The organism is Pseudomonas sp. NPDC089758 (genome assembly GCF_044748705.1).
GTDB classification, from domain to species: domain Bacteria; phylum Pseudomonadota; class Gammaproteobacteria; order Pseudomonadales; family Pseudomonadaceae; genus Aquipseudomonas; species Aquipseudomonas putida_X.
Window position 1 is genome coordinate 1 of record NZ_JBIVGN010000010.1, and the last position, 56,115, is coordinate 56,115.

At 61.9% G+C, this 56,115-nt stretch carries 54 protein-coding genes and 1 other RNA gene; 15 read left to right on the top strand and 40 right to left on the bottom strand.

The features are described from left to right. Positions 1–152 precede the first annotated feature (152 nt). The 5 genes from groL to ACIPZH_RS14900 form a co-directional block, all read right to left on the bottom strand. Positions 153–1,793 carry a chaperonin GroEL gene (groL, locus tag ACIPZH_RS14880; RefSeq protein ID WP_241804739.1) on the bottom strand — a complete coding sequence of 547 codons (1,641 nt, stop codon included), beginning with the start codon at positions 1,791–1,793 and terminating at the stop codon, positions 153–155. 48 nt (positions 1,794–1,841) lie between these two features. After that, on the bottom strand, positions 1,842–2,135 hold the full coding sequence (locus ACIPZH_RS14885) for a co-chaperone GroES (RefSeq protein WP_009395550.1): 294 nt from the start codon (positions 2,133–2,135) through the stop codon (positions 1,842–1,844). 240 nt (positions 2,136–2,375) lie between these two features. Further along, the gene (locus tag ACIPZH_RS14890) at positions 2,376–2,837 is read right to left on the bottom strand and encodes an FxsA family protein (RefSeq protein ID WP_241804738.1); all 462 of its coding nucleotides are present in this window, start codon (positions 2,835–2,837) and stop codon (positions 2,376–2,378) included. Positions 2,838–2,903: 66 nt separating this feature from the next. Continuing rightward, positions 2,904–3,635 (bottom strand): HugZ family protein, encoded by a 732-nt coding sequence (locus ACIPZH_RS14895; protein WP_400636699.1) that lies wholly within the window; start codon positions 3,633–3,635, stop codon positions 2,904–2,906. A 135-nt stretch (positions 3,636–3,770) separates the two neighbouring features. Further along, positions 3,771–4,781, bottom strand: a complete 1,011-nt coding sequence (locus ACIPZH_RS14900; RefSeq protein WP_267821185.1) for a DUF481 domain-containing protein — start codon at positions 4,779–4,781, stop codon at positions 3,771–3,773. A gap of 152 nt (positions 4,782–4,933) precedes the next feature. Here ACIPZH_RS14900 and ACIPZH_RS14905 point away from each other — a divergent pair, with 152 nt between their 5' ends. Continuing rightward, positions 4,934–5,287 (top strand): MGMT family protein, encoded by a 354-nt coding sequence (locus ACIPZH_RS14905; RefSeq protein ID WP_241804735.1) that lies wholly within the window; start codon positions 4,934–4,936, stop codon positions 5,285–5,287. A 43-nt stretch (positions 5,288–5,330) separates the two neighbouring features. Next, on the top strand, positions 5,331–6,878 hold the full coding sequence (locus ACIPZH_RS14910; RefSeq protein WP_400627646.1) for an AmpG family muropeptide MFS transporter: 1,548 nt from the start codon (positions 5,331–5,333) through the stop codon (positions 6,876–6,878). Between the two features lie 63 nt (positions 6,879–6,941). On the opposite strand, the gene ACIPZH_RS14915 is transcribed toward ACIPZH_RS14910, so the two are convergent. The 3 genes from ACIPZH_RS14915 to ACIPZH_RS14925 form a co-directional block, all read right to left on the bottom strand. Further along, the gene (locus ACIPZH_RS14915; RefSeq protein WP_400636700.1) at positions 6,942–8,186 is read right to left on the bottom strand and encodes an MFS transporter; all 1,245 of its coding nucleotides are present in this window, start codon (positions 8,184–8,186) and stop codon (positions 6,942–6,944) included. Positions 8,187–8,408: 222 nt separating this feature from the next. Continuing rightward, positions 8,409–9,251 carry a mechanosensitive ion channel family protein gene (locus ACIPZH_RS14920; protein WP_400627642.1) on the bottom strand — a complete coding sequence of 281 codons (843 nt, stop codon included), beginning with the start codon at positions 9,249–9,251 and terminating at the stop codon, positions 8,409–8,411. A 113-nt stretch (positions 9,252–9,364) separates the two neighbouring features. Continuing rightward, positions 9,365–9,850, bottom strand: coding sequence for a YajQ family cyclic di-GMP-binding protein (locus ACIPZH_RS14925; RefSeq protein ID WP_241804731.1), 486 nt, complete (start codon positions 9,848–9,850; stop codon positions 9,365–9,367). Between the two features lie 102 nt (positions 9,851–9,952). Here ACIPZH_RS14925 and ACIPZH_RS14930 point away from each other — a divergent pair, with 102 nt between their 5' ends. From ACIPZH_RS14930 to ACIPZH_RS14940, 3 genes are read left to right on the top strand one after another with little or no spacing between them, the layout of a single operon-like run. Beyond that, entirely contained in the window at positions 9,953–10,870 is a 918-nt protein-coding gene (locus ACIPZH_RS14930) for a putative 2-dehydropantoate 2-reductase (RefSeq protein ID WP_400636702.1), read from the top strand. A gap of 37 nt (positions 10,871–10,907) precedes the next feature. Beyond that, positions 10,908–12,938 (top strand): ATP-binding protein, encoded by a 2,031-nt coding sequence (locus ACIPZH_RS14935; protein WP_400627638.1) that lies wholly within the window; start codon positions 10,908–10,910, stop codon positions 12,936–12,938. A 1-nt stretch (position 12,939) separates the two neighbouring features. Next, entirely contained in the window at positions 12,940–13,506 is a 567-nt protein-coding gene (locus ACIPZH_RS14940) for a cob(I)yrinic acid a,c-diamide adenosyltransferase (protein ID WP_400627636.1), read from the top strand. Positions 13,507–13,546: 40 nt separating this feature from the next. Here ACIPZH_RS14940 and ACIPZH_RS14945 read toward each other — a convergent pair whose 3' ends face one another. The 4 genes from ACIPZH_RS14945 to secA all read right to left on the bottom strand — a co-directional run bounded on the left by ACIPZH_RS14945 (position 13,547) and on the right by secA (position 19,392). After that, on the bottom strand, positions 13,547–14,491 hold the full coding sequence (locus ACIPZH_RS14945) for a Nudix family hydrolase (RefSeq protein ID WP_400636704.1): 945 nt from the start codon (positions 14,489–14,491) through the stop codon (positions 13,547–13,549). Beyond that, on the bottom strand, positions 14,488–15,120 hold the full coding sequence (locus ACIPZH_RS14950) for a glutathione S-transferase family protein (protein WP_400636705.1): 633 nt from the start codon (positions 15,118–15,120) through the stop codon (positions 14,488–14,490). Before ACIPZH_RS14950 ends, ACIPZH_RS14945 begins: the two co-directional genes overlap by 4 nt. A 131-nt stretch (positions 15,121–15,251) precedes the next feature. After that, positions 15,252–16,469, bottom strand: a complete 1,218-nt coding sequence (gene argJ, locus ACIPZH_RS14955; RefSeq protein ID WP_400627630.1) for a bifunctional glutamate N-acetyltransferase/amino-acid acetyltransferase ArgJ — start codon at positions 16,467–16,469, stop codon at positions 15,252–15,254. A gap of 187 nt (positions 16,470–16,656) precedes the next feature. Further along, positions 16,657–19,392 carry a preprotein translocase subunit SecA gene (secA, locus tag ACIPZH_RS14960; protein ID WP_241804724.1) on the bottom strand — a complete coding sequence of 912 codons (2,736 nt, stop codon included), beginning with the start codon at positions 19,390–19,392 and terminating at the stop codon, positions 16,657–16,659. A 311-nt stretch (positions 19,393–19,703) separates the two neighbouring features. Between secA and ACIPZH_RS14965 the strand changes: the two genes are divergently transcribed. Both ACIPZH_RS14965 and ACIPZH_RS14970 read left to right on the top strand, forming a co-directional pair. Beyond that, positions 19,704–20,171: a DUF721 domain-containing protein gene (locus ACIPZH_RS14965; protein ID WP_400636706.1), complete on the top strand. Its 468-nt coding sequence runs from the start codon at positions 19,704–19,706 to the stop codon at positions 20,169–20,171. A 100-nt stretch (positions 20,172–20,271) separates the two neighbouring features. After that, positions 20,272–21,231 carry a hypothetical protein gene (locus tag ACIPZH_RS14970; RefSeq protein ID WP_400636708.1) on the top strand — a complete coding sequence of 320 codons (960 nt, stop codon included), beginning with the start codon at positions 20,272–20,274 and terminating at the stop codon, positions 21,229–21,231. Positions 21,232–21,314: 83 nt separating this feature from the next. On the opposite strand, the gene lpxC is transcribed toward ACIPZH_RS14970, so the two are convergent. The 18 genes from lpxC to rsmI all read right to left on the bottom strand — a co-directional run bounded on the left by lpxC (position 21,315) and on the right by rsmI (position 40,740). Further along, positions 21,315–22,226 (bottom strand): UDP-3-O-acyl-N-acetylglucosamine deacetylase, encoded by a 912-nt coding sequence (gene lpxC, locus ACIPZH_RS14975; RefSeq protein ID WP_400627624.1) that lies wholly within the window; start codon positions 22,224–22,226, stop codon positions 21,315–21,317. Positions 22,227–22,338: 112 nt separating this feature from the next. Continuing rightward, positions 22,339–23,535, bottom strand: a complete 1,197-nt coding sequence (gene ftsZ / locus ACIPZH_RS14980) for a cell division protein FtsZ (RefSeq protein ID WP_003251871.1) — start codon at positions 23,533–23,535, stop codon at positions 22,339–22,341. A 55-nt stretch (positions 23,536–23,590) separates the two neighbouring features. Beyond that, on the bottom strand, positions 23,591–24,847 hold the full coding sequence (gene ftsA, locus ACIPZH_RS14985) for a cell division protein FtsA (RefSeq protein WP_012312872.1): 1,257 nt from the start codon (positions 24,845–24,847) through the stop codon (positions 23,591–23,593). 14 nt (positions 24,848–24,861) lie between these two features. After that, positions 24,862–25,731, bottom strand: coding sequence for a cell division protein FtsQ/DivIB (locus ACIPZH_RS14990; RefSeq protein WP_241804720.1), 870 nt, complete (start codon positions 25,729–25,731; stop codon positions 24,862–24,864). Between the two features lie 6 nt (positions 25,732–25,737). Beyond that, the gene (locus tag ACIPZH_RS14995; protein ID WP_400636709.1) at positions 25,738–26,694 is read right to left on the bottom strand and encodes a D-alanine--D-alanine ligase; all 957 of its coding nucleotides are present in this window, start codon (positions 26,692–26,694) and stop codon (positions 25,738–25,740) included. Then, a complete protein-coding gene (gene murC / locus ACIPZH_RS15000; RefSeq protein ID WP_046784854.1) occupies positions 26,691–28,139 on the bottom strand; it encodes a UDP-N-acetylmuramate--L-alanine ligase in 1,449 nt (482 codons plus the stop codon). The genes ACIPZH_RS14995 and murC overlap by 4 nt, the downstream gene beginning before the upstream one ends. Then, complete coding sequence (murG, locus tag ACIPZH_RS15005) at positions 28,132–29,211, bottom strand: undecaprenyldiphospho-muramoylpentapeptide beta-N-acetylglucosaminyltransferase (RefSeq protein WP_349976489.1); 1,080 nt, start codon at positions 29,209–29,211, stop codon at positions 28,132–28,134. The genes murC and murG overlap by 8 nt, the downstream gene beginning before the upstream one ends. Further along, positions 29,201–30,415 carry a putative lipid II flippase FtsW gene (gene ftsW / locus ACIPZH_RS15010; RefSeq protein ID WP_277818126.1) on the bottom strand — a complete coding sequence of 405 codons (1,215 nt, stop codon included), beginning with the start codon at positions 30,413–30,415 and terminating at the stop codon, positions 29,201–29,203. The genes murG and ftsW overlap by 11 nt, the downstream gene beginning before the upstream one ends. Further along, positions 30,412–31,758 (bottom strand): UDP-N-acetylmuramoyl-L-alanine--D-glutamate ligase, encoded by a 1,347-nt coding sequence (gene murD / locus ACIPZH_RS15015; protein WP_400636710.1) that lies wholly within the window; start codon positions 31,756–31,758, stop codon positions 30,412–30,414. Before murD ends, ftsW begins: the two co-directional genes overlap by 4 nt. A 6-nt stretch (positions 31,759–31,764) precedes the next feature. Continuing rightward, positions 31,765–32,847, bottom strand: a complete 1,083-nt coding sequence (gene mraY, locus ACIPZH_RS15020; protein ID WP_241804716.1) for a phospho-N-acetylmuramoyl-pentapeptide-transferase — start codon at positions 32,845–32,847, stop codon at positions 31,765–31,767. Further along, positions 32,847–34,214 carry a UDP-N-acetylmuramoyl-tripeptide--D-alanyl-D-alanine ligase gene (murF, locus tag ACIPZH_RS15025; protein WP_400627615.1) on the bottom strand — a complete coding sequence of 456 codons (1,368 nt, stop codon included), beginning with the start codon at positions 34,212–34,214 and terminating at the stop codon, positions 32,847–32,849. Before murF ends, mraY begins: the two co-directional genes overlap by 1 nt. After that, positions 34,207–35,697 carry a UDP-N-acetylmuramoyl-L-alanyl-D-glutamate--2,6-diaminopimelate ligase gene (murE, locus tag ACIPZH_RS15030; RefSeq protein WP_400636712.1) on the bottom strand — a complete coding sequence of 497 codons (1,491 nt, stop codon included), beginning with the start codon at positions 35,695–35,697 and terminating at the stop codon, positions 34,207–34,209. The genes murF and murE overlap by 8 nt, the downstream gene beginning before the upstream one ends. Then, on the bottom strand, positions 35,694–37,427 hold the full coding sequence (locus ACIPZH_RS15035; protein ID WP_400636837.1) for a peptidoglycan D,D-transpeptidase FtsI family protein: 1,734 nt from the start codon (positions 37,425–37,427) through the stop codon (positions 35,694–35,696). The genes murE and ACIPZH_RS15035 overlap by 4 nt, the downstream gene beginning before the upstream one ends. Continuing rightward, positions 37,427–37,720, bottom strand: coding sequence for a cell division protein FtsL (gene ftsL, locus ACIPZH_RS15040; protein WP_012312861.1), 294 nt, complete (start codon positions 37,718–37,720; stop codon positions 37,427–37,429). The genes ACIPZH_RS15035 and ftsL overlap by 1 nt, the downstream gene beginning before the upstream one ends. Then, complete coding sequence (gene rsmH, locus ACIPZH_RS15045) at positions 37,717–38,664, bottom strand: 16S rRNA (cytosine(1402)-N(4))-methyltransferase RsmH (protein ID WP_372490406.1); 948 nt, start codon at positions 38,662–38,664, stop codon at positions 37,717–37,719. Before rsmH ends, ftsL begins: the two co-directional genes overlap by 4 nt. After that, entirely contained in the window at positions 38,661–39,116 is a 456-nt protein-coding gene (gene mraZ, locus ACIPZH_RS15050; RefSeq protein WP_011535546.1) for a division/cell wall cluster transcriptional repressor MraZ, read from the bottom strand. The genes rsmH and mraZ overlap by 4 nt, the downstream gene beginning before the upstream one ends. 308 nt (positions 39,117–39,424) lie before the next feature. Continuing rightward, positions 39,425–39,798: RNase P RNA component class A (gene rnpB / locus ACIPZH_RS15055), an RNA gene on the bottom strand. 66 nt (positions 39,799–39,864) lie between these two features. Continuing rightward, the gene (gene rsmI / locus ACIPZH_RS15060; RefSeq protein ID WP_267821147.1) at positions 39,865–40,740 is read right to left on the bottom strand and encodes a 16S rRNA (cytidine(1402)-2'-O)-methyltransferase; all 876 of its coding nucleotides are present in this window, start codon (positions 40,738–40,740) and stop codon (positions 39,865–39,867) included. Between the two features lie 187 nt (positions 40,741–40,927). On the opposite strand from rsmI, the gene ACIPZH_RS15065 reads away from it, so the two are divergent. From ACIPZH_RS15065 to ACIPZH_RS15085, 5 genes are all read left to right on the top strand, one after another. Beyond that, entirely contained in the window at positions 40,928–42,745 is a 1,818-nt protein-coding gene (locus ACIPZH_RS15065) for a penicillin-binding protein activator (RefSeq protein ID WP_400636713.1), read from the top strand. Next, positions 42,745–43,116, top strand: coding sequence for a YraN family protein (locus ACIPZH_RS15070; RefSeq protein ID WP_039605078.1), 372 nt, complete (start codon positions 42,745–42,747; stop codon positions 43,114–43,116). The genes ACIPZH_RS15065 and ACIPZH_RS15070 overlap by 1 nt, the downstream gene beginning before the upstream one ends. Before the next feature lie 86 nt (positions 43,117–43,202). Further along, positions 43,203–43,796, top strand: coding sequence for a phosphoheptose isomerase (locus ACIPZH_RS15075; RefSeq protein WP_400636714.1), 594 nt, complete (start codon positions 43,203–43,205; stop codon positions 43,794–43,796). Continuing rightward, positions 43,793–44,371: a BON domain-containing protein gene (locus ACIPZH_RS15080; RefSeq protein WP_241804710.1), complete on the top strand. Its 579-nt coding sequence runs from the start codon at positions 43,793–43,795 to the stop codon at positions 44,369–44,371. The genes ACIPZH_RS15075 and ACIPZH_RS15080 overlap by 4 nt, the downstream gene beginning before the upstream one ends. 79 nt (positions 44,372–44,450) lie before the next feature. Continuing rightward, a complete protein-coding gene (locus ACIPZH_RS15085; RefSeq protein ID WP_241804709.1) occupies positions 44,451–44,669 on the top strand; it encodes a YgdI/YgdR family lipoprotein in 219 nt (72 codons plus the stop codon). 52 nt (positions 44,670–44,721) lie between these two features. Here the strand turns inward: ACIPZH_RS15085 and ACIPZH_RS15090 are convergent, their stop codons facing one another. From ACIPZH_RS15090 to rplM, 7 genes are all read right to left on the bottom strand, one after another. Beyond that, a complete protein-coding gene (locus ACIPZH_RS15090) occupies positions 44,722–45,153 on the bottom strand; it encodes a ClpXP protease specificity-enhancing factor (RefSeq protein ID WP_241804708.1) in 432 nt (143 codons plus the stop codon). 10 nt (positions 45,154–45,163) lie between these two features. Next, positions 45,164–45,787, bottom strand: coding sequence for a glutathione S-transferase N-terminal domain-containing protein (locus ACIPZH_RS15095; RefSeq protein WP_241804707.1), 624 nt, complete (start codon positions 45,785–45,787; stop codon positions 45,164–45,166). Between the two features lie 120 nt (positions 45,788–45,907). Next, on the bottom strand, positions 45,908–46,687 hold the full coding sequence (locus tag ACIPZH_RS15100; RefSeq protein ID WP_267821134.1) for a cytochrome c1: 780 nt from the start codon (positions 46,685–46,687) through the stop codon (positions 45,908–45,910). Further along, positions 46,687–47,898: a cytochrome bc complex cytochrome b subunit gene (locus ACIPZH_RS15105; protein WP_241804923.1), complete on the bottom strand. Its 1,212-nt coding sequence runs from the start codon at positions 47,896–47,898 to the stop codon at positions 46,687–46,689. The genes ACIPZH_RS15100 and ACIPZH_RS15105 overlap by 1 nt, the downstream gene beginning before the upstream one ends. Further along, complete coding sequence (gene petA / locus ACIPZH_RS15110) at positions 47,898–48,491, bottom strand: ubiquinol-cytochrome c reductase iron-sulfur subunit (protein WP_039604011.1); 594 nt, start codon at positions 48,489–48,491, stop codon at positions 47,898–47,900. The genes ACIPZH_RS15105 and petA overlap by 1 nt, the downstream gene beginning before the upstream one ends. A 263-nt stretch (positions 48,492–48,754) precedes the next feature. Beyond that, a complete protein-coding gene (rpsI, locus tag ACIPZH_RS15115; RefSeq protein WP_012312849.1) occupies positions 48,755–49,147 on the bottom strand; it encodes a 30S ribosomal protein S9 in 393 nt (130 codons plus the stop codon). A 14-nt stretch (positions 49,148–49,161) separates the two neighbouring features. Next, the gene (gene rplM / locus ACIPZH_RS15120; protein ID WP_008097538.1) at positions 49,162–49,590 is read right to left on the bottom strand and encodes a 50S ribosomal protein L13; all 429 of its coding nucleotides are present in this window, start codon (positions 49,588–49,590) and stop codon (positions 49,162–49,164) included. A gap of 257 nt (positions 49,591–49,847) precedes the next feature. Between rplM and ACIPZH_RS15125 the strand changes: the two genes are divergently transcribed. Further along, on the top strand, positions 49,848–50,888 hold the full coding sequence (locus ACIPZH_RS15125; protein ID WP_400627603.1) for an NADP(H)-dependent aldo-keto reductase: 1,041 nt from the start codon (positions 49,848–49,850) through the stop codon (positions 50,886–50,888). 222 nt (positions 50,889–51,110) lie between these two features. Then, the gene (locus tag ACIPZH_RS15130) at positions 51,111–52,031 is read left to right on the top strand and encodes a GlxA family transcriptional regulator (protein WP_241804922.1); all 921 of its coding nucleotides are present in this window, start codon (positions 51,111–51,113) and stop codon (positions 52,029–52,031) included. 117 nt (positions 52,032–52,148) lie between these two features. Here ACIPZH_RS15130 and zapE read toward each other — a convergent pair whose 3' ends face one another. The 3 genes from zapE to ACIPZH_RS15145 form a co-directional block, all read right to left on the bottom strand. Then, positions 52,149–53,243, bottom strand: a complete 1,095-nt coding sequence (gene zapE, locus ACIPZH_RS15135) for a cell division protein ZapE (protein ID WP_400636715.1) — start codon at positions 53,241–53,243, stop codon at positions 52,149–52,151. A 165-nt stretch (positions 53,244–53,408) separates the two neighbouring features. Beyond that, positions 53,409–54,758 (bottom strand): tryptophan--tRNA ligase, encoded by a 1,350-nt coding sequence (locus ACIPZH_RS15140; RefSeq protein ID WP_241804704.1) that lies wholly within the window; start codon positions 54,756–54,758, stop codon positions 53,409–53,411. 25 nt (positions 54,759–54,783) lie between these two features. Then, a complete protein-coding gene (locus tag ACIPZH_RS15145) occupies positions 54,784–55,419 on the bottom strand; it encodes an alpha/beta hydrolase (RefSeq protein ID WP_241804703.1) in 636 nt (211 codons plus the stop codon). Between the two features lie 135 nt (positions 55,420–55,554). Between ACIPZH_RS15145 and ACIPZH_RS15150 the strand changes: the two genes are divergently transcribed. After that, positions 55,555–55,992: a YhcB family protein gene (locus ACIPZH_RS15150; RefSeq protein ID WP_012312843.1), complete on the top strand. Its 438-nt coding sequence runs from the start codon at positions 55,555–55,557 to the stop codon at positions 55,990–55,992. Positions 55,993–56,115: the final 123 nt, after the last annotated feature.

A 56,115-nucleotide genomic window follows, 5' to 3' on the forward strand; every position in this document is an offset into this window, starting at 1 on the left:
GGTGTGTAGAGGACTTTCACCTCCAAGTCACCCACTCGGCCACCACAGCCAAGCGGGTTGCGCTGACGCGCAACGCGCCATGCCTGGCGCACAACGAAAAAGCCCCGATTCTCACGAACCGGGGCTTTTCCTGTTACAGGGGTAAGGCTGGCTTACATCATGCCGCCCATACCGCCCATGCCGCCCATGTCTGGCATGCCGCCAGCTGGCTTGTCTTCCGGCAGGTCGGCAACCATGGCTTCGGTGGTGATCATCAGACCGCCGATCGAAGCAGCTGCTTGCAGGGCCGAACGGGTGACCTTGGCTGGGTCAAGGATACCCATCTCGATCATGTCGCCGTATTCGCCGGTAGCAGCGTTGTAGCCGTAGTTACCCGAACCTTGCTTGACCTTGTCGGCCACAACGCTTGGCTCGTCGCCGGCGTTGGCAGTGATCTGGCGCAGCGGCGCTTCAACAGCGCGACGCAGCAGAGCGATACCGACGTTCTGGTCTTCGTTGTCGCCTTTGAGGTCGACAATGGCAGCCAGGGCGCGAACCAGGGCAACACCACCGCCAGGCACCACGCCTTCTTCGACGGCTGCACGGGTAGCGTGCAGGGCGTCTTCAACGCGGGCTTTCTTCTCTTTCATTTCAACTTCGGTGCCAGCACCGACCTTGATCACGGCAACACCGCCAGCCAGCTTGGCCAGACGCTCTTGCAGCTTCTCACGGTCGTAGTCCGAAGACGTTTCCTCGATCTGGGCACGGATCTGCTTGACGCGTGCTTCGATGTCGCCGTCAACGCCAGCACCGTCGATGATGGTGGTGTTTTCCTTGGACAGGATGACGCGCTTGGCGTTACCCAGGTGCTCCAGGGTGGTGGTTTCCAGGGTCAGGCCGATTTCTTCGGAAATGACCTGGCCGCCGGTCAGGACGGCGATGTCCTGCAGCATGGCCTTACGGCGGTCGCCGAAGCCAGGTGCCTTGACTGCGGCAACCTTGACGATACCGCGCATGTTGTTGACGACCAGGGTAGCCAGGGCTTCGCCTTCGACGTCTTCAGCAACGATCAGCAGTGGGCGGCCGGCCTTGGCAACGGCTTCCAGCACTGGCAGCAGCTCACGGATGTTGGAGATCTTCTTGTCGACCAGCAGCAGCAGCGGGCTTTCCAGCTCGGCAACCATGGTGTCTGGCTTGTTGACGAAGTAAGGCGACAGGTAGCCGCGGTCGAACTGCATGCCTTCTACGACGGACAGTTCGTTTTCCAGGCCCGAGCCTTCTTCAACGGTGATCACGCCTTCTTTGCCGACTTTTTCCATGGCTTCGGCGATGATTTCACCGATGGAGTTGTCGGAGTTGGCGGAGATGGTGCCTACCTGAGCGATGGCCTTGGAGTCGGCGCATGGCTTGGACAGGTTTTTCAGCTCGGCGACGACTGCAGCGGTAGCCTTGTCGATACCGCGCTTGAGGTCCATCGGATTCATGCCGGCAGCGACGGCCTTCAGGCCTTCGTTGACGATGGCCTGAGCCAGAACGGTCGCAGTGGTGGTGCCGTCACCGGCAGCATCGTTGGCCTTGGAAGCGACTTCCTTGACCAGCTGGGCGCCCATGTTCTCGAAAGCGTCTTTGAGCTCGATCTCTTTGGCGACGGAAACGCCGTCCTTGGTGATGGTCGGCGCGCCGAAGCTCTTGGCCAGGACGACGTTGCGGCCTTTCGGGCCCAGGGTCGCTTTTACCGCGTCAGCCAGAACGTTGACACCAACGAGCATTTTTTTGCGGGCGGAATCGCCGAATTTTACGTCTTTAGCAGCCATGATCGTTTAATCCTTGAAATTCTTTGGAGTAACGGGAAGTCGGGTAAATCAGCCTTCGACAACGGCGAGGATTTCGTTCTCGCTCATTACCAGCAGGTCTTCGCCATCGACTTTCACGGTGTTGCTGCCCGAGTAAGGGCCGAAAACCACTTTGTCACCCACTTTGACGGCCAGCGCACGTACTTCGCCGTTGTCCAGGATGCGACCGGTGCCGACGGCGACAACTTCGCCACGGTTTGGTTTTTCAGCGGCCGAACCCGGCAGGACGATACCGCCAGCGGTTTTCGATTCTTCTTCGCTGCGACGGATGACTACGCGGTCATGCAGAGGACGAAGCTTCATTGTCGATCTCTCCCAATTTGTGGTTTTCATCGGCCGGTGTCGACACCGGCGGGTTGATGCGGTCCGGCGTTGCCGGGGTGGCCCGCGACGGGCGAACCACCTGTGTATTGTCCGGTGTTGCCACCAGAAACCTTGCGGTGACCACATACATGAGGCCGGCAGGATCAATTACAAGGCTTGCTGCAGAAATTTTTTCAACGAGCAGAAATGCCTGGGGCCGCAAAGCGGCCCCAGGGATGTCTATTTGTCGCGACGTTCGTACTCGCCTTCGATCACATTGGGCCGGTGGCCGCTGTCGCGCGGCTGTGCCTGAAAGGGGTCATCCTGAAACGCCCGCTGACGCATGGCCTGGGCCTCGGCACGCTGACGCATCTTGCGCGCAGCAAAGTGGCGGGTGAAGGGCAACAGGCAGAGCAGGCCCAGCACGTCACTGATGAAGCCCGGGAGCAGCAGCAGGCCACCGCCCACCGCCAGCATCAGGCCCTGGAACATGTCCTCGGCAGGCAGTTCGCCACGTTGCAGGCTTTCACGGGCACGCAAGGCAGTGGCCAGGCCGGCCACACGCATGACCAGCACACCCAGGGCGGAGCCTGCGATGATCAGCAGCAGCGCCGGGAAGAAACCGATGGCTGCGCTGACCTTGACGAAGACGAACAACTCCAGCACAGGGAAAAGCAGAAACAGCAGTAGAAAAGCACGCATCAAGGATTCCTCGACGGAAGACTATCTTCCTTTAAGACCATCAGATGGATGCGTGCGCTCGGTTTTTCAAGCTTCGATTTCTGCCGGGGCCGGCCATTGGTCGGCGCGCGCCAGTAAAACCAAGGCCTCGCGAACTTGTGTCGGCGTATTGCAATTGCTTGGAAAAGCCAGCCAGTGGATACCTTGGCCGATACGCAGGTGCATGCCTTCACTGTCGATGCCGACCAACTGCGCTGGCGCGCTGCGCGGCAAATCGCTCAATTCTACGTAGTGGGCGATGGCGTTGGCATGGTCGCTGTTCATGTGCTCGATCATGCTGGCCTCGGCCTTGCCGGCGAAGGGATTGGCCAGCGTCACTTGGTCGAGCCAGTGGATCGCGCCGAAGCCACCTATGTACCGATGACGCACCGGCTGCAGCACCCAGAAGTCGAAGTCGTGCGCCTTGTGGTAGTTGGCGGCTTCGGGGAAGTAACGGTAGTAGCGTTCGGCAGCGGCGTCGACGGCCGCTTCGTCCAGCAGTTTGTGCGCCTCGGCCATGATGGTCAGGCGGCCCACGGCCTGCACGTCCTCAGCCTCTCGCTCCCCCACCAGCAAGGAGCACTTTGGGTCTTTCTGCAGGTTGTGGGTGTGCTGGGCGATGCGGCTGATGAGGATCAGCGGGTTGCCCTCGGCATCCAGGCAGTAGGGCACCACAGAGCCGAAAGGGAAGCCAGGCATGGACTTGGAATGGGTCGAGAGTACACCGCGGTACTCCTTGAGCAGCAGTTCCCGGGCGGGGCGGATGGCCTTTTGACTCACGTCTTACTCCTCGGCAGGGGGCTAGGGGCCCTTAAGCTTCAAGCTTCAAGCTGCAAGCTGCAAGAAAAAGCGGGAGCGAGGTGTCATGCCATCTGCTTTCGCTTGGAGCTTGCAGCTTGAAGCTTGAAGCTGCGCTTACCAGGTCACGCCAAAGCCTGCGGTGTAGCGCGTCTTGTCCAGGTCACTCTCACGCGTGCCAGTGATGATGTCCTTTTCAGCCTTGAGGTTGAGCGAGGCCCATTCGGTCACTTTGTAGCGCAGCCCCACCTCCGCATCGAGCGAATAGTCAGCTACGCCACCCAGAGGCTTGGCGAACTCACCGTTGGTGAACAGCTGGACATTCTTGCCGATCAGATAACGGGTGTAGTCCCACTTCACCGCTGCCGCATAGAAGTTGTCCTTGCTGCCATCCTGGTATTCGAAGTCGGTGCGGTTGATCAAAGAGCCGAGGGAGAACGCGCCCAGTTCGTCATCCCAGAACTGGTAACCGGGGCCGGTACCCACGGTGCGCTGGCGCGCCAGATCCTCGATGTGATCACGCTTGTACTCAAGACGGCCCTGCCAGAACCACTTCTCGGTGATAAAGCGATCGAGCGCGTACTCCGCGCTCCAGTTGTTGGTCGTGGTGACCTCATCCTTGGTCTCGCGGTTGTACTCGCCTTCAGCGTTGTGCCGCCAACGGCCATGGCGGGCCGTGGTCTTGAAGCCGATGTCATAGTCATCGGTATCGTTCTCCGCGCGTTTATAGTCCAGCGCGGCATCGACATTGCCTTTCCAGACCAAGTCCTCGACCACAGGCTTGGGCTTCATGATCTGCTCGATGCTGGCAAGCTCGACAGTCTTGGGCGCGTCACCATTGGCCAGGGTCACCTTGCCCGGTTCAGCGGCCTTCAACGACTTGGCCCGTTCCCCGTTGTAGGCATCCTGCTTGACCAGCAACTCCTGGTCGCTCTCCAAGGTCTGAACCTGTTTCCAGTCCAGCGAGATAGAGCCACCGTACGGGGTCTCCAGCAACAACTTGCCACCGTCAAAAACGCGAATCTTGCCGCTCAAGCGGTCACCGTTCTTCATCCACACGGTGTCGGCGAACGCAGAAGAAGCGCACAAGGAAACGGTCAGCAGGCACAGCAAGGATCTAGAATGCATAAGCGAAATACAGGTTCGATTAGACGAATGAGCCGGGCATTATCCGGATGCGGACGACCAGAGCAAGGAAAGACCCACCACCATGGCGTTGAGTTCAATACGCATTTACCGTGGCCATTGGTCCGGTTTCACTTCAGGCCAGGGCTGCCGGGATGTCTGAGGGATATGAGCACGCGCTGGAAACACCCGAGGCCCGACGAACGGCGCTTTATTCGGTACTGGGGCAGGTGCCTGCCGGCAAGGTGGTCAGCTACGGTCAGCTCGCCGAATTGGCAGGGCTTGGCCGAGCGGCGCGTTGGGTTGGCAGGACCCTTGGCCAGCTTCCTGCGGACACCCGCCTGCCGTGGCACCGAGTGCTGGGTGCCGGCGGCCGTCTGAGCCTGGCGCTGGGCACGCCATCGGGTGACGAACAAAGGGCGCGGCTGCGTGCGGAGGGCGTGAATGTAGCCAATAATCGTGTGGATATGATGCGCCATGGCTGGCGCCCGATGGAGCACAGCGGTTAGAGTGCGCGTTTTGTTTTCGCAAACTTGAGGCAGATGTTGGCCCATGCCCCGTAAAACCTGGCGCGCTGCGCTCGCTGCCTATGCCAGCCCGTCAACCCTGGTGCTTCTGCTGCTCGGCTTCGCTGCCGGTCTGCCCTACATGCTGGTGTTTTCGACCCTGTCGGTGTGGCTGCGCGAAGCTGGCGTGGCGCGCGAAACCATTGGCTACGCCAGCCTGATCGGCCTGGCCTATGCCTTCAAATGGGTATGGTCCCCGCTGCTCGATCAGTGGCGGCTGCCGCTGCTCGGTGGGCTGGGTCGGCGGCGCTCGTGGCTGTTGCTGTCACAGGCACTGGTGGTGATCGGCCTGGTGGGCATGAGCCTGTGTGACCCGCAACAGCACCTGTCGTGGCTGATCGCTCTGGCCGTGCTGGTCGCGTTCGCGTCTGCCACCCAGGACATCGCCGTCGACGCCTACCGCCTGGAGATTGCCGACGATCAACGTCAGGCCGCCCTGGCCGCAAGCTATATGGCTGGTTACCGGATCGCTGCGCTGCTGGCCACCGCTGGCGCCCTGTTCTTTGCCGAATGGTTCGGTTCCACGGGCTTCAGCTACCTGCACAAGGCCTGGGCCGGCACTTACGTCCTGTTCGGTGTGATGATGCTGCCTGCGCTGTTCACCACGCTGGTAATGCGCGAACCTCCCGTGCCCCTGCGCACCCAGTTGTCGGCAGCGCGCTACGGGCTTATCCACCAACTGGCTTCGGTGTTCGTGCTGATCATCCTGTTGGTATCGGTGCCGGCAAGCTTCACCCAGCTGTTCAACACCGATTGGGCCAGCGTCATCTTCGGCGATGCCACACCACTGGACCTGCTGCTCGAAGACCGCGCTTTCCTGCGCCTTATCCTCTACGTACTGCTGAGCTGGGCGTGCCTGTCGGGCATGGGCCGTCGCGGCCTGGCGCCAGTGCTGACGCCAGTCAATGATTTCATCACCCGTTACCGCTGGCAGGCCCTTCTGCTGCTGGGGCTGATCGCCACCTACCGGATGTCGGACACGGTGATGGGCGTCATGGCCAACGTGTTTTACATCGACATGGGCTTCACCAAGGACCAGATTGCCAGCGTCAGCAAGATCTTCGGCCTGATCATGACCTTGGTGGGCGCAGGCGCAGGTGGGCTGCTGATCGTGCGCTTCGGCATCCTGCCGATCCTGTTCATCGGCGGTGCGGCTTCGGCGGCGACCAACATCCTGTTCCTGATGCTGGCCGATATGGGGCCGAACCTGCAAATGCTGGTGGTGACCATTTCCCTGGACAACTTCAGCTCGGGCCTGGCGACATCGGCGTTCGTCGCCTACCTGTCGAGCCTGACCAACCTGAAGTTCTCGGCCACGCAATATGCCCTGCTCAGCTCGATCATGCTGTTGTTGCCACGCCTGATCGGCGGCTATTCGGGGGTGATCGTCGAGAAGTTCGGTTATCACGACTTCTTCCTGATCACCGCCCTGCTGGGTGTACCGACCCTGATCCTGATCGCCTTGCAATGGCGACAGGAAGCGGGCCGCGGGAAACAGGCACCGGTGGATAACTCGGCAACCGAACAGCCCTGAGGGACACTCGCGGACGTTACCAGCCCCATCGCCGGCTTGCCGGCAATGGGGCCACTGCTATCGCTACTGAGCGACAGCACCCTCATCAGGCCGGCCACCTACCACAGACCACAAAGGCCAGAGCGCCAGCGCCCCCGCTACCCCTGCCGCCAGTGCGAAGTGCATCAAGCTCGCCCCCGCCCCGATCATGGCCATGAGCGCCCCGCCCAGGCCCAACAAGGCAATGGTGATCATCCCCAGCATCGCAGACACCAAACCTTTGCTCTGATCGCTGGAGAACAGCGTCATGCGGTACAGCACCGCATTGGCCACGCCCAGGCCCAGCGCATACAGCGACATGCCCGCCACCACGCTGGTCACGCTGGGCCAGTACCAGGTGGCTAGCACCATCAGGCCCAAACCTGCCAGGTACGGCCACAGCGCGCCGCGCACCAGCGCCGGCAGCGGATAGCGGTCAGCGATGCGGTTGATGATCAGGTTACCCAGGATCAGCCCACCGAATACCGGCAACTGCCACAGGGCGTATTCCATGGTGCTGAGCCCCTCGTCGTGAATAAGCAACACGGGAGAGAGGCCGATCCAGCCGATCAGCGGCAGGCCCACCAGGCCCAACGCCGCGCTGCCAGCGACGAAACGCCGGTTGGCGAGCAACTGGCCATAGCCCGCCAGTAGCGGCAGCAGGTGGATCGGCGTGAACGGCAGGCGGGAGCCGTCGCGCCGCTCCACACCCAAGGTCTCGGGCATCAAGCGGTACAGCAGCCCCCACACCAACACCGCACCGGCGGCGAACGCCACGAACAGCCAGCGCCAGTCCAGCCATTGCAAAATCAAGGTACCCACCAGCGGGCCGAGCAGTGGCGACAGCAAGGCAATATTGGCCAGCAACGCCATCATCCGCACCGCATCGGCCTCGCTGAACGCTTCGTTCAGGGCCGGGTAGCTGACCGTCACCACAAAGCCCAGGCCGATGCCCTGCAATAGCCGCAGCAGGTTGAAAAGGCCAATGTCCTGCACCCAATAGGTGGCCAGGCAAGCGGCACCAAACAGCGCGCAACCGGCCAGCAGCAGTGGACGACGACCATAACGGTCGGCCAGCGGGCCGATCAGCCACTGCAATACCACACCACCGAGCAGGTACAGGTTCAATGCGTGGGGGATGTATTCGGGGCTGGCGTTCAGGTGGTCGACCACCACCGGCATGGCCGGCATGACAGCGTCGCTAGCAAGGTAGGTCAGCAGTTCGAACAGGGCCAGGGTCAGGCCGAACAACAGGGCTCTGAGAGGGGTGATGTACAGCAATGGTTTCATGGTGAGTATCGGTGCAAAGGCAGGTGGGGCTAGGCTATATGCCAGAAATGACGCGGCTTGGCTGTGAACAAGTGTAACGACAAGGGGCCGCTGCGCGCCCCAATCGCCGGCTAGCCGGCCCCCACAGGCTCACTGCAAACATCCGGCGCAGTGCATTACCTGTGAGAGCCGGCTCGCCGGCGATTGGGCCGCACGGCGGCCCCCCTGTCAGAACCCGGAGCGTTACTGCACGGCTGGCTCCTGGACCACTCGAATCACCCGCTGCGGGAACGGAATGTCGATGCCTTCAGCCTTCAGGCGATCACGCGCATGTTCATTGAGCATGAACATCACATCCCAGTAATCGCTGGTCTTGGTCCACAGGCGCAGCGAAACGGTGATCGAGCTGTCACCCAGGGTCGACACCACGGCCTGCGGCGCAGGGTCAGCCAACACGCGAGGGTCCTGCGCAAGCTCGAGCAGGACGTTGCGCGCCACCTGCAGGTCGGCCTCGTAATCCACACCCACGTCGAACACCACCTTGCGGGTCGGCTGACGGTTGGTGTTGGTGATGATGCCGTTGGACAGGCTGCCGTTAGGCATGATCACTGTCTTGTTGTCACCGGTGCGCAACACGGTGTGGAAGATCTGAATGCTGTCTACCGTTCCCGCCACGCCCTGCGCCTCGATCCAGTCGCCGATGCGGAACGGGCGGAACATCAGGATCAGCACGCCGCCGGCGAAGTTCGCCAGGCTGCCTTGCAAGGCCAGGCCGATGGCCAGGCCGGCGGCACCGATGGCAGCGACGAAGGAGGTGGTTTCGATGCCGATCATCGACGCCACGCTGACCACCAGCAGCACTTTCAGCACGATGTTGGCCAAGGTGCTGATGAAGCCCTGCAGCGCCAGGTCGGCGTTACGCAGCCCCACCAGTTTGCCCAGGCGGGCGCTGACCTTGTTGACGATCCACCAGCCGACCGCCAGGGTCAGCAGTGCCAGCAGCACACGGCTGCCGTATTCCATGATCAAAGGGATCCAGGTCTGCGACTGGCGGACCAGCTGGTCGACTTCAGCGTTCAAATCCATGTTCATCTCCTGGTACCGAACGGCACGTACACGTAAAACCGGCCACCACACTATCAGCGGCCATGGCCCCCATGGACATCATTGCGCCATCGGGGTTCCTGGTGACACCAGGATCAGTCGCGGAAGTTGTTGAACTGCAGCGGCATGTCGAACTCTTTGGCACGCAAGGCAGCGATGGCTTCCTGCAGGTCATCCCGCTTCTTGCCGGTCACCCGCACCTGCTCACCCTGGATGGCAGCCTGGACCTTGAGCTTGGCATCCTTGATGTGGGCGACGATTTTCTTGGCCAGCTCTTTGTCGATGCCTTCGCGGAACGTGGCTTCCTGCTTCATTTCCTTGCCCGAGGCGTAGGCGTCTTTGACTTCCAGGCATTTGACGTCGATCTTGCGCTTGACCAGCGCCAGGCGCAGGATTTCGATCATCGCCTCGAGCTGGAACTGAGCCTCGGCAGTCAGCAGCACGGTCTGTTCCTTGTCCTTGAACTCGAAGCTGCCCTTGCCTTTGAGGTCGTAACGACGGTCGAGCTCCTTGATGGCGTTTTCCACAGCGTTCTGCACTTCGTGCTTGTCCAGTTCCGATACCACGTCGAACGAAGGCATGGTTGTTCTCCATAAAATAAAAGCGCGCTCAGTCTGAAGATGGAGCGCGTCGGGGTTTGAAGGTTAAAATGCGGGCTTATTATAACGGGTTGCGAAACGCAGATGAGCAGCACCTGGCATATTCTCGGCGCCGGAAGCCTCGGCACCCTCTGGGCTTGCCGGCTGGCACGGGCCGGCAAGGCGGTGCGCCTGATTCTGCGCGATCGTCAGCGGTTGCAGGCCTATGAACAGGCTGGCGGCTTGACCCTGGTCGAACAGGACCACCCCAACCATTACGCGATCCCTGCCGAAACCGCCGCTTCCAACGGGCCGGTGCACCGCCTGCTGGTGGCGTGCAAGGCCTACGACGCAGCACCTGCCATCGCACAGCTGGCCCCGCGCCTGGCCGCTGGCGCTGAAATCGTGCTGCTGCAGAACGGCCTGGGCAGCCAGGACGAAGTCGCCGATCAGGTACCGCTGGCCCGCTGCATCTTCGCCTCCAGCACCGAGGGTGCGTTCCGCGAGGACGACTGGCGGGTACGTTTCGCCGGCCACGGTTTCAACTGGCTGGGCGACCCGGCCAACCCCGCCGCGCCGGAGTGGTTCGACGAGCTCCACGACGCCGGCATCCCGGCTCAATGGACCGTGGACATACTGACCCGCCTGTGGCGCAAACTTGCGCTCAATTGCGCGATAAACCCCCTGACCGTACTGCATGACTGCCAGAACGGCGGGCTGCTGGGGCATCTTGGCGAAATCGATGGGCTGATAGCAGAACTGGGCGAGCTGCTGGGCCGCTGTGGCCAGCCCCAAGCTGCCGATGACCTGGGCGAAGAAGTCCATCGGGTGATTCTCGCCACGTCAGCCAACTACTCTTCCATGTATCAGGATGTGCGTGCTGGCCGGCGTACCGAGGTGCACTACCTGCTTGGCCACGCCTGCCGCGCAGCCACGCGCCATGGCATGGTGCTGCCTCGGCTGGAACGCCTGCACCAGAGACTGGTCGATAACCTGCGTGCACGTGGCTTGCCAAGCGCCTGACGCGCCCTTTCAACCGGATACGGACATTGCCTAGCCCATGACCTTGCGCCAACGCCTGGAAAACCTCCCGGTCGGGCAGAAGCTGCTGGCCGCCCTGCTGGTGCTGCTGGTGACCATCCTGCTGGTGGCCAACCTGACATTCATCAGCGCCGCCTACTGGATCACCCAGGAGAGCATGGCGCCGCAAGCGTTGCAGACCATCGGCCGCCTGGTCGCCAACCCTCAGTTGGCTGCACGTGCCGGCGAATCCCCGGACGCTGCCACGGCACTGCTCAAAGAGCTGGACAGCTATACGCCGCTGCGCGCTGCGGCGGTCTATGGTGGCGATGGTCGCATGCTGGCCCAGTTGCAACATGGCGACCCGCTTGCCCTGCCCAAGCGTTATCGAAACATCGACAGCTGGCGCTTGATGGAATTTCGCAGCACCGAACTGATCCGTATCCCCCGTGATGCCCGCCCGCCTGCACACCTGCTGCTGGTAGCCAGCAGCGAACTGCCCACCGCGTTCTATACGGGCACTCTGAGTGCCAGCCTGGCGATCCTGGTATTCAGCATTCTGTTATGGCTGGTCATCGCCCGGCAGATCAAGCGCCTGATCACGCAGCCGATCAATCAGCTCGAAGAACTCAGCCGCCAGGTTACCCGCGAAGAAAGCTACGCGCTGCGCGCCAAACGGGGCAACGACGATGAGATCGGCAGCCTCGCCGATGCCTTCAACACCATGCTGTCGCGCATCGAGGCGCGCGAGCAGCAACTCAAGCGCACCCGCGACGAATTCCAGGACGCTTACGACCAGGCCCAGGGCCTGGCCGAGGAAACCCGCCATACCAACCGCAAGCTGGAACTGGAAGTCCAGGTGCGCAGCAAGATCGAGAAAAAACTCACCGGCTTTCAGAATTATCTCAACAGCATTATCGACTCCATGCCTTCGGCGCTGATCGCCCTCGACGAGCAGCTCTATGTCACCCAGTGGAATCACGAGGCCACGGTGCTCTCCGGCACGCCGCTGGACGAAGCGCTGAATCAGCCGATCTTCATCGCTTTCGAGCCGCTCAAGCCGTTCCTGCCGCAGCTCAAGGAAACCGTGGAAAAACACCGTGTCGCCAAGATCGAGCGGGTGACCTGGGCCAAAGGCGATGACTTGCGCCACTACGCCCTGACCTTCTATCCACTGATGGGTGGCGGCGGTCGCGGCGTGGTCATCCGCATCGACGACATCACCCAGCGCCTGTCGCTGGAGGAGATGATGGTGCAATCTGAAAAGATGCTTTCGGTCGGCGGCCTGGCGGCCGGCATGGCGCACGAAATCAACAACCCCCTGGGGGCGATCCTGCATAACGTGCAGAACATCCGCAGGCGATTGTCACCGGAGCTGCCACGCAACCAGGAGCAAGCCGACGAGCTGGGCATCGACCTGCCCAGCGTCAATCGCTACCTGGAGAGCCGCGAAGTGCCGCAACTGCTGGACGGCATTCAGCAGGCCGGCGCCCGGGCGGCCAAGATCGTCACCCATATGCTCAGTTTCAGCCGCCGCAGCAACCGCCAACTGGCACCCTGTGACCTGCCGGCATTGATCGACCAGGCCGTTGAAATCGCCGGTAACGACTTCGACCTGGCCATCGGTTTCGATTTCAAAGGCCAGGCCATTGTCCGTCAGTTCGACCCCAACCTAGGGCCGGTGCCGTGCACCGCCAACGAGCTGGAGCAAGTGCTGCTCAACCTGCTGAAGAATGCCGCCCAAGCCATTCACCAACGGCCTCAACCCTGCGAGCCAGGAAGGATCACCTTGCGCACCCGGCTCAGCCCCCCGTGGGCCGAGATCCAGGTCGAGGACAACGGCGTCGGCATGCCCGAAGCAGTCCGCAAGCGCACCTTCGAGCCGTTCTTCACCACCAAGGAAATCGGCCAGGGCACCGGGCTCGGGTTGTCGGTTTCCTACTTCATCATCACCAATAACCACAAGGGGCAGATGGAAGTGCATTCCACGCCCGGCCAGGGCACTTGCTTCACCCTGCGCCTGCCCCTCGGTCAGCCCTCTGCGGCGGCCCCGAACCAGACGGAGACATGACATGGGCTATCGCCTGTCGAAAATCTACACCCGCACCGGCGACACAGGTGAAACCGGCCTGGGCGATGGGCGCAGAGTGCCCAAGGACCATCCGCGAATCGAGGCCATCGGCGAGGTGGACAGCCTCAACAGCCAGCTTGGGCTGTTGCTGGCCGGTTTGGCAGAACAAGGCCTGGATGAGGTCAGCGAGGTTCTGGCGCCTTGCCAGCATCGCCTGTTCGACCTCGGCGGCGAGTTGGCGATGCCCAGTTACAAGGCATTGAACGAGGCCGAGGTGCAACGGCTTGAGGCCGCCATCGATGAGTGGAACGAGGAGCTGGGACCGCTGACGAACTTTATCCTGCCCAGTGGCTCGGCGCTGGTCGCCCAGGCGCACGTCTGCCGAAGCCTGGCGCGCAGTGCGGAGCGACGCTGCCAGCAATTGAATGCGGTTGAGCCTCTGGAAGGTGTGGGGCTGGCGTATATCAATCGCCTTTCCGATCTGCTGTTCGTGGCGGCGCGGATCATCGGGCGGCGGCAGGGCATTGCCGAAGTGTTGTGGCAGGCTGCGCGAAAGCCAGCAGGCTGAAACCGCAAGGGGCTGCGTGGCAGCCCCTGCGATAGCCGGTTCAGGTCTCAGGCCAAAAGGCCCGAATCCCGGCAACACCTTGCGCCCCGGCTTCCCAGGCCTGCTCACGCGCCTGTGGCCCTACACCACCGAGCAGGAACACCGGCTTGCCGAAGCCGGCAATCAAGCGCTGAGCCTCATCCCACCCCAGCGGCGCGGCTTGAGGATGGGTCTCCGTCGCCTGCACTGGCGACAGCGTGACGAAATCCACGCCCATCTGCTCAGCCAGCGCCAGCTCTTCAGCACTGTGGCAGGACGCTGCCAGCCAACGCTCTTTAGGGAAAGGCCGACCCTTGGCGGCATATTTACGCAGTTGCGCAGCCGTCAGGTGCCAGCCAGCCGAGGGGAAGTCGCCCAACCACTCCAGCGGCCCCTTGAGCATCAACTGGGCCTTGCCCGCACATAGCCCCACTGCATCCACCGCCACATCGCGGTACTTGGGGTCGTACATGTCCGGCGCACGCAACTGGATCAGGCGGATACCGGCGGCGACTGCCTTCTGTATCCCCTTGAGCAGCTCGGGCACGTCCAGGCCGTCCGGGGTGATCAAGTACTGATCGGGCAGGCGCGCGGCGGCCACGATCGGCTTGTTGGCCTCGGGGAACTCATACTGCGGCAAGTCCCTTGGCGACACCCAGGCCAGCGGCTGGCCTTCAGCGCCATGGGGTTCGCCGGTGAACGCTTCGACCTCACGGACATCGAGCAATACCTGCTTGTCCGGGTAGTCGTGGCTGACCTTGATCAGCGCCCGAGAACGGGTCACCTGGATTCCCAGCTCTTCGCGAAGCTCCCGAGCCAGCGCCGCTTCGACGCTTTCGCCCTCCTCCACCTTACCGCCGGGGAATTCCCACAGGCCGCCCTGATGCTGGCTGCCGGCGCGTCGGGCAATGAGGATGCGGCCGTCTGTACCGCGAATGACACCTGCTGCTACATGAATCCGTTTCACCCTTCACGCTCCGCCAGGCCTGCTTGCTGCCAGGCCTTGAAGGCTGGCCATTGGTAAATGGTTTCGACATAGCTCGCAGCCTGCGCTGGCACCTCTACACGGTAAGCGCGCAGACGCACGGCAACCGGAGCGAAGAAGGCATCGGCCAGGGTCGGCTTGCCGAACAGGAACGGGCCACTGTCCTTGGCCACCAGACGGCATTCGGACCACAGCGCGACGATACGGTCGATATCCACCTGCACATCCAGCGGGATGTTTTCCAGCGCCTCGTCCCGGGAAAGATCGAACGGCATGGCGCCACGCAGGGCGAAGAAACCGCTGTGCATCTGCGCGCAGGCCGAACGGGCCTGGGCACGGGCGGCAATATCGACAGGCCACAGCTGCGCCTCGGGGTGGCGCTCGTTGAGGTATTCGGCGATGGCCAGGGAGTCGGCGATCACCCCGTGCTCGGTCTTGAGCAGCGGCACCTTGCCGGTGGAGGAAAATGCGAGAAGGCGCTGACGGGTGTCGGGCTGGTCGAGTTTGATCAGGGTCTCTTCATAGGGAACGCCGGCCAGCTCAAGCGCCAGGGCGCCGCGTAGCGACCAGGAAGAATACAGCTTGTCGCCGATGATCAGGTGATAGCTCATGGGTCGGCTCCGATGATGTGGCAATGTCGGTGGGCCTGAGGCTGCAGTGCAGCCTGTCGCCGGCTAGCCGGCTCCCTGCTGCTCAGTGCAATGACTGTGGGAGGCGGCGCGCCGGCGATGAGGCCGTTGGATCAGGTACGGTATTCGGCGTTGATCTTGACGTATTCGTGGGACAGGTCGGTGGTCCAGATGGTTTCGCTGCACTGGCCACGGCCCAGCTCGATACGGATGGTGATCTCTTCCTGGGCCATCACCGCCGAGCCCTGCTCTTCGGTATAACTCGGGCTGCGGCCGCCTTTGCTGGCGATACACACAGTGTCGAGGTACACGTCGATCAGGCTTACATCCAGCGCAGGCACACCGGCGCGTCCTACGGCAGCGAGGATGCGGCCCCAGTTCGGGTCGGAGGCGAACAGCGCGGTCTTGATCAGCGGCGAGTGAGCCACGGCGTAACCGACATCCAGGCATTCCTGATGGTTGCCACCGCCATTGACCTGCACGGTCACGAACTTGGTAGCGCCCTCGCCGTCACGGACGATGGCCTGTGCCACTTCCATGCACACTTCGAACACCGCCTTCTTCAGTGCGTCGAACAACGCGCCGCTGGCCTCGGTGACTTCCGGCAGGCCCGCTTTGCCCGTGGCGATCAGCATGCAGCAGTCATTGGTCGAGGTGTCGCCATCGATGGTGATGCGGTTGAACGACTTGTTGGCGCCGTCGAGCATCAGGTCCTTGAGCACGGCCGGGGCGACTTTGGCGTCGGTGGCGATATAGCCGAGCATGGTGGCCATGTTCGGGCGGATCATGCCGGCGCCTTTGCTGATACCGGTGACCGTCACGGTCACGCCTTCGTGCTGGAACTGACGGCTGGCACCCTTGGGCAGGGTGTCGGTGGTCATGATGCCCGTGGCGGCTTCAGCCCAGTTATTTTCCGACAGGTTGTCCAAAGCGGCCTGCAGGGCACCTTCGATCTTTTCGACCGGGAGCGGCTCTCCGATCACACCGGTGGAGAATGGCAACACCGACTCGGCAGGCACGCCGGCCAGTTCCGCCAGCTTGGCGCAGGTACGCTCAGCGGCGGCCAGCCCCGGCGCACCGGTACCTGCGTTGGCGTTGCCAGTGTTGGTCAGCAGGTAACGCACAGTGCCCTGAACACGTTGCTTGGCGAGGATCACCGGTGCTGCGCAGAAGGCGTTGAGGGTGAATACGCCTGCCACGCTGGAGCCCTCGGCGCAGCGCATGACCACCACATCCTTGCGCCCTGGGCGCTTGATGCCGGCAGAAGCGATGCCGAGTTCAAAACCCGGAACCGGATGCAGGGTGGGCAAAGGACCAAGACCAACAGCCATTAGAGCGCTCCTAGAAAAACGGTGAAGTGATAAGGGAAGAGCAGGGCCGCTTCGCGCCCCATGTGCGGCACAAGGCCGCTCCTACAGGGACCGCGCCAACCCGTGGGCGAGCGCGATGTGTGAGAGCGGCCTTGTGTCGCGAAAGGGCCGCACTGCGGCCCCCGGCTTTTACAAACGCCCGTTCAGATCACTCGATCTGACCATGGCAATGCTTGAACTTCTTGCCCGAGCCACACCAGCACGGCTCGTTGCGGCCCAGCTTCTGATCGTTGCGTACCGGCGCCACGGCGACCGCCACTTCGGCACCTTCTTCGCTCAGTTGCTCGCTCTCAAGGCCGGGCGCAGGGGCGTGCTGGAACTGCATGCGGCTGGCCAGTTCTTCGGCTTCGCGGCGCAGTCGGGCTTCTTCTTCGACCGGGTCTTCGCGGCGTACCTGAACGTGTGACAGCACACGGATAGTGTCGCGCTTGATCGACTCGAGCAATTCCTGGAACAGGGTGAAGGATTCGCGCTTGTACTCCTGCTTCGGGTTCTTCTGCGCGTAACCACGCAGGTGAATGCCGTGGCGCAGGTGGTCCATGGTCGACAGGTGGTCTTTCCACAGGTCGTCCAGCACGCGCAACAGGATCTGCTTCTCGAAGGTACGCAGGGCGTCGATGCCGGCCTGATCTTCCTTCTCGTTGTAGGCGTCGGTGATTTCCTTCAACAGCTTCTCGCGCAGGGTCTCCTCGTAGAGGTGATCGTCCTCGTCGAGCCACTGCTGGATCGGCAGCTTGATGGCGAAGTCGCTGGCCAGCGAAGCCTCCAGGCCGGCCACGTCCCACTGCTCGGGCAGCGACTGCGGCGGGATGTGCTGGTTGATGGTGGCATCGAGCACTTCCTGGCGGAACTCGGCGATGGTGTCACCGATGTTCTCGGCAGCCAGCAGGCTGTTGCGCATGTGGTAGATCACCTTGCGCTGTTCGTTGGCCACGTCATCGTATTCGAGCAGTTGCTTACGAATATCGAAGTTGCGGCCTTCGACCTTGCGCTGCGCCTTTTCAATGGCGTTGGTGACCATGCGGTGTTCGATGGCCTCACCGGACTGCATGCCCAGTGCTTTCATGAAATTCTTCACCCGATCGGAGGCGAAGATACGCATCAGGCTGTCTTCCAGCGACAGGTAGAAGCGGCTGGAACCCGGGTCGCCCTGACGGCCGGAACGGCCACGCAGCTGGTTGTCGATACGGCGCGACTCGTGGCGTTCGGAGGCGATCACGTGCAGGCCACCGGACTCGATCACCTGCTGGTGCCGCTTCTGCCAGTCGGCCTTGATCTGGGCGATCTGCTCGGGGCTTGGGTTCTCCAGGGCAGCCACTTCGGATTCCCAGTTACCCCCCAGCAGAATGTCGGTACCACGACCGGCCATGTTGGTGGCGATGGTCAGTGCACCCGGAGCCCCCGCTTGCGCGATGATCTCGGCTTCCTTTTCGTGGTACTTGGCGTTCAGGACCTTGTGCTCGATGCCTTCCTGCTTCAGCAGGTTCGACATGTGCTCGGAGGTTTCAATGGTCGCAGTACCCACCAGCACCGGACGGCCCTGGGTCATGCTTTCCTTGATGTCGGCGATGATCGCGGCGTACTTCTCGTCCGCGGTCAGGTACACCAGGTCGTTGAAATCCTTACGCGCCAGCGGTTTGTTCGGCGGGATCACCATCACATTCAGGCCGTAGATCGACTGGAACTCGAACGCTTCGGTGTCAGCGGTACCGGTCATGCCGGACAGCTTGGTGTACAAGCGGAAATAGTTCTGGAAGGTGGTCGACGCCAGGGTCTGGCTCTCGGCCTGGATGTTCAGGTTTTCTTTCGCCTCGATGGCCTGGTGCAGGCCTTCGGACAGGCGACGGCCAGGCATGGTCCGGCCGGTGTGCTCGTCGATAAGCAGGACCTGACCGTCCTGAACGATGTACTCGACGTTGCGGTGGAACAGCTTGTGCGCACGCAGGCCGGCATAGACATGAGTCAGCAGGCCCAGGTTGTGCGACGAATAGAGGCTCTCGCCTTCGGCCAGCAGGCCGGACTGGGTGAGCATCTCTTCGATGAACTGGTGACCGGCTTCGTTGAGTTCGACCTGGCGGCTTTTCTCGTCGATGGTGAAGTGGCCTTCCTGGGTGACCTGGCCTTCGACTTCTTCGATGTGCTGGGTCAGGCGCGGGATCAGGCGGTTGATCTCGATGTACAGCTTGGAACTGTCTTCGGCCTGGCCGGAGATGATCAGCGGCGTACGGGCTTCATCGATGAGGATCGAGTCGACTTCGTCGATCACGGCGAAATTCAGTTCACGCTGGAATTTCTCGTCCAGGCTGAAAGCCATGTTGTCGCGCAGGTAGTCGAAACCGAATTCGTTGTTGGTGCCGTAGGTGATATCGGACGCATAGGCAGCGCGTTTTTCCTCTGGCGGCTGGAAGGCCGAGACGATGCCGACCGACAGGCCGAGGAACTCATACAACGGGCGCATCCAGTTGGCGTCGCGGCGGGCCAGGTAATCGTTGACCGTGACCACGTGCACCCCTTTGCCGGAAAGGGCGTTGAGGTAAACGGCCAGGGTACCGACCAAGGTCTTGCCTTCACCGGTACGCATTTCTGCGATCATGCCCTCGTGCAGGGTCATGCCGCCGATCAGCTGAACATCGAAGTGGCGCATGCCCATCACGCGCTTGCCGGCTTCACGGGCCACGGCGAAGGCTTCAGGCAGCAGTTGGTCCAGTGTCTCGCCCTTGGCCAGACGCTCCTTGAACTCTGCGGTTTTGGCGCGCAGTTGCTCATCGGAGAGGGCGACCATTTTCTCTTCGAAGGCATTGACGATGTTCACCGTCTTGAGCATGCGTTTCACTTCACGCTCGTTCTTGCTTCCAAAAAGTTTCTTTAACAAAGGCGCAAACATATCGGCAGGATCTTCCACACGTAGGGATGGAGGGCGGCCCCATGAGTCGCCCGTGCAGCCCTTGGGCCGCATGCGAACGAGCATTCTACCCGGAAACGATGGTGAGGAAAGTGGTGGATTTCCACGATGCTGGCACAGCGCTTAGGCGGGGCGTTTTCTAAGATAAGGGCATTTTCGCTGAGTTCAACCCGGAGCATCATGAAACGTATCGAGAATGACTCTTGTCCGGCCGGCGTGCGATGGCCCGGGCGCCGGCAGGGAGGCCGGTGGAGGTGTTAGACTGCCGGTCTTGTAACCCGATGCGACGCCCAATGGCCTACAAACCCTCCCCCGCCCAGCCCCCTTCGGCACTGCTGCGCCAGGTGCGCCCGCTGCGCCTGTTGCTGAACCAGGCCGAACGTCTGGCGCACCTGCAGCGCCTGCTGGAAAGCCAGTTGCAACCGGCTGCCCGCGAGCACTGCCATGTGGCTTCGTGGCGCGATGGCACACTGTTGCTGGTGGTGACGGACGGGCACTGGGCCACACGCCTGCGCTATCAGCAGAAGCGCCTGCTGGCGGCATTGCAGGCCATGGAGGCGTTCGGCAACCTCAGGCGCATCCTGTTCAAAGTGCAGCCACCGCTGGTTCCGGCCAAACGCGGTACAAATACCACGGAGTTGTCCGTGAATGCCGCGCAGAGCATTCGCGGTTCTGCCGAAGGCATTACCGACGAAAAGTTGCGCGCGGCACTGGAGCGTTTGGCCAACAATGCTTCACGCGCCACAAAGCCTTCAGCATAAAACACGCAAAAAAAACGGTATTTTGCGACTGATAATTTTACCAGTAGCCGGTAAATTTTCGAGATGGTTTATTGAGCGCTCTCAACCTAGGAACTGCGCCATGACCCTGCCCACGACTGACTATAGCGAACACACAACGTTCACTGAAAAAGAATATAACGGCTGGAACGCCATTCGCAGCAAGCACTCACTCACATTCAACACCGCAAATGAAAGCAATATCTATGTTGAATATAACTCGCCAGCGAACCTTCCACCGCTTCCCCAGCATGATGGCGTGCTGCTGATCCAGAAGACGATAAGCGGCCTGATCCCGGGACACCTCTACTCCATCAGCCTGCGTGTCAAGCGGTTCCCCAAGGACCCCGTCCCGCACCTCACCTGGTACATAGACGACACTGTCCAGCACCGCTCAACGCTTGAAAACCACCACGACTGGCAACGTTTCGTTGTCGACTTCCGCGCTACCGCCCCGACTCATACCCTGACGCTTGGCAGCTTCGAACCTGACAATACACATGTGCATTTCGCTTTCGACGATATCCGCATTTATCCGCACGTACTTCACATCAATTTCGAAGAACAGCCCGAAGGCGAACAGCTTATTCTACCCGGGCAATCACTCGTACTTCCGCACCTAACGCTGCGCCATGTGAGCAGCAAGAATGGAGCTAAAACTGGCATTGAGATCGTCAATCAACCCGTTGAAAACAGAGCGGAAGGAAAGGCACTTGTACTCTCCAAAGGCCAAAGCTCGGACGAGAGTAAAGTAGCACTGGACCTGAACGGTGAATATGGGTACATGGCGTTCGCCTGGAGCCTGATTCATTACACAGGGTCAGTAAGTTTCTTCACCTCGACTGAGACAGATCCGCTGAGAACAATCAACCTTGAGAGTGACAGCACACCCCAGCACTTCCTGGTGAGGTTCCGCTCGCCCAGCGGCAAGCCAATCACACGCGTGGAATTCACCTCGCAGGACCACAGTTACATCGATTTCATCCTGCTGAAAACGCATGCTGTCCTGAGCGCCCACGACACAGATAGCGACGACGCATGACGCCCCCAAGGATGCCTGGGAAACTCAGCACATAAAAAAGGCCACCCGAAGGTGGCCTCAATCACTAGAGAGAGTGTTCGAACTTACACGGCCGCAACAGGGCGCATATAAGAGATCGGTGCCGTACTGGCATCTTCGAAAGTGACCACTTCCCAGGCGTCGGTTTCCTTGATCAGCTTACGCAGCAGCTGGTTGTTCAGCGCGTGCCCGGACTTGTAGCCCTTGAACTCGCCAATCAGGCTGTTGCCCAGCAGGTACAGGTCGCCGATGGCGTCGAGGATCTTGTGCTTGACGAATTCGTCTTCGGAGCGAAGGCCGTCTTCGTTAAGTACGCCGGTCTCATCGACGACGATGGCGTTCTCGACACTGCCACCGAGCGCAAGGTTGTGCTTGCGCAGGTACTCGATGTCACGCATGAAACCGAAGGTGCGGGCGCGGCTGACTTCCTTGACGAACGAGGTGCTGGAGAAGTCGACGACGGCGCTCTGGGTCTGGCCCTTGAGGACCGGGTGATCGAAGTCGATCTCGAAGCTCACCTTGAACCCCTCGAAAGGCAGGAAGGTAGCGCGCTTGTCGCCCTCCTCCACTGTCACTTCACGCAGGATGCGGATGAACTTCTTGGCTGCGTCCTGTTCTTCCAGGCCGGCAGACTGAATCAGGAATACGAAGGGACCGGCGCTGCCATCCATGATCGGAACTTCCGAGGCGGAGAGCTCGACGTAGGCGTTATCGATGCCCAACCCCGCCATGGCGGAAAGCAGGTGCTCGACGGTATCGACCTTGACGTCACCGTTGACCAACGTGGTGGACATGGTGGTCTCACCGACGTTGGCCGCACGTGCCGGGATCTCGACCACAGGGTCGAGGTCGGCGCGACGGAAGACGATGCCGGTATCGACAGGCGCAGGCTTGAGGGTCAGATAGACCTTCTCCCCGGAGTGCAGGCCGACGCCTGTGGCACGGATGGTATTCTTCAGGGTGCGTTGTCTAATCATGGCATTGGCCGCTTCAGCGCAAATTGCGAACAGGTATCAACAAAGGCTGAGGATGATAACAGACCCGGCCTTTGCTGAACACCAATCACCCTTATACCCCTGATAAATTCCATTAATCGGCCTGACGACGCAGGAAGGCCGGGATATCCAGGTAATCCAGGTCATCCTGAGGGTTGAGTTTAGCTGCTGCGGCAGCGCCTGCGTGGGCCTGGTTGCGCATCACGGTCGGACGCTCCAGGTCACGGTAGTTGACCGCTGGCTGCTCCTGACGAACAGGGGCCGGGTTAGAGGCCTCGTACGCCTGCTGAGCGGTCTGCAGGGTGTTGTCGACCACCTTGACCGGCTTCTCGATGCGCGCGCCCAGGCCAGTGGCCACCACGGTCACGTGCAGCTCATCGCGCATGTCCGGGTCGATCACGGTGCCGACCTTGACCATCGCGTGGTCGGAGGCGAAGGCTTCGATGATGCTACCCACATCGGAGTACTCGCCCAGCGACAGGTCAGGGCCTGCGGTGATGTTCACCAGGATGCCGCGAGCGCCCTGCAGGTTGACGTCTTCGAGCAGCGGGTTGCGGATTGCCGCCTCGGTGGCTTCGCGAGCGCGGTTCGGGCCGCTGGCGCAACCGGTGCCCATCATCGCCATGCCCATCTCACCCATCACGGTGCGCACGTCGGCGAAGTCGACGTTGATCATGCCAGGGCGCTTGATGATGTCGGAAATACCGCGAACGGCACCGGCCAGTACATCGTCAGCCTTGGCAAAGGCGGACAGCAGGCTGGCATCCTTGCCCAGGATGGTCAGCAGCTTCTCGTTGGGAATGGTGATCAGCGAGTCGACGCTCTCGGCCAGCATGCGGATGCCTTCATCGGCGATCTGCATACGTTTGCGACCTTCGAACGGGAACGGACGGGTCACCACGGCAACCGTGAGAATGCCCATTTCCTTCGCCACTTCGGCGATGATCGGCGCCGCACCGGTACCGGTACCGCCGCCCATGCCGGTGGTGATGAACACCATGTTGGTGCCCTGCAGCACCTCGGCGATGCGCTCACGGTCTTCCAGCGCAGCCTGACGGCCGACTTCCGGATTGGCACCGGCACCAAGGCCCTTGGTGACCCCGGTACCCAATTGCAGGATGGTGCGCGCGCCGATGTTTTTCAGCGCCTGAGCATCGGTGTTGGCGCAGATGAACTCCACACCTTCGATGCTGCTCTTGACCATGTGGTTGACGGCGTTGCCGCCGCCACCGCCGACACCGATCACTTTGATGACCGGGCTTTGCGGGACGTTGTCTACGAGCTCGAACATTTTCCCTCTCCTTTCAGTTCTCTAGTTGTCGCGCCTACCACTACTGCTTTGAAACTTAGAAGTTGCCCTGAACCCACCGCTTGAAGCGCTCAAGCACTGGGGCCTTCGGTTCATCGCCATAGCTGTTGCTGCTGCTGTTACCGGTCAGGGGCAGGTCTTCGGACTGCTTCTGCAGGCCGTACGCGAGCAAGCCCACGCCGGTGGAATAGATCGGGTTGCGCACCACGTCGCTCAGCCCCCGAACGCTGTGCGGTACGCCCAGGCGTACCGGCATGTGGAAAATTTCTTCTGCCAGCTCTACGGCGCCTTCCATCTTGGCGGTGCCGCCGGTGAGGACGATGCCGGCCGGCACCAGGTCCTCGTAGCCGCTGCGGCGCAGCTCGGCCTGGATCAGCGTGAAAAGCTCGTCGTAACGAGGCTCCACGACTTCAGCCAAGGCCTGGCGCGACAGTTCGCGCGGTGGGCGGTCGCCCACGCTCGGCACCTTGATGGTCTCGCCGGCGCCGGCCAGTTTGGCCAGGGCGCAGGCGTAACGGATCTTGATTTCTTCGGCGTACTGGGTGGGTGTACGCAGGGCCATGGCGATGTCGTTGGTGACCTGGTCGCCGGCAATCGGGATGACCGCCGTATGGCGGATCGCACCTTCGGTGAAGATGGCGATGTCGGTGGTGCCGCCACCGATGTCCACCAGGCACACGCCGAGCTCTTTCTCATCGTCGGTCAGCACCGAGTAGGCCGAGGCCAGTTGCTCGAGGATGATGTCGTCGATTTCCAGGCCACAACGGCGCACGCATTTCTCGATGTTCTGCGCCGCGTTGACCGCGCAGGTGACCACGTGAACCTTGGCTTCCAGGCGCACACCCGACATGCCCAGCGGCTCTCGCACGCCTTCCTGGTTGTCGATCACGTAGTCTTGCGGCAGGGTGTGCAGCACGCGCTGGTCAGCCGGAATGGCCACGGCCTGTGCAGCGTCCAGCACACGTTCGAGGTCGGCAAGGCTGACCTCGCGGTCGCGGATGGCGACGATGCCGTGGGAGTTCAAGCTGCGGATATGGTTACCGGCCACACCGACGAACGCCGAGTGGATGCGGCAACCAGCCATCAGCTGTGCTTCTTCCACTGCGCGCTGGATCGACTGCACGGTGGATTCGATGTTCACCACCACGCCCTTCTTCAGGCCGCGAGAAGGGTGGGTACCGATCCCGACGATCTCCAGGGTACCGTCTTCGCCAACTTCACCCACCAGCGCCACCACCTTGGAGGTGCCAATGTCCAGCCCGACGATCATTTTGCCGCTATGCGCGTTTGCCATGGTCCTGCCTCTCTCTAATTCTTCGCAACGGCGGGTTGGGCCGTCGTCGGTGCGTTCGGTTCCCGCCAACCAACGGCAAGTCCGTTGGCATAACGCAGATCAATGCGGGCAATGTTGGTGATCTGCTCTTTGAGTGTCTTGTCGTAAATGGCAATGAAACGGCGCATTTTCTCCACCAGATGATCGCGCCCCAGCAGCAGCTCGACGCCCTGCCCGGTGCTGCCCGCACCGGTGGTCAGGAACCAGCTGCCACGCTCGCGCAGCTCCAGGCGAGCGATGGAAAAGCCCAGGGGGCGCAGCATCTGGCTCAATACCTGATACTGCTGCATGACTTGCTGCTGGGCACGCTGCGGCCCGGCCAACTGCGGCAGATGCTCATAGTTGGCCAGCTCGCGCGGGGTGAAGGCCTGGCCCTGGTTGTTGAGCAAGGCTTCCTCCCCCCAGCGGGCGACCGGCAACTGTTCTTCCAGGCGAATCACCACCTCGTCCGGCCAAACCCGGCGTACTTCGGCGTGGGCGATCCATGGCATCTGCTCGAGCTCGGCTCGCATCGCTGGCAGGTCGACGCTGAAGAAGCTCGCTGCCACGTATGGCGCGATCCGCTGCTGCACCGACTGTTGGCTGATGTAACTGAGGTCGCCCTGCACGTCGATCTTGGTGATCGGCCGGTCGGCGTACGGCATCAGGCGAATGGCGCCCTCGTAGGCGCCAAAGCCTGCGGCCACCAGCAACACCGGCCACAGCAGGCGCTTGAGGCCGCCCAGGCTGGGCCGCGGCAGGCGCGCCGATACGGGCTCGTCGGCCACCAGTCGGCTGGCACCACGCGGCACCGGCTTGCTACGGCCGGTAACGGGTTGCTGCTGACGTATCATTGCGCCTTGCATGGTTTGTTAACCTCGCGTCGCTACGCTTTCGGCCAGGATCGCCAGCACCAGCTGCTGGAAGTCCAGGCCGGCCGCGCGGGCCGCCATGGGCAGCAGGCTATGATCAGTCATGCCCGGTGCGGTGTTTACTTCGAGCAGCCAGAACCGGCCCTGCTCGTCCTGCATCACGTCCAGACGGCCCCAGCCTTCAATGCCGATGGCATCGCAGGCGCGCGCGGTCAGGTCGATGAGCTCCTGTTCCTTGGCACTGTCCAGCCCGCACGGGATGCGGTACTGGGTGTCATTGGCGATGTATTTGGCGTCGTAGTCGTAGAACACGTGCGGGGTGCCCAAAGCGATCGGCGGCAGCACCTGGCCACGCAGAACGGCGATGGTGAACTCCGGGCCGTGAATCCATTGCTCGACCAGCACCTGAGAATCGTATTTGGCGGCGTCTTGCCAGGCAGCAACCAGTTCCTGCTCGCTGTTCACCTTGGCCATGCCGATGCTAGAGCCTTCATGGGCAGGTTTGACGATAAGCGGGAAGCCCAGTTCCGTACCGGCTGCAACACAATCTTCTGCGCTGGCCAGCACGGCATGACGCGGGGTCGGAATGCCCAGGCTTTGCCACACCTGTTTGGTCCGCAGCTTGTCCATGGCCAGGGCCGAGGCGAGGATGCCACTGCCGGTGTAAGGGATACCCAGGCACTCCAGCAGCCCTTGCATGCTGCCATCCTCGCCTCCCCTGCCGTGCAGGATGATGAAGGCGCGGTCGATCTTCTCGCTTTGCAGGCGGGCCAGCAGGTCGTCGCCCACGTCGATGGCGACCACGTCGACACCGGCGCTGCGCAGCGCCTCGATCACGGCAGCGCCCGACTTGAGCGAGACTTCACGCTCGGCGCTCTTGCCACCGTAGAGGACAGCGACGCGGCCGAACGCCTTGACGTCCAGGGTCGAATGCAGTTTTTCGTAGGCGCTGGTCATTTAGACTTCTCCTGCTTGGCGCCAGCGAACAGCGGGCTTTTCATCAATTGCGGGGCCAGGCCACCGACATCGCCGGCACCCTGGCACAGCAGGATGTCACCGGCACGCAGCAGCGGCTTGACCAGCGGCGCCAGCTCGGCGCCACGTTCGATGTAGATCGGGTCCAGCTTGCCGCGCTGGCGAATGCTGTGGCACAGCTGACGGCTGTCGGCACCGGGTATCGGCTCTTCACCGGCCGGGTACACCTCCATCAGCAGCAGCACGTTGGCATCGCCCAGTACCTGCACGAAGTCGTCATACAGGTCACGGGTGCGGCTGTAACGGTGCGGCTGGTAGACGATGACCAGGCGACGGCTTGGCCAGCCGCCGCGCACGGCCTTGATCACCGCCGCCACTTCGGTCGGGTGGTGGCCGTAGTCGTCGACCAGCATCACGCTGCCGCCTTCAACCGGCAGTTCGCCGTATACCTGGAACCGTCGGCCAACGCCCTGGAAGCCGGAAAGCCCCTGCACGATGGCTTCGTCGCTGATACCTTCGTCGGTGGCGATGGCAATGGTGGCCAGGGCATTGAGCACGTTGTGGTTGCCCGGCATGTTGACCGACACTTCAAGCGGCTCACGATCACGGCGCAGCACGGTGAAGTGGGTCTGCATGCCCTTCTGGCTGACGTTGATTGCCCGGATGTCGGCCTCTTCGCTGAAACCGTAGGTCACGGTCGGGCGCTTGACCTGCGGCAGGATCTCCCGCACCACAGGGTCGTCCAGGCACATCACGGCCAGGCCATAGAACGGCAGGTTGTGCAGGAACTCGACGAAGGTTTTCTTCAGCTTGTTGAAGTCACCCTCGTAGGTGGCCATGTGGTCGGCGTCGATATTGGTGACCACGGCAACCATCGGCTGCAAATGCAGGAAGCTGGCATCGCTTTCGTCGGCTTCGGCGATCAGGTAGCGGCTGGTACCCAACTGGGCATTGGTGCCGGCAGCGGTCAGGCGGCCACCGATCACGAAAGTCGGGTCCAGCCCACCTGCGGCAAACACCGAGGCCAGCAGGCTGGTGGTGGTGGTTTTGCCATGGGTACCGGCTACCGCCACGCCATGGCGGTAGCGCATCAGCTCTGCGAGCATTTCGGCACGCGGCACCACCGGGATACGCCGCTCGAGCGCAGTGGCGACTTCCGGGTTGGCCGGATTGATGGCGCTGGACACCACCAGCACATCGGCATTGGCGGCGTTTTCGGCGCGGTGGCCAACGAAGATCTCGGCACCGAACGACTCCAGGCGCTGGGTAACCGGCGACACCTTGAGGTCCGAGCCGGACACTTCGTAGCCCAGGTTCAGCAGCACTTCGGCAATACCGCACATACCCACGCCGCCGATACCGACGAAGTGGATGCGATGAATGCGGCCCATCTTCGGCTGGGGCATGGCTTTCTGGCTTTCAACCATGGGCCACCTCCAGGCAGATATCGACCACGGTGCTGGTTGCGGATGGTTTGGCAAGGCTCCTTGCGGTGCGTGCCATGGTGTTGAGTTTCTCGGGTTGCATCAGCACCTCGTTCAGGCGTTCAGCGAGTTGCGCTGCGCCAGTTGTCGCTTGTGGCATGAGGAAGGCAGCGCCTTCCCGAGCCAGATATTGGGCGTTATGGGTCTGGTGGTCGTCGATGGCATGGGGCAAAGGCACCAGCATCGAAGGCAGGCCGGCCGCCGCGAGCTCGCTGACGGTCAGGGCACCGGCCCGGCACACCACCAGGTCAGCCCAGCCGTAGGCGTGGGCCATGTCCTTGATGAACGGCTCTACCTGAGCCTCGACACCCGCTTCTTGATAGCGCTCGGCGGTGATCGGCGCGTGGTGCTTGCCGGCCTGATGGAACACCTCGGGCCGCAGGTCAGCGGGCACCTCGGACAGGGCCTTAGGCAACAATTTGTTCAATGGTTCCGCACCCAGGCTGCCACCCATGACCAGCAGGCGGGCACGGCGCTCGCCCAAGGGCGCACGCTGCGCGTCCATGAACAGCTCGGGGCGCACCGGGTTGCCGGTGGTACGCAGCTTGTCGCCCGCTTCGAAGGTGCCTGGGAAAGCCTCGCAAACGCGTGCCGACAACGGCACCAGCAAGCGATTGGCGGTACCGGCGCGGGCGTTCTGTTCGTGAATCACCAGCGGCACACCGCACAGGCGCGCGGCGACGCCGCCAGGGCCGGTCACATAGCCACCGAAGCCGATCACGCAGACCGGCTTGAGCTGGCCAATGATCCGCCGCGCCTGAAGCACGGCCTTGACCAGGGTGAACGGCGCCTTGAGCAGCGACAGCTTGCCCTTGCCACGCAAACCGCTGACCTGGATCTGGTGCAACGACAAGCCGGCCTGAGGGACCAGTTCATTCTCGATGCCACGGGGGGTGCCCAGCCAGTGCACGGTATAGCCGCGCGCCTGGAACTCACGTGCGCAGGCCAGGGCCGGGAACACATGGCCCCCAGTGCCGCCCGCCATGATCAGTACGTTTTTGCCGTCAGCGGCCATGACTGGTCTCCTCGGCAAAATCGCTTTCGCTGAATTCGTGCTCCTCGCTGCCCAGGTGCGTGCGGCTTTCCCATTCGATACGCAGCAACAGACCGACGCAGGCACAGCAGATCACCAGGGAACTGCCCCCGTAACTGAGGAAAGGCAAGGTCAGGCCCTTGGTCGGCAGCAAGCCGACGTTCACGCCAATGTTGATCAGGAACTGGCCAATCCACAGGAATGCCAGGCCAAATGCCATGTAGGCGGCAAAGTACTGCTTGGCCTTTTCAGCCCATAGGCCGATATAGAGCGCGCGAACGGTCACGAATACGAACAGCGCGATGGTCACCAGCGAACCGACCACGCCCAACTCCTCGGCCAGTACCGAGAACACGAAGTCAGTGTGCGCCTCAGGCAGGTAGAACTGCTTTTGCACACTGTTGCCCAGCCCTACGCCCAGCCACTCGCCGCGGCCGAAAGCGATCAGTGCCTGGGTCAACTGGTAGCCAGAGCCGAACTGGTCGGACCAGGGGTCGGTAAAGGTGATCAGGCGCGCCATCCGGTACGGCTGCGCCTGCACCAGTACGAATACGGCGACCACCGCCAGCGCCACCATCAGGCTGAAGCGGAACAACCCTACGCCGCCGAGGAACAGCATGGCCGCAGCAGCGCCCATCATGACCACGGTGGCACCGAAGTCCGGTTCCATCAGCAGCAGGCCGGCCATTGGCAGCAGCACGATGAACGGTTTGAAAAAGCCCATCCAGCTTTCGCGTACTTCGGTCTGCCGACGTACCAGGTAGCCGGCGAGATAAATGACCACGAAGACCTTGGCGATCTCCGAAGGCTGGACGTTGAAGAAGCTGAAGCCGATCCAGCGCATCGAGCCGTTCACCTCACGACCGATGCCAGGCACCAGCACCAGTACCAGCAGGCCAAAGGCGCCCACCAGCATCATGAAGCCCATGCGCTGCCATGTGGCGATCGGTACCAGCAGCGTCGCACCACAGGCGACAAGGCCAATGGCCACATAAACCAGATGGCGGTACATGTGGTACAGCGGGTTACCTGACTGTGCTGCGGCCACTTCCGACGACGCCGAAGTGATCATCACCAGGCCCAGGCCCAGCAGCGCAAGGCAGCCAGCCAGGAAGGCGAAGTCGAGGTCGATGCCACGGCCACTGACCAGCGGCGACGGGTACGGCTTGAGGATGCCGAAGATCATGCCAGCCCTCCCGCCGCCTGGGCGAACAGCCGCCCGCGTTCTTCAAAGTTCTTGAACATGTCCAGGCTGGCACACGCCGGCGACAGCAACACGGCGTCCCCCGGCAGGGCCAGCTCGGCGCATTGCTGCACGGCTTCGTCCAGCGTCTTGACCCGCACCTGCGGCACGGCATCACCCAGCGCTTCGGCCAAGCGCTGCGCATCGCGACCGAGCAGCACAACGGCGCGGCACATGCGGGCTACCGGTTCACGCAAGGCGGCAAAATCGGCACCCTTGCCGTCGCCACCGGCGATCAGCACAAGCTTGCCGTCGATATCCGCGCCCAGGCCTTCGATGGCGGCCAGGGCCGCGCCGACGTTGGTCGCTTTGGAATCGTCGTACCAGTTCACACCGTTGCGCGCACGCACCCACTGGCAACGATGAGGCAGGCCGCCGAATTCGCGCAGGGCCTCGAGCATCGGCTCGAACGGCAGACCGGCAGCATGCCCCAGAGCCAGGGCCGCCAATGCGTTGCTCTGGTTGTGGGCACCACGCACTTTCAGCTCACGGGCCGGCAGCAATGCCTGGAACTCGAAAGCCAGGTACTTCTCACCCTCGACTTCACGCAGGCCGAAACCCTTGAAGTCCGGCTGATTCAGGCCAAAGCTCCAGCACGGGCGCCCTTCGACCGGCAACGGCCGGCTCAGGGCATCCTGGCGGTTGACCACCACCTGGCGCGCGCCACGGAATATCCGGTGCTTGGCCAGGTGATAGGCCGGCAGGCCGCTGTAGCGGTCCATGTGGTCTTCGCTGATGTTCAGCACGGTGGCCACTTCGGCATTGAGCTGGTCGGTGGTTTCCAGCTGGAAGCTGGACAGTTCCATGACGTACAGCTCGATGTCATCGCTGAGCAAGTCCAGGGCAGGTGTCCCCAGGTTGCCGCCGACGGCCACGCGCTTGCCGGCCTTGGCAGCCATCTCGCCGACCAGGGTGGTTACCGTGCTTTTCGCATTGGAGCCACTGATGGCCACGATCGGCGCCTTGGCATGGCGGGCGAACAGTTCGATGTCACCGGACAGCTTCACGCCACGCGCCGCCGCCTGCTGCAGGGCCGGCGTGGCCAGTGCCAGGCCGGGGCTCACGTACAGTTCGTTGGCGCGGCACAGGAAATCCACGTCCAGTTCACCACAGCGTACTTCCACCTGCGGGTAATCACGGCGCAGGGTGTCCAGTTCCGGCGGTTGCTCGCGGGTGTCGGCGACTGCAAAGGCAATGCCCTGGTTCGCCAGGAAGCGAACCAGGGACATGCCGCTCTTGCCGAGGCCGACAACGATGCGGAATTGGTCGGAAGCGATCAGTGACACGCTCGTCTACCTCAGTTTCAGGGTTGCAAGGCCGATCAGCACCAGAATCACGGTGATGATCCAGAAACGGACAATCACCCGCGGCTCAGGCCAGCCCTTGAGTTCAAAATGGTGGTGGATCGGTGCCATACGGAACACGCGCTTGCCGGTCAGTTTGAAGGAGGCGACCTGGATCACCACCGACAGGGTTTCCATCACGAAGATGCCGCCCATGATGAACAGCACGATTTCCTGGCGCACGATCACGGCGATGGTGCCCAGTGCGGCGCCCAGCGCCAGCGCACCGACGTCGCCCATGAACACCTGGGCCGGATAGGTGTTGAACCACAGGAAGCCCAGGCCGGCGCCGATCAGCGCGCCGCAGAACACGATGAGTTCACCCGAGCCCGGTACATAAGGAATGAGCAAGTACTCAGCGAACTTCACGTTACCCGACAGGTAGCAGAAGATGCCCAGCGCACCGCCGACCATTACCGTCGGCATGATCGCCAGGCCATCGAGGCCATCGGTCAGGTTGACCGCATTGCTGGAGCCGACGATGACGAAGTAGGTCAGGATGACGAAGCCGATGCCCAGCGGGATGGTGACATCCTTGAGGAATGGCACGATCAGGGTGGTTTCGACAGTGGTGGGAGCCGTCTGGTACAGGAAGATCGCCGCCGTCAGGCCGAACACCGACTGCCAGAAGTACTTCCAGCGGCTAGGCAGGCCGCGCGAGTTCTTTTCGATCACCTTGCGGTAGTCGTCGACCCAGCCGATGGCGCCGAACAGCAGCGTGACGATCAGTACCGTCCACACATAACGATTGGACAGGTCGGCCCACAGCAGGGTGCTGATGCCAATGGCAGACAGGATCAAGGCACCACCCATGGTTGGCGTGCCGGATTTGGACAAGTGCGATTGCGGGCCGTCATTACGGACGGCCTGACCGATCTGGCGGATCTGCAGGGTACGGATCATCCACGGGCCCAGCCACAGCGCCAGCGACAGCGCGGTCAGTACGCCAAGGATCCCGCGCAGGGACAGGTACTGGAAGACCGCGAAGCCTTTGTGGAACTGTTGCAGATACTCAGCCAACAGCAGCAGCATTAATGTTTCTCCCCGCTGGCACCGCACAGTGCAGCCACGACGTTTTCCATCGCAGCGCTGCGCGAGCCCTTGATCAAGATAGTGGTATTGCTGGCAGTTTCGGCGCGAACGGCCTCGATCAGCTCAGCTTGCGTTGCGAAATGACGGCCATTGGCGCCGAACGCCTTGACCGCATGTGTCATGTTGGTACCCACTGCATACAGGGCATCGACCTTGCCGCGAGCGTAATCGCCCACCTGATGGTGACCTTCTTGCGCCCACTGCCCCAGCTCGCCGATATCCCCCAGCACCAGAACGGTGCGCCCGGAAAAGCCGGCGAGTATATCAATGGCCGCGCACATCGAGGTGGGATTTGCGTTGTAACTGTCATCGATCACGCGCACGCCACTCGGGGCGATTTGCGCCACGGTACGGCCCTTGACCGGCTGCATGGCGTTAAGGCCCGCGGCAATGCCGCTCAGGGTCAGACCAACGGCATGCGCGGCGGCGGCAGCGGCCAGGGCGTTGCTGACGTTATGCTCACCGAGCACATTGAGCTGCACGGCCACCGATGCACCGGCGCCGTGCAGTGTGAACGACGGGCAACCCCGCGCGTCGCGACCGATGTCGGTGGCATGGAAGTCGGCGCGGGCGTCGCTGCGGGCAAAACTGATAACCTTGTGGGCACCCGCGCGCGCCTTCCAGATGGCAAAGGCCTTGTCGTCCAGATTGAGGATGGCAGTGCCGCCCTCGCCCAGCCCTTCGAGAATCTCGCCCTTGGCTTCAACGATCTTCTCTGGCCCGCCGAACTCGCCGACGTGGGCTGTACCGGCATTGTTGATGATGACTACCTGTGGCTGGGTGAGGCCCACGGTGTAGCGGATCTCGCCAATGCGCGAAGCGCCCAGCTCGATGACGGCGGCGCTGTGTTGGGGGGCAATTTCCAGCAGGGTCAGCGGTGCCCCCAGGTCGTTGTTCAGGTTGCCACGGGTGGCATGAACAGGGCCACGGGTACGCAGGATGCAGGCAAGCATCTCTTTGACCGTGGTCTTGCCACTGGAGCCGGTGATGGCGACCACCGGCTTGTCGTAGCTGGCACGGTTCAGCGCACCGAGCTGGCCAAGGGCCAGACGGCAGTCGGCAACCACCAGCTGCGGCAAGTCGACATCGGTCACTTCACGCTCCACCAGCGCTGCCACGGCGCCCTTGGCCTGCACATCGGCCAGGTAGTCGTGGCCGTCGAAACGCGGCCCCACCAGGGCGACGAACAACTGCCCGGCGCCGACGCTGCGGCTGTCGATGCTGACACCGCTGAAGCTGGCGTCGGCGCCGACCAAGCGAGCGCTCAGCGCTGCGGTCAGCTGGCTGAGTGTCATGGGCTTAAGCATGTGGAGCCTCCCAGGCTGCAAGTGCCTTTTCGGCTTCGACCAAGTCAGAGAAATCATGGCGTTGGCCATTGACCTCCTGGTAATCCTCATGCCCCTTACCTGCCAGGACGATGACGTCCGAAGCGGCAGCAGAAGCGATCAGGTGTGCGATGGCCTCGCCGCGGCCCGCGACGAACTCGACGTCGGCGGGGCGGACAAAACCGGGGCGAATGTCGTTGAAGATCGCCTGCGGGTCTTCGGTACGAGGGTTATCGTCAGTGACCAGTACACGATCAGCCAGGCGCTCGGCCACTTCGGCCATCAGCGGACGCTTGCCACGATCGCGATCGCCACCACAACCGAACAGGCACAGCAACTGGCCGTGGGCGTGCGGGCGCAGGGCTTGGAGTACCTGTTCCAGGGCGTCAGGGGTGTGCGCGTAATCGACCACCACCAACGGCTTCTGACCGCCGCCAAGACGCTGCATGCGCCCCACCGGGCCTTTCAACTGCGCGGTGACCTTGAGGATTTCGTCCAGCGAATAATCCAGCGCGAGCAAGGTCGCCACGGCCGCGAGCATGTTGCTCAGGTTGAAACGGCCCAGCAGCTGGCTGCGCAAGGTACGCTCACCCTGGGCGGTGACGATGATGGCCCGTACGCCATCGTCATCGAACCTGGCTTCACGGCAATACAAAGAAGCGTCGGGGTTTTCCAGGCTGTAGCTGAGCAGACGGGTCTCGATATGGTCGACACTCGGACGACGGGCAAAATCAGCCGCCAGACGACGGCCGAAACCGTCATCCAGGTTGACCACCTGGCAACGCAGGCTAGGCCAGGCGAAAAGCTTGGCCTTCGCGGCCTCGTAGGCCTCCATGCTGCCGTGATAGTCCAGATGATCACGGGACAGGTTGGTCATCACCGCGATATCGAATTCCAGCGCGGCGACACGCCCCTGTTCCAGGGCATGCGAGGATACCTCCATCGCCACGGCCTTGGCCCCGGCCTTTTTCAGGTCGTACAGCGTCGACTGCACCGCAATCGGATCTGGCGTGGTCAGCCGGCCGCTCTGCAACTCACCATAAAATCCGGTACCCAGGGTACCAATCAGGCCGCACCGTTGGCCAAGCGCATCTAGCGCCTGGGCCACCAGTTGAGTGACGCTGGTCTTGCCGTTGGTACCGGTAACCCCGACCAGGTTCAGCTGACGGCTCGGCTCGCCGTAGAAGCGGCCGGCAATATCCGACAGCTGGGCGATCAGGCCTTTGACCGGGATCAGCGGCACATCGGTGATCGGCAGCACATGGGTGCCCTGCTGTTCGTAGGCGACCGCAGCGGCACCGCGGGCCAGCGCGTCGCTGATATGGTCACGGCCATCGACCTTGGCGCCCGGCACGGCCAGGAACAGGTCACCTGCGCGCACAGCACGGCTGTCCAGGGTCAGCTCACGGATCAGCGGGTCGCGACTGGCGTGGGCGAAAAGCTTGCTCAGTGGCATTGTCATCATCCACGCCCTCCCTTGGCGGGTGCTGCATTGACTTGTTGCGGGTCGGCAGGCGGTGGCAGGTTGTCTGGCGGCACATTCATCAGCCGCAGGGTGCCCGACATGACATTGCTGAATACCGGCGCCGATACCAGGCCACCGAAATAACCGCCTTTCCTCGGCTCGTCGATGACCACGACAATGGCGTAACGCGGGTCGCTCATCGGGCCGAAGCCGGCGAACAGCGAGCGGTAGGCGTTTTCGGTGTAGCCCTTGGAGCCCACTGTGGCTTTCCGCGCGGTACCAGACTTGCCGCCCACGTGATAGAACGGCACCTGGGCGCGGAACACCCCACGCGGCGCCTCGATCACTTGCTGCAACATGCCTTGCACGGTTTTGGCGGTGTCCTTTGGAATGGCCTGGACTGCCTCCGGGACCTTGTCGACCTTGAGGATCGACAGCGGCACCATCTTCCCGTCGTTGGCCAGCGCCGCATAGGCATGCACCAGCTGCAAGGCGGTAACCGAGACACCGTAGCCATAGGACAAGGTCGCGGTTTCGGCCTTGCGCCACTCACGATGGTTGGGCAGGTTGCCAACCCGCTCGCCCGGGAACCCAAGGCCGGTGTACTGGCCAAGGCCGACCTGGGACATGACCCGGTAGATGGCTTCGCCGCCGATATCGAAGGCGATCTTGCTCATGCCCACGTTACTGGAGTTGATCAGAATGCCGGTCAGGTCGAGGATCGGACCCTCGCTCCTGGACACGTCCCTGATGGTGTAGCGGCCGATCTGCAGGCTGCCCGGGTAGACTTCGACCTTGTCGGTGGGCTTCCAGCGCCCACTCTCCAATGCGGCGCTCATGGAGATCGGCTTGACCGTGGAGCCTGGCTCGAACACGTCAATGATCGCCCGGTTACGCATCGCCGACGGGAACATGGTGCGGCGGTTGTTGGGGTTGTAGGTCGGCTGATTGACCATCGCCAGGACCTCACCGGTCTTAACGTCCATGATCACCAGGCTGCCGGCCTTGGCATCCTGCTCGGCGATTGCGTTACGCAGCTCGCGCGTGGCCAGGTATTGCAGGCGCAGGTCGATGGACAACGCCAAGGTCTTGCCGGCCTTGGCGTTCTTGGTTACCTGAATGTCCTTGATCAAGCGGCCACGCCGGTCCTTGATCACTTGCCGCTTGCCGGGCACCCCGGCCAGCCACTCATCGTAGGCCAGCTCTACCCCTTCGCGGCCATGGTCATCCAGGTCAGTGAAACCGACCATGTGAGCGGTGACATCACCGGCGGGATAGAAGCGGCGGAATTCTTCGAGGCCGTATACACCCGGCACTTTCAGGTCGAGCACATGCTGCCCCTGCTCCGGGGTCAGGCCGCGGACCAGGTAGATGAATTCTTTGCTGGCCTGCTGGGTCAGGCGCTCGCTCAGCTGCTGGGCGTTCTGCCCCAATGCGGCGGCCAGTTGCGGCCAGCGGTCCTTGGACGCTTGCATTTCCTTGGGGTTGGCCCACAAGGTGGTGACAGGCGTACTGACGGCCAAGGGCTCACCATTACGGTCGGTAATCAGACCTCGGTGTGCCGGAATAGGAATATGACGCAGGCTGCGGGCATCGCCCTGGCCCTTGAGGAAGTCACGGTCGACCACCTGCAAGTCGATGATGCGCCAGCAGATGGCGCCGACCATGAACGCCAGCAGGCCGATCACCACGCGGAAGCGCCAGGGGTAGAGTGCACCTTCGAGCTTCATCATGGCGCCACCATCCGTACTTCGTCGGCGGCAGGCACGTGCATCTTCAGTTGCTCGGAAGCCAGGTTCTCGATGCGGCTGGCAGCGGTCCAGGTGCTTTGTTCGAGGATCAGCCGGCCCCACTCGGCCTGGGCCTTGTCGCGCTCATTCAACTCGCCGTACAGGGTGTTGAGCAACTGGCGATTCCAATGGGCGCTGTACGACACGGCAATGGCCGAAACAAGCACGCCAACGAACAGCAGAAGCATCAGGAAGCTTCCGCCTGGCAAAGGCTTGGCAAATAGCCGGCTCACCGAAGCTTCTCCGCCACCCGCATCACGGCGCTGCGCGACCGCGGGTTGGCCTTGAGCTCGGCTTCGGAAGCAAACTGAGCCTTGCCGATCAGACGGATTTTCGGCTCGAAGGCCTTGTGCTGAACCGGCAGGTTGCGCGGCAGGTTGTCCGCTTCACCCTTGACCAGTTTGCGCATGAACAGCTTGACGATACGGTCTTCCAGCGAATGGAAGCTGATCACCGCCAGACGGCCGCCGACTTCCAGCGCATCGAGTGCAGCCTCAAGGCCGGCCTCAAGATCGCCCAGTTCGTTGTTGACGTGAATGCGCAGGCCCTGGAAGGCACGGGTTGCCGGGTTCTTGCCCTTTTCCCAGGCAGGGTTGGCGACCTTGAGCACTTCGGCCAGGTCCGCAGTCCGGGTGAACGGCTGCTTTTCGCGGCGCTCTACCACGGCGCGCGCCATGCGGCCGGCAAAACGTTCCTCGCCATACTCTTTGAAAACGCGGGCAATTTCCTCGACCGGCGCGGTGGCGATGAACTCGGCAGCGCTGATGCCCTGGTCGGGGTTCATGCGCATATCCAGCGGGCCGTCATTGAGGAAACTGAAGCCCCGCTCGGGGTCGTCCAACTGGGGCGAGGACACGCCCAGATCGAGCAGGATACCGCTGACCTTGCCAGCCAGGCCTCGCTCGGCCACCTCTGCGCCCAGTTCGGCAAAACTGCGCTGCACAATGACAAAGCGGCCGTCTTCGGCCGCCAGCGCTTGCCCCGTGGCAATCGCTTGAGGATCTTTGTCGAAGCCCAGCAGCCGACCATCCGGCCCGAGCTTGCTGAGGATCAGACGGCTGTGCCCGCCGCGGCCGAAGGTGCCGTCGAGATAGCAACCGTCGGCGCGCAGGGCCAATGCCTCGACAGCTTCGTCGAGCAGGACGGTGATGTGGTTGAAGCCGCTATCTATGGTCACAGGATCAGGTCACGTAAATCGTCGGGCATGGCGCCCGGTTGTTGGATAGCTGCAAGGTCGGCTGCCGAAACTGCGTTCCAGGCATCCTCATCCCACAGCTGGAATTTGTTCAGCTGCCCCACCAGCATCGCCTTCTTGTCCAGCTTGGCGTACTCCCGCAGGCGGGGCGGCACCAGGAAACGGCCACTGCCGTCGAGCTCCAGGTCAACCGCATTACCGATCAGCAAACGCTGCAGGCGGCGGTTTTCCTCACGCAACGACGGCAAGGCACGCAACTTGGCTTCAATCTGTTCCCACTCATCGAGGGGGTAAACGCACAAGCAGGGGTCGACGGCGTCGATGGTCACGATCAGCTGACCATTGCAACGCGAATCGAGCTCGTCACGGTACCGGCTCGGCATGGCGAGACGGCCCTTGGCATCGAGGCTGACGGCGTTGGCTCCGCGGAACACGGCTGCGATTCCCCACAATGGTAGCTTTTTTGTGCCAGAAAACCCACTTCATCCCACTTTCTGCCACTTGCGCACACTATAGGAATCCGTCCGCTGCACCGTCAAGGCGCGTTCATAGGGAAAACCCTTACAGGACCGAGATTTAGCTCAATAAAGGAAGGAGGAAGGACTACTGAGGGTAAAAAAAAACGTGAAAAATCAAACCCACTCAAACGGATACCGTTTGAACTTAAAGTGATTTATGAAGAGTAAGATCTTTTCGGTATTACAAACGCGCTCTGCCATCGATCAAGCAGAAGGGAGGAGAGGTGGAGAGTCGATCTGTAAGCCGGGTTTTGTCGAGGACAGTCATTCCTCTACGACGGCCATCACTGGACGCCTCTAGCAACCTACCCGGTTCCGACGCGGGCCACGCCTGATGGAACCCTATTTGGTCTTGCTCCGAGTGGGGTTTACCTAGCCACGAACTGTTGCCAGACGTGCGGTGCGCTCTTACCGCACCTTTTCACCCTTACCGGCACCGAAGTGCTTAGGCGGTTATTTTCTGTGGCACTTTCCGTAGGCTCGCGCCTCCCAGGCGTTACCTGGCACTCTGCCCTATGGAGCCCGGACTTTCCTCCCCCCGCCGTTACGCAACAAAAGTTGCGGAACCAAAGCGGGCAGCGACTGTCCGATCGACTCTCCGGCGCCAAGGTTAACGGCAGCTGCGCTCAAGAACAAGCAATACCGCAATTATATCAAAGCGCCACTACTGCGCTTTCTGCTTTTCCAGTGCCGCCTGATACAACAGGTTCTTGCGCACGCCGGTTATCTCCGCCGCCAGGGCCGCCGCACGCTTGAGCGGCAATTCGGCCAAAAGCAGGTCCAGTACACGCTGCGCCTGGACGCTGATCGCCGCCTCACCCTCCGGCGCACTCCAGCCACCGACCAACACCACGCACTCACCGCGCTGCTGGTTACTGTCACCCGCCACGAACTCGCGCAGCTCCCCGAGCGGCAGGCCTTTGAGGGTCTCGAAGGTTTTGGTCAGCTCACGCGCGAGCAACGCCGGGCGCTCGGCACCGAACACCAGTTCCATGTCCTCCAGACACTCGAGAATGCGATGGGGCGCCTCGTAAAAAATCAAGGTACGCGGCTCTTCCTTCACCTGTTCGAGCCGGGCACGGCGGCCTGCGCTTTTGGCGGGGAGGAAGCCTTCGAAAATGAACCGATCAGAGGGCAGCCCGGCCGCCGAAAGCGCGGCAATCAGGGCACAGGCGCCAGGCACAGGCACCACATCGACGCCGGCGGCTCGCGCCTGGCGCACCAGGTGGTAACCAGGGTCGGAAATCAATGGCGTACCGGCATCGGAAACCAGCGCCACATCTTCACCGGCCAGAAGCTTGGTGATGAAACGCCCGCCTTCGTCCCGTTCATTGTGCTCGTGACAGGCTGCCAGCGGCGTATCGATGCCGAAATGCTGCAGCAGGCGGATCGAGTGCCGGGTGTCCTCGGCGGCGATCAGGGCGACGTTAGCCAACACCTTCAACGCCCTGGCGCTCATGTCGTCGAGGTTGCCAATGGGGGTCGCGACCACGTACAGCGTCCCCACGGTGGATTTCGAAGCCCCTGCCACATCAGTCACTGCGCACACCTGCCTTTCGGATCAAAGGCGCCATTGTAGCCCGAGCGCCGGTAACAGGGCGCAAAGAACTTCACCAGCAGCCACCTCAGGCACACCTATAGTGAAGGTTCGCATTCAGCAACATCGCGCCCCGGCCAACGCTTGGGTACAATTGCCGGCCAACTTGATCGAGTAACAGGACCTTTACATGATCGCTTGCCTGCGGCTGCTCACAGCCCTCTGCCTCGCTGCCTTGCTGGCAGCCTGCGCCAGCTCGCCCTCATCCAGCCTCGGAGAGCTGCCACGCACGCCGGACGCCAGCATCGAGCAACTGCTCGAAAAAGCGGCGGCCAGCACGTCTGCCGAAGATGCCGCCCTGCTGCGCCTGAGCGCTGCCGACCTGGCATACAAGCAGAAGGACTACCCGCGCGCGGCACGCATTCTCGAGCAGGTCCCCATGGATACGCTCAAGCCTGCCCAGCAGATCTTCGCCGCCACACTGGGCGCCGAACTGGCCATGAGCCGCAACCAGCCCAAAGCCGCCCTCAGCGCCTTGTCGCACCCTAGCCTGCAGCACCTCGGCCAATTGCCGGCAGAGCAGCAGGTGCGCACGTATAGCGTCCACGCCGCCGCCCTGGAAGCCGACGGTCAAGCCCTGGCCGCTGCGCAACAGCGCGTGATGCTGGCCCCACTGCTCAGCGGCCAGGCTGCCGCCGCCAACAATGACGCGATCTGGGCCTTGGTCGCCTCGCTGCCGGCAGAGCAACTGCAGCAGCCCGCTGGCGACCAGACCCTGGCCGGTTGGACCAGCCTGGCCCTGGCTGTGAAAAGCGCTGGCACGCTGGAGCAGCAGCAGGCCGCGATCGAGACCTGGCGCCAGCAACACCCAGACCATCCTGCGGCACTGGAGCTGCCATCGGCCTTGGTCAAGCTCAAGGAGCTGGCAAGCCAGCCGCTGACCAAGATCGGCCTGCTGCTACCCCAGGAAGGCCCGCTTGCCGGTGTCGCCCGCGCCCTGCGTGACGGCTTCATGGCCGCGCACTTCCAGGCCCAGCAGGCGGGCCAGCAAGCACCGGCCGTACAGGTGTATGACAGCTCACGCATCGGCTCGCTGGACGACTTCTATCGCCAGGCCCAGGCCGATGGCGTGCAACTGGTAGTCGGCCCGCTGGAAAAAGCGCTGGTCAAGAAACTGGCCGCCAATGCCCAGCTGCCCATCACCACCCTCGCCCTGAATTACGCTGACGCCGGCCAGACCGCCCCGCCACAACTTTTCCAGTTCGGCCTGGCTGCTGAGGACGAAGCCCGCGAAGTGTCGCGCCGCGCCCGCGCCGATGGCATGGTTCGCGCGGTGGCCCTGGTGCCGAGCGGTGAATGGGGCGACCGCGTGCTTGCCGCGTTCCGCCAGGATTGGGAAGGCAATGGCGGCACCATCCTCGCCGCCGAACGCATCGCCCAGCCAGTTGCCCTGGCCCAACAGATCGCCAATCTGTTCCAACTGCGCCAGAGCGAAGGCCGCGCACAGAGCCTGCAGAGCACGGTGGGCGGCACCATTGCTGCGCAACCCTCGCGCCGCCAGGACATCGACTTCATCTTCCTCGCCTCGACCCCGCAACAGGCGCAGCAGATCAAGCCAACCCTGAACTTCCAGTACGCTGGCGACGTTCCGGTCTATGCCACCTCGAACCTGTACAGCGCCAGCGGTGACGTCAACCAGTACAAGGACATGAACGGCATCCGTTTCTGCGAAACCCCGTGGCTGCTCGACACCACCAACAGCCTGCGTCAGCAGGTGGTCCAGCAGTGGCCACAAGCCGCTGGCAGCCTGGGCCGCCTGTATGCCATGGGTGTAGACGCCTATAGCCTGGCGCCCCGCCTGGGCCAGCTCAAAGCGCTGCCGGACAACCGTGTGCAGGGCCTATCGGGCAGCCTGAGCATGAACGCCAGCCAGCGCATCGAGCGCCAGCTGCCGTGGGCTGAATTCTCTGGCGGCCAGGTCAAGCGCCTGCCCGATACCCTCCGCTGATGCCCCAAGCATCGCCAACCAGCGCCGGCCATGCCGCAGAAAACCAAGCCCTTGAATTTCTTCAAGGGCAAGGCCTGCAACTGCTGACGCGTAATTGGCGATGCAAAGGTGGCGAGCTTGATCTGGTCATGCTCGACACCGATACAGTAGTATTCGTCGAAGTCCGCTATCGGCTGCACGCGGGCTTCGGTGGCGCCCTCGGCAGTATCGACGGGCGCAAGCAGAAGCGACTGGTGCATGCCGCCAGCCTTTTTCTGCTGAAGGAGTCTTGCTGGGCCAACCACCCGTGCCGCTTCGATGTTGTCGCCTTGCAGGGTAGCCACCACGCAGGCAGGCCGCTTCAATGGCTGAAAAACGCCTTCGAATGCTGAACCCACTCCCCTTTTATTGCTCTATGTTTCGCGGGCTGGTCCCTGTTGCGTGTAGCAAAGGCCACCGCCCCATTTAAGGTCACCAGATGGACATGCAATCCCGAATTCGCCGGCTGTTCCAGGCCAGCATCGATACCAAGCAACAGGCAATGGACATCCTGGCACCGCACATCGAGCAGGCCAGCCTGGTCATGGTCAATGCGCTGCTCAACGAGGGCAAGATGCTCGCCTGCGGCAACGGCGGCTCGGCCGGCGACGCCCAGCATTTCTCGTCGGAACTCCTCAACCGCTTTGAGCGTGAGCGTCCGAGCCTGCCGGCGATCGCCCTGACCACCGACAGCTCGACGCTGACCTCGATTGCCAACGACTACAGCTACAACGAAATCTTCTCCAAGCAGATTCGCGCCCTCGGCCAGCCCGGCGACGTGCTGCTGGCGATTTCGACCAGCGGCAACTCGGCAAACGTGATTCAAGCGATCCAGGCGGCACATGATCGCGAAATGATTGTCGTAGCATTGACCGGGCGTGACGGTGGCGGCATGGCTTCGCTGCTGTTGCCCGAGGACGTGGAGATCCGCGTATCCTCGACGGTCACTGCACGCATCCAGGAAGTCCACCTGCTGGCGATCCACTGCCTGTGTGATCTGATCGACAGCCAACTGTTCGGGAGTGAAGAATGATCCCCAAGCGCCTCGGCCTGATGGCCCTGACCCTGTGCCTGAGCGTCACCGGCTGCAGCTCGGTACTGACCTCGACCCGCAATTCGCCTATCGAGGATGATCGCGGCACTCGCACCATCGGCAGCAAGATCGATGACTCGCTGATCGAAACCAAGGCCTCGGTAAACATCGCGAAAGCCAGCCCTGATCTGGACGAAGGCTCACACATCGTCGTCAGCAGCTACAACGGCATTGTCCTGCTCGCCGGCCAAACCCCGCGCGCCGACCTCAAGAGCCTGGCCGAGCAGACCGCCAGCCAGGTGCAGCGGGTCAAGCGGGTGCATAACGAGCTGCAGGTAATGCAACCCTCCTCGATCCTTGCACGCAATAACGACGCCTGGCTGACCACCAAGATCAAGACCCAGATGCTCACCGACAATGCCGTGCCCAGCTCGCGCATCAAAGTGATCACCGAGAACGGTATCGTCTACCTGCTCGGCCTGGTTACTCAGCAGGAAGCCAACTCCGCCACCGCCGTGGTACAGGGCGTGTCGGGCGTGCAAAAGATCGTCAAGCTGTTCGAGTACATCGACTGACACCCTTGCCTGCACCGGCCCTTGGGCGCTGGTACAGGCAACCTGATCGCTCTACCTTCGCAACTTCAGGAAACACCGTATGAAAAAGCTTCTGCTGCCCGCCCTACTGATCGGCGCCTTCGCCACCCTGGCCGGCTGCTCCACCCCTAGCCTGATTACCCTGAACGACGGTCGCGAGTTCCAGACCGTTGACGAGCCGACGTTCGATCAGGAGTCCGGCTTCTACGAATTCCAGCAGCTCGACGGTAAACAGACCCGCGTTAACCGTGACCAGATCCGCACCATCAGCGACCTGTAACCGTCACCGCGCAGCAAAGAAAAAGGCGACCCTGACGGATCGCCTTTTTTCGCTACTTGACCACCTTCAGGCTCGGCCGACCAGACGGACGCGGCGGCTGGCCACCCCCTTCCGGCGGGCCGTCGTCGTCCGGCTCGACACCCTCATCTTCCGGCTCTTCACCGTCCATCAACGGAGGCTCCAGCTCGAAGACCATGCCTTGGCCGTTCTCGCGGGCATATATGCCCAGAATTGCGCCGACCGGCACGAACAACGAGTGGGCAACACCACCGAAGCGCCCTTCGAAGCTCACCGCATCGTTGTCCATGTGCAGGCTGCGCACGGCACTTGGGGAGATGTTCAGGACGATCTGGCCGTCACTGGCGAAACCTTGCGGCACCTGGACTGCCGGGTATTCGGCATTGACCAGCATATGGGGCGTGCAATCGTTGTCGACGATCCACTCGTACAGTGCTCGAACCAGATAGGGGCGACTGGAGTTCATCAACGGCTCCTTAAAGCTTGCGCATTTCACGTTCAACGGAAGACAGGCTCGCCAGGAAAGGCTCGCGGGCGAACTGTCGCTCCATGTAATCCAGCAGCGGCTTTGCTTGCCGCGGCAATTCGATACCCAGTACCGGCAAACGCCAGAGTATGGGCAATAGACAACAATCGACCAGGCTTTGCTCATCGCTCATGAAGCAAGCGAACTCATTGAACAAGGGCGAGACGCCCGTCAGGCTCTCACGCAGCGCCTTGCGCGCCTCGGCACGGGCGGCATCACTGCTGCGCGAGTCGAGCACGGTATCGGCCAGCACGCACCAATCACGCTGAATGCGATGCATCAACAAGCGGCTGTTACCACGCGCCACCGGATACACCGGCATCAGCGGCGGATGCGGATAACGCTCCTCGAGGTACTCCATCACCACGGTCGATTCATACAACGCCAGGTCGCGATCGACCAGGGTCGGCACGCTGCCGTAAGGGTTCACTTCACCCAGCTTGGGTGGCAGACGACCGGGATCGACGTCGATGATCTGCACGCTGACACCTTTCTCGGCGAGAACCAGGCGTACCCGATGAGAATAATGATCAGCGGGGTCGGAATAGCAGGCTAACCTGATGGTCGCGCCCATGTAGCGCCTCCTCGCATGGGGATGCTTGTGAAACTGCAAATGCAAACGCGCCCTGGAGGCCCCTTCGCTTAGACGAGGGGGCGCCCAGGGCGCGTTCAACTACCAGAAACTACTGCGTGATCAGTGCACGTCCTTCCAGTATTCGCGCTTGAGCAAGTAGGCGAACACGAAGAAGAAGGCCAGGTACAGCAACACATAGGTGCCGATGCGCTGGCTTTCCAGTTTGACCGGGTTGGCCGAATAGGCCAGGAAGGTCACCAGGTTCTTGACCTTCTCGTCGAACTGCTCAGGCGTCAGGGTACCGGAATTCGGCGTGATGGTCAGCTGGTCACACGCTTCATGGGTCAAAGGGCTGCCGGTCAAGGGGTCGAATTGCTTCTTGCCATCGACCACCCTCTGCACCTGCTTGCACCCGATCACCTGGTTACCCTGCAGCCCGACCAGCACATTGGGCATGCCGACATTCGGGAATACCTTGTTGTTGACCCCATAAGGCCGCGATTTGTCCTCATAGAAGCTGCGCAGGTAGGTGTACAGCCAATCGGTACCCCGCACCCGGGCAACCAGGGTCAGGTCAGGCGGCGCAGCACCGAACCAGGTCTTGGCATCATCGGGCTTCATGCCGATGTTCATGTGGTCGCCGATCTTGGCCCCGGTGAACACCAGCTTCTCGAGCATCAGCTCATGGGGTATTCCCAAGTCATCCGCTACACGCTCGTAACGCTGGAACTTGGCACTGTGGCAACCCATGCAATAGTTGGCGAAAGTGCGCGCACCATCCTGCATTGCAGCCTTGTCCGTCAGGTCGATATCGACTTTGTCCAGCTCCAGCCCCGGTCCGGCAGCAAAGGTAAAGGCAGGCATCACTGCCAGCAAAAATACTGCAATCAACTTTTTCATCAGCCAGTCACCCTTTCCGGAACCGGTTTGGTCTTCTCAAGCCTTGTGTAGAACGGCATCAACAGGAAGTAGGCGAAGTACAGCACGGTGCACACCTGCGACAGCAGCGTGCGGCCTGGGGTAGGTGCCAGCACCCCCAAAATGCCAAGGATGACGAAGGAAATGCAGAACACCAGCAGGAAGACCTTGCTGATCCAGCCCTTGTAGCGCATTGAGCGTACCGGGCTTCGGTCGAGCCAAGGCAACACGAACAGCACGGCGATCGCCGCCCCCATGGCGATTACGCCCATGAGCTTGTCGGGCACCGCACGCAGAATCGCGTAGAACGGCGTGAAGTACCAGACCGGCGCGATATGCTCGGGCGTCTTGAACGCGTTGGCCTGTTCGAAGTTGGGTTTTTCCAGGAAGTAGCCGCCCATTTCCGGGAAGAAGAACACTACCGCACAGAAGACGAACAGGAACACCACCACGCCGACGATGTCTTTCACGGTGTAGTACGGGTGGAACGGAATACCATCCAGCGGGATACCGTTTTCGTCCTTTTTCTTCTTGATATCGACCCCGTCCGGGTTGTTCGAGCCCACCTCGTGCAAGGCGAGGATGTGCAACACGACCAGCCCGAGAATGACGATCGGCAGGGCTACTACGTGCAGCGCAAAGAAGCGGTTGAGGGTGATGCCAGAAATCAGGTAGTCACCGCGGATCCACTGGGTGAGGTCGTCGCCGATCACCGGGATTGCACCGAACAGCGAGATGATCACCTGGGCTCCCCAGTACGACATCTGCCCCCAGGGCAGCAGATAGCCCATGAAGGCCTCGGCCATCAGCGCCAGGTAGATCAGCATACCGAACAGCCAGACCAGCTCCCGTGGCTTTTGGTAGGAGCCATAGAGCAGGCCACGGAACATGTGCAGGTAGACCACCACGAAGAACGCCGAAGCGCCGGTGGAGTGCAAATAGCGCAAGATCCAGCCGTATTCCACGTCCCGCATGATGTACTCGACGGACGCGAAGGCCTCTTCCGCCGAGGGCGTGAAACTCATGGTCAGCCATACACCGGTGACGATCTGGTTGACCAGCACCAACAGGGCCAGCGAGCCGAAGAAATACAGGAAATTGAAGTTCTTGGGCGCGTAATACTTGCTCAGGTGATCTTCCCACATCTTGGTGGCGGGGAAGCGAGCATCAATCCAGTCCATGAACTTGCTCATCATGCTTTCTCCTGGTCGACGCCGATGACGACGATGTCATCCGACTCGTAAGAGTGCGGTGGCACTGGCAGGTTGAGAGGTGCTGGCTGCGATTTGTAGACACGCCCGGCCAAGTCGTAGTGGGAACCGTGGCAGGGGCAGAAGTAGCCCCCCACCCATTTCGGCCCAAGGTCGGCGGGCGCGACTTCCGGGCGGAAGGTCGGCGAGCAGCCAAGGTGGGTGCACAGGCCTACGAGAATGAGGATTTCCGGCTTGATCGAGCGCACCTGGGGGTCGACGTACTCCGGCTGCACGGAGGCCTTCGATTCAGGGTCGGCGAGCTCGGCTGTGACCTTTTTGAGGTTCCCCAGGATCTCGTCCGTTCGCCGCACGATGAACACTGGCTGACCGCGCCACTCCGCCACCATCTGCTGCCCAGGCTCAACCTTGGCGATGTTGACCTTCACCGGTGCACCAGCCGCCTTCGCCTTGGCACTGGGAAACCATGACCCTACGAACGGTACCGCAGCCCCCACTGCCCCCGCTGCCCCGACCACGGATGTCGCGGCTACGAGGAAGCGGCGCCGGCCTGCGTTGACGCCGTCATTGCTCATTCAGTCCTCTCCCATCAGCTTGCTTGGCCTGTTGAATCAGGCCTGTACTTAGGTAATGTCTGTGGCACCCAAAATTGGCCGCCATGGTAAGAAACAAATCCACACAGTGACAAGGTGATTAACCCCGGTATGGGCTACAACCCTCGCTTTGCTTGATCTGCGTCTATGCGGCAGGACACCACGGGCATGCTGACAGGTTAGTTCAAGACATAAAAAAAGCCCGGTTCCAAGGAACCGGGCTTTTTTCGACTGCCGAAGCGGTATTAACGCTTGGAGTACTGAGGACGCTTACGCGCTTTACGCAGACCCACTTTCTTACGCTCGACTTCACGAGCGTCGCGGGTGACGTAGCCAGCACGACGCAGAGCGCCACGCAGGGTTTCGTCGTATTCCATCAGAGCGCGGGTGATACCGTGACGGATCGCACCGGCTTGACCGCTGACACCACCACCGGCAACGGTGACGTAGATGTCGAACTTCTCGGTGCTCTCGGTCAGCTCCAGCGGCTGGCGAACAACCATACGAGCGGTTTCGCGGCCGAAGAAGGTGTCCAGAGGACGGTTGTTGATGGAGATGTTACCAGTACCCGGACGCAGGAAAACGCGAGCGGTTGCGGTCTTGCGACGGCCAGTGCCGTAATTTTGAGTCGCCGACATAATGAACTATCCCGTTAGATCTTCAGTTCTTGAGGCTGCTGAGCAGTGTGTGGGTGAGCAGCACCCGCGTACACTTTCAGCTTACGGTACATGTCGCGACCCAGCGGGTTCTTCGGCAGCATGCCTTTGACCGCGGTTTCGATAACACGCTCAGGGGCCTTGGCGATCAACTTCTCGAAGTTGATTTCCTTGATACCGCCCGGGAAGCCGGAGTGGGAGTAGTACATCTTGTCGGAAGACTTGGCGCCAGTTACACGGATTTGCTCGGCGTTGATAACGACGATGTAGTCGCCGGTGTCAACGTGAGGGGTGTATTCTGGTTTGTGCTTGCCACGCAGACGGCTAGCGATTTCGGTAGCCAGACGACCCAGGGTCTGGCCAGCGGCGTCGACTACGAACCACTCGCGCTTTACTGTTTCCGGTTTAGCAGTAAAAGTTTTCATTCTCTAAAGCCTCAGAGGCCGCCCAGCGAAAAATAGACGGCGAATCTTACTGGATAGTGCACAGCTTGCCAAGGGCAAACGCGCAGCCGAACACAGACGCTTTTGGGGGCTCGGGTCGGGCACGCCAATGTTCGACGGGGTTCTTCCTGCGTGGTGGTGCATCACTTCCGCCACACGGAGAGGTGCCGAATTATCCAGATTGCGCGAAAAATTTCAACCTGCTTTTATGGGTGTCTTTGCCTAGGAGTGTTTTCCCGATGGAATACCGCAAGCTTGGCCGTACCGATCTCGATGTCAGCGCCCTGTGCCTGGGCACCATGACCTGGGGCGAGCAGAACGATGAGGCCGAGGCCTTCGCCCAGATCAAGCTGGCCAAAACCAGCGGGGTCAACTTCATCGACACCGCAGAAATGTACCCAGTGCCGCCACGCCCGGAGACCTATGCCGCCACCGAGCGCATCATCGGCAACTGGTTCCGCCAGCACGGCGACCGCGATGACTGGATTCTCGCCAGCAAGGTCGCAGGCCCCGGCAACGGTATCAGCCACATCCGCGACGGCCAGCTCAAGCACAACCGCCAGCATATCGTCGCGGCGCTGGATGCAAGCCTTGAGCGCCTGCAGACCGACCGTATCGACCTGTATCAGCTGCACTGGCCGGAGCGCAGCACCAATTTCTTCGGCAAGCTGGGTTACCAGCACCTGGCGCATGACCTGTTCACCCCGCTGGAAGAAACCCTCGAGGTGCTCGACGAGCAGGTGCGGGCAGGCAAGATCCGCCACATTGGCCTATCCAACGAAACGCCGTGGGGCACCATGAAGTTCCTGCACCTGGCCGAAACCCGCGGCTGGCCCCGGGCGGTGTCGATACAGAACCCGTACAACCTGCTCAACCGCAGCTTCGAGGTGGGCCTGGCGGAAGTGGCCATCCGCGAGCAGTGCGGCCTGTTGGCCTACTCGCCGCTGGCCTTCGGCATGCTGTCGGGCAAATACGAAAATGGCGCGCGACCAGAAAATGGTCGCCTGACCCTGTTCAGCCGCTTCGCCCGTTACTCCAACCCACAGACAGTGGCGGCCTGCAGCCGTTATGTGCAACTGGCCCAGGCACACGGGCTGGACCCGGCGCAGATGGCCCTGGCATTCGTCACCCGCCAGCCCTTCGTGACCAGCAACATCATCGGTGCCACCGACCTGGTGCAACTTCAGAGCAACCTCAACAGCCTGGAGCTGAACCTGAGCGATGAGCTACTGGCGGCGATCGAAGCGATTCATCAGGAGCAGCCGAACCCCGCGCCTTGAGCGAAGCTGCAAGCTGCAAGTCAGAGTGAGTGTTGCACTCGCTGCTTTTTTCTTGCCGCTTGCAGCTCGAAGCTTGCAGCTCGACAAAAAACATAAGACGATCCAGCCGGTGATTGACCACTCTACCCTATAAGAACAATGACAATGATGTTTACCCAACCCTCCGCGTCGCTGCGGCGCGTCAGCATCCTGGCCATTGACAAGGTGTTCGCTTCGACCCTGATGCAAGCCAAGGATTTCTTCCATCTCGCCAGCCTGCGCTACAGCAAGCAACTGGGCCTGGGCTTGCAGCCCATGTTCGAGATTCGCCTGGTGAGCCCCGATGGCAAGCCGGTGGACAGCTTCAGCAATGTGCAGTTGCCGGTCGATGGCGGCCTCGATGATGCCGACGTGATCATCCTCCCGGCCTTCTGGGAAGATTTCGACAACCTCCAGCAACGTTACCCACAGGTGCTGCCATGGCTGCGCGAGCAGCACGCCCGTGGCGCCGTGTTGTGTGCCGAAGCCAGCGGTGTGTTCTGGCTGGCCGAATCCGGCCTGCTCGATGGCAAGGAGGCGACCACCTACTGGCGCTTCTTCAACAGCTTTGCCGAGCGCTACCCGAAGATCCGCCTGAATCAGGACAAGCACCTGACCGACGCCGACAACCTGTACTGCGCCGGCGGCACTACTTCAGCCTGTGACCTTTACATCTACCTGATCGAGCGCTTCTGCGGGGCCAATGTGGCGCGCGCCGTGGCCCGCGACATTCTCTACGAAGTGCAGCGCAACTACACGCCAGGGCGCATGGGCTTCGGTGGCCAGAAGCTGCACCAGGACCTGATCATCCTGCAGATCCAGCACTGGCTGGAGGAGCACTTCGCCGACAAGTTCCGCTTCGAGGACGTGGCCCGCAACCATGGCATGAGCATCCGCAACTTCATGCGCCGCTTCCAGGGGGCGACCGGTGACAAGCCGCTGCACTACCTGCAGCGGTTACGCATCGAGACAGCCAAGGGGCTGCTGTCGAGCACGCGCAAGAGCATCAAGACCATCAGTTATGAGGTCGGCTATGACGATGCGAGTTTCTTTGCGCGGTTGTTCCGCCAGCACACGGAGTTGTCGCCGAATCAATATCGGCAGCAGTTCATGCAAGAGGCTTGAGGCCCATGGGGCTGCTTTGCAGCCCATCGCGACACAAGGCCGCTCCTACAAGGGTTATGCGATCTCCTGTAGGAGCGGCCTTGTGTCGCGAAAGGGCCGCAAAGCGGCCCCAAGATCTTATGGCTTGTGAGCGCGAGACAGGAATTCGTGCGACTGCATTTCCAGCAAACGGCTCAGGGTCCGCTGGAACTCGAAGCTCAGGCGCCCGCCGGTGTACAGGTCCTTCAGCTCCACCTCGGCCGAGATGATCAGCTTGACGTTACGGTCGTAGAACTCGTCCACCATGTTGATGAAGCGGCGGGCGATGTCGTCGGTGGTGACCCCCATCTGCTCCACGTTGCTCAGCAACACGGCATGGAAGATCTTGCCCAATTCGATGTAGTCGTTCTGGCTACGCGGCCCGTCGCACAGTGCGCGGAAGTCGAACCAGGCGACGTCGTCGCAGGTGCGCAGGGCATTGATCGGGCGATTTTCGATCATCAGCACGTCGTTTTCGACGGCCTGGGTGCACTCGGGCGTCAGCGCCTTGAAGCTGGCGCGCATGCTCTGGTGCGCCGCATCATTGAGCGGGAAGTGGAAGAGTTCGGCCTGCTCCAGGTGGCGCAGGCGGTAGTCGACGCCGCTGTCGACGTTCACCACATCGGTGTACTGCTTGATCATGGCGATGGCCGGCAAGAAGCGTGCGCGCTGCAGGCCGTCCTTGTACAGGCCGTCAGGGACGATGTTGGAGGTCGCCACCAGCGAGACGCCGTTCTTGAACAGCTCTTCCATCAGGGTGCCGAGGATCATGGCATCGGTGATGTCGGAGACGAAGAATTCGTCGAAGCAGATCACCTTGGCTTCTTCGCTGAAGCGCTTGGCGATGAGGGTCAACGGATTCTTCTCGCCCTTGAGGGTCTTCATTTCCTCGTGGACGCGCTTCATGAAGCGGTGGAAGTGCGTGCGCATCTTCTGCTTGAACGGCAGCGCTTCGTAGAAGGTGTCGACCAGATAGGTCTTGCCGCGCCCTACTCCACCCCAGAAGTACAGGCCTTTGACTGGCTTCTGCTCCTTCTTGCCGAACAGCTTGCCGAACATGCCCGGCTTGTTGTTCTGCGCGTGCACGAGATCGTCGTACAGACGCTGCAGGTGACGTACCGCAGTTTCCTGCGCCGCGTCATGGAAGAAGTCGGGACGTTTCAGATCTGCTTGATATCGTTCTAGGGGCGTCATGATTTCGTTAGCGAGGCAACAAAAAACGGGCCGTCACTGTAGCGACAGGCCCGCTTAATGGCAATGCGACTTGCGTCAATATGCCTCATTCAAGGCACTTTTACGCTGTATGGCACCGGCTTCGCCGGTGATCGCGGGCAAGCCCGCTCCTACAGGCAATATGCCTCAGTCTTGTTGCGGCTGAAGCGCTACACGCAGACTTTCGATGGCCGAATCACGGGCTTCAGCTGTGTCGAACTGCGGCCCGTCGGCAACCTGCTCGTCGTTCAGCCACAGGCTGAAGCCGAGGCCGTCAACACGCACGTCGGCTTCACCGCCCTGCTGCAGCTGCTTGCTCACGGCACCGGCGCTCTTGCCGTCGGCGAAGCTGCGCGACAGCAGCAGTTGCTCGCCATCGGCTGCCAGCAGGCGGAAACGGAAGCTACCGTCTTCGTCACGGAAGCTGACGAAGCGCGCGCTCTTGGCGGCTTTCTTCTTCACTTCGGTGCTGGCCTGCACGCTGCTGCGGAACGAACGCAGGCCTACGGCCTCACGCAGTTGCTCGAGGAACGGGGTGGCGATCTTGCGGGCCTTGGCGGCACCGGCGAGGAGGATGTCCTCCAGGTCTGCCGGGCGCGAGATCAGCTGGTGGTAGTGCTCGCGCTTCTCGGCCAGCTGGCCGTCGAGCAGCTGGAACAGGCGTTGCTTCGCTTCGCCCCAGCCCAGACCCTGCAGCAGCTCTTCGCGGAACTCGGCGCACTGCGACGGCGTCGAGAAGGCCTGGAACAGGGTGAACAGGTGCGAATTGTCCGGATCCTTGGCTTCGCCAGGTGCGCGCGAATCGGTGACGATGCGCGAGATGGCGTCTTTCATGTCCTTGGCGCTGGTGAACAGCGGGATGGTGTTGTCGTAGCTCTTGGACATCTTGCGACCGTCCAGGCCCGGCAGGGTCGCCACGCTCTCCTCGATCACCGCTTCGGGCAGGGCGAAGAAGTCGTTGCCCTGGCCGAACAGGTGGTTGAAGCGCTGGCCGATGTCGCGGGCCATTTCCACGTGCTGGATCTGGTCACGGCCGACCGGCACCTTGTTGGCGTTGAACATCAGAATGTCTGCAGCCATCAGCACCGGGTAGCTGTACAGGCCCATGGTCACGCCAGCATCCGGGTCTTCGCCGGTTTCCAGATTCTTGTCCACCGAGGCTTTGTAGGCGTGGGCACGGTTGAGCAGGCCCTTGGCGGCGACGCAGGTCAGCAGCCAGGTCAGCTCGGGGATCTCGGGGATATCGGACTGACGGTAGAAAGTCACCTTGGCCGGGTCCAGGCCACCGGCCAGCCAGGTGGCGGCGATTTCCAGGCGCGAGCGCTGGATGCGCAACGGGTCGTCGCACTTGATCAGGGCGTGGTAGTCGGCTAGGAAATAGAACGAGTCGACACCCGGCTGCTGGCTGGCGACGATCGCCGGGCGGATGGCGCCGGCGTAGTTGCCCAGGTGCGGGGTGCCGGTGGTGGTGATACCGGTGAGGATGCGCGTGGTCATGGGTGTTCGCTTATTCAGGCTTGGCTCAGTTCGAAAGGCGCGGCAGCAGCAGATCCTTCAGATCGGTCAGCTTGCCATGGAAGAAGTGTCCGCATTCTGCCACTTTCAGCAGCTCATGGGGGCGCCCCAGTGCGTCGGACCATTCGTAAACCAGTTGCGGATCGACGACTTCGTCGGCGTCAGGCTGCACCACGGCAATCGGGCAGCGCTGCGGCAGCGGGAACTCTGCGGTCAGGCGCATCACCGCCGGGGCGATCATGAACAGCTGCTGCAGCGTCACACCCTGGGCTTCCAGGCGACCGGCCAGGCTGGTGGCGACAAAGCCGCCGAACGAGAAGCCCATCAATACCAACGGCAGCTCGGGGTGCTTGGCACGCAACCAGGCCGCCGCCGCCTCGGCATCGGCCACCTCACCGGCGCCCATGTCATGGCTGCCGGCACTCTGGCCGACGCCGCGATAGTTGAAGCGCAGGGTCACGTAGCCGGCGTCGCGGGCGGTGCGCTGCAGGGTCGAGACCACCTTGTTGAGCATGGTGCCGCCCTGGACCGGGTTGGGGTGGCAGATCAACACCGCGCCGCGGGCATCGGCCACGTCCAGGTACAAGGCTTCCAGCTGGCCGATCGGGCCATCGATGAACAAGGGGGTTTCGCGGACAAGCAAGGCACTACTCCGTGACCTCGAAGAGGGTCGATTCGTCTAGGTGAGGAATTCTGTTCTGATTTGCGATCGCTCGCGGTATACAGCGCAGGTCTGAGCCGTTAACGTAAAGCAAAGCCGTTTATAGAGGAAGGACTCGTGGAACTCTCGCTCCTTGTTTGGTTGTTGCCAACCCTGGCCCTGGTCATCGGTGTGGCGGTCGGTTTCATCGTGGCCCGCCTGCTGCCCAATGCTGCGCCGACCAACACCCAGCGCCAACTGGACGACATCCAGAAGCGCTTCGACAGCTACCAGAACGAAGTGGTCACCCACTTCAACAGCACCGCCATGCTGGTCAAGAAACTGACCCAGAGCTACCAGGATGTCCAGGATCACCTGGCCGAAGGCGCCAATAGCCTGGCCCTTGATGAAGTCACTCGCCAGCGCCTGCTGGCTGCACTGCACTCCGAGTCGGCCCAGGCACCCCGTGACCGCCTGACGCCGCCGAAGGACACCGCCGAAGTACCGCGCGACTATGCGCCAAAAGCGCCGAACTCGCCGGGCATGCTCGATGAGAGCTACGGGCTCAAACGCTGATGCGCTGAAATGAAACAAGGCCTCGCGAGAGGCCTTTTTCTTGGGCTGGTTTTACCGGCTTCTTCCCAGGCAAGCTCGCTCCCGGGGAAAGTCCAGTGCCCTTGGGGCCCTCGCTCTACCTGT

Coding starts and splice junctions, on each gene's coding strand:
- groL (WP_241804739.1), bottom strand. CDS start 1,793: ATGGCTGCTAAAGACGTAAAATTCGGCGATTCCGCCCGCAAAAAAATG.
- ACIPZH_RS14885 (WP_009395550.1), bottom strand. CDS start 2,135: ATGAAGCTTCGTCCTCTGCATGACCGCGTAGTCATCCGTCGCAGCGAA.
- ACIPZH_RS14890 (WP_241804738.1), bottom strand. CDS start 2,837: ATGCGTGCTTTTCTACTGCTGTTTCTGCTTTTCCCTGTGCTGGAGTTG.
- ACIPZH_RS14900 (WP_267821185.1), bottom strand. CDS start 4,781: ATGCATTCTAGATCCTTGCTGTGCCTGCTGACCGTTTCCTTGTGCGCT.
- ACIPZH_RS14905 (WP_241804735.1), top strand. CDS start 4,934: ATGTCTGAGGGATATGAGCACGCGCTGGAAACACCCGAGGCCCGACGA.
- ACIPZH_RS14910 (WP_400627646.1), top strand. CDS start 5,331: ATGCCCCGTAAAACCTGGCGCGCTGCGCTCGCTGCCTATGCCAGCCCG.
- ACIPZH_RS14915 (WP_400636700.1), bottom strand. CDS start 8,186: ATGAAACCATTGCTGTACATCACCCCTCTCAGAGCCCTGTTGTTCGGC.
- ACIPZH_RS14920 (WP_400627642.1), bottom strand. CDS start 9,251: ATGGATTTGAACGCTGAAGTCGACCAGCTGGTCCGCCAGTCGCAGACC.
- ACIPZH_RS14925 (WP_241804731.1), bottom strand. CDS start 9,850: ATGCCTTCGTTCGACGTGGTATCGGAACTGGACAAGCACGAAGTGCAG.
- ACIPZH_RS14930 (WP_400636702.1), top strand. CDS start 9,953: ATGAGCAGCACCTGGCATATTCTCGGCGCCGGAAGCCTCGGCACCCTC.
- ACIPZH_RS14935 (WP_400627638.1), top strand. CDS start 10,908: ATGACCTTGCGCCAACGCCTGGAAAACCTCCCGGTCGGGCAGAAGCTG.
- ACIPZH_RS14940 (WP_400627636.1), top strand. CDS start 12,940: ATGGGCTATCGCCTGTCGAAAATCTACACCCGCACCGGCGACACAGGT.
- ACIPZH_RS14950 (WP_400636705.1), bottom strand. CDS start 15,120: ATGAGCTATCACCTGATCATCGGCGACAAGCTGTATTCTTCCTGGTCG.
- argJ (WP_400627630.1), bottom strand. CDS start 16,469: ATGGCTGTTGGTCTTGGTCCTTTGCCCACCCTGCATCCGGTTCCGGGT.
- secA (WP_241804724.1), bottom strand. CDS start 19,392: ATGTTTGCGCCTTTGTTAAAGAAACTTTTTGGAAGCAAGAACGAGCGT.
- ACIPZH_RS14965 (WP_400636706.1), top strand. CDS start 19,704: ATGGCCTACAAACCCTCCCCCGCCCAGCCCCCTTCGGCACTGCTGCGC.
- ACIPZH_RS14970 (WP_400636708.1), top strand. CDS start 20,272: ATGACCCTGCCCACGACTGACTATAGCGAACACACAACGTTCACTGAA.
- lpxC (WP_400627624.1), bottom strand. CDS start 22,226: ATGATTAGACAACGCACCCTGAAGAATACCATCCGTGCCACAGGCGTC.
- ftsZ (WP_003251871.1), bottom strand. CDS start 23,535: ATGTTCGAGCTCGTAGACAACGTCCCGCAAAGCCCGGTCATCAAAGTG.
- ftsA (WP_012312872.1), bottom strand. CDS start 24,847: ATGGCAAACGCGCATAGCGGCAAAATGATCGTCGGGCTGGACATTGGC.
- ACIPZH_RS14990 (WP_241804720.1), bottom strand. CDS start 25,731: ATGCAAGGCGCAATGATACGTCAGCAGCAACCCGTTACCGGCCGTAGC.
- ACIPZH_RS14995 (WP_400636709.1), bottom strand. CDS start 26,694: ATGACCAGCGCCTACGAAAAACTGCATTCGACCCTGGACGTCAAGGCG.
- murC (WP_046784854.1), bottom strand. CDS start 28,139: ATGGTTGAAAGCCAGAAAGCCATGCCCCAGCCGAAGATGGGCCGCATT.
- murG (WP_349976489.1), bottom strand. CDS start 29,211: ATGGCCGCTGACGGCAAAAACGTACTGATCATGGCGGGCGGCACTGGG.
- ftsW (WP_277818126.1), bottom strand. CDS start 30,415: ATGATCTTCGGCATCCTCAAGCCGTACCCGTCGCCGCTGGTCAGTGGC.
- mraY (WP_241804716.1), bottom strand. CDS start 32,847: ATGCTGCTGCTGTTGGCTGAGTATCTGCAACAGTTCCACAAAGGCTTC.
- murF (WP_400627615.1), bottom strand. CDS start 34,214: ATGCTTAAGCCCATGACACTCAGCCAGCTGACCGCAGCGCTGAGCGCT.
- murE (WP_400636712.1), bottom strand. CDS start 35,697: ATGATGACAATGCCACTGAGCAAGCTTTTCGCCCACGCCAGTCGCGAC.
- ACIPZH_RS15035 (WP_400636837.1), bottom strand. CDS start 37,427: ATGAAGCTCGAAGGTGCACTCTACCCCTGGCGCTTCCGCGTGGTGATC.
- ACIPZH_RS15065 (WP_400636713.1), top strand. CDS start 40,928: ATGATCGCTTGCCTGCGGCTGCTCACAGCCCTCTGCCTCGCTGCCTTG.
- ACIPZH_RS15070 (WP_039605078.1), top strand. CDS start 42,745: ATGCCCCAAGCATCGCCAACCAGCGCCGGCCATGCCGCAGAAAACCAA.
- ACIPZH_RS15075 (WP_400636714.1), top strand. CDS start 43,203: ATGGACATGCAATCCCGAATTCGCCGGCTGTTCCAGGCCAGCATCGAT.
- ACIPZH_RS15080 (WP_241804710.1), top strand. CDS start 43,793: ATGATCCCCAAGCGCCTCGGCCTGATGGCCCTGACCCTGTGCCTGAGC.
- ACIPZH_RS15085 (WP_241804709.1), top strand. CDS start 44,451: ATGAAAAAGCTTCTGCTGCCCGCCCTACTGATCGGCGCCTTCGCCACC.
- ACIPZH_RS15090 (WP_241804708.1), bottom strand. CDS start 45,153: ATGAACTCCAGTCGCCCCTATCTGGTTCGAGCACTGTACGAGTGGATC.
- ACIPZH_RS15095 (WP_241804707.1), bottom strand. CDS start 45,787: ATGGGCGCGACCATCAGGTTAGCCTGCTATTCCGACCCCGCTGATCAT.
- ACIPZH_RS15100 (WP_267821134.1), bottom strand. CDS start 46,687: ATGAAAAAGTTGATTGCAGTATTTTTGCTGGCAGTGATGCCTGCCTTT.
- ACIPZH_RS15105 (WP_241804923.1), bottom strand. CDS start 47,898: ATGAGCAAGTTCATGGACTGGATTGATGCTCGCTTCCCCGCCACCAAG.
- petA (WP_039604011.1), bottom strand. CDS start 48,491: ATGAGCAATGACGGCGTCAACGCAGGCCGGCGCCGCTTCCTCGTAGCC.
- rpsI (WP_012312849.1), bottom strand. CDS start 49,147: ATGTCGGCGACTCAAAATTACGGCACTGGCCGTCGCAAGACCGCAACC.
- rplM (WP_008097538.1), bottom strand. CDS start 49,590: ATGAAAACTTTTACTGCTAAACCGGAAACAGTAAAGCGCGAGTGGTTC.
- ACIPZH_RS15125 (WP_400627603.1), top strand. CDS start 49,848: ATGGAATACCGCAAGCTTGGCCGTACCGATCTCGATGTCAGCGCCCTG.
- ACIPZH_RS15130 (WP_241804922.1), top strand. CDS start 51,111: ATGCAAGCCAAGGATTTCTTCCATCTCGCCAGCCTGCGCTACAGCAAG.
- zapE (WP_400636715.1), bottom strand. CDS start 53,243: ATGACGCCCCTAGAACGATATCAAGCAGATCTGAAACGTCCCGACTTC.
- ACIPZH_RS15140 (WP_241804704.1), bottom strand. CDS start 54,758: ATGACCACGCGCATCCTCACCGGTATCACCACCACCGGCACCCCGCAC.